Source organism: Arthrobacter sp. CC3 (assembly GCF_039907775.1).
In the GTDB taxonomy this organism is placed as follows: domain Bacteria; phylum Actinomycetota; class Actinomycetes; order Actinomycetales; family Micrococcaceae; genus Arthrobacter.
On record NZ_JARCCY010000032.1, the window covers coordinates 1 to 56,634 of the forward strand.

General features: G+C 67.9%; 51 protein-coding genes. 20 read left to right on the forward strand and 31 right to left on the reverse strand.

What is annotated here, in order from left to right:
- Window positions 1-88 precede the first annotated feature (88 nt).
- Complete coding sequence (locus tag PV761_RS17310) at window positions 89-916, reverse strand: IclR family transcriptional regulator (protein WP_347898604.1); 828 nt, start codon at window positions 914-916, stop codon at window positions 89-91.
- A 215-nt stretch (window positions 917-1,131) separates the two neighbouring features.
- On the opposite strand from PV761_RS17310, the gene PV761_RS17315 reads away from it, so the two are divergent.
- Entirely contained in the window at window positions 1,132-1,470 is a 339-nt protein-coding gene (locus PV761_RS17315) for a hypothetical protein (RefSeq protein ID WP_347898606.1), read from the forward strand.
- Window positions 1,471-1,557: 87 nt separating this feature from the next.
- Window positions 1,558-2,412, forward strand: coding sequence for an SDR family oxidoreductase (locus PV761_RS17320; RefSeq protein WP_347898608.1), 855 nt, complete (start codon window positions 1,558-1,560; stop codon window positions 2,410-2,412).
- Between the two features lie 134 nt (window positions 2,413-2,546).
- Here the strand turns inward: PV761_RS17320 and PV761_RS17325 are convergent, their stop codons facing one another.
- Window positions 2,547-4,106, reverse strand: coding sequence for a DUF222 domain-containing protein (locus PV761_RS17325; RefSeq protein WP_347898610.1), 1,560 nt, complete (start codon window positions 4,104-4,106; stop codon window positions 2,547-2,549).
- Between the two features lie 279 nt (window positions 4,107-4,385).
- On the opposite strand from PV761_RS17325, the gene PV761_RS17330 reads away from it, so the two are divergent.
- The 3 genes from PV761_RS17330 (at window position 4,386) to PV761_RS17340 (ending at window position 7,068) form a co-directional block, all read left to right on the forward strand.
- Window positions 4,386-5,906, forward strand: coding sequence for an amino acid permease (locus PV761_RS17330; protein ID WP_347898612.1), 1,521 nt, complete (start codon window positions 4,386-4,388; stop codon window positions 5,904-5,906).
- 190 nt (window positions 5,907-6,096) lie between these two features.
- Window positions 6,097-6,375 carry a hypothetical protein gene (locus PV761_RS17335; RefSeq protein WP_347898614.1) on the forward strand — a complete coding sequence of 93 codons (279 nt, stop codon included), beginning with the start codon at window positions 6,097-6,099 and terminating at the stop codon, window positions 6,373-6,375.
- A gap of 57 nt (window positions 6,376-6,432) precedes the next feature.
- Entirely contained in the window at window positions 6,433-7,068 is a 636-nt protein-coding gene (locus PV761_RS17340; protein ID WP_347898616.1) for a LysE family translocator, read from the forward strand.
- A 118-nt stretch (window positions 7,069-7,186) separates the two neighbouring features.
- Here PV761_RS17340 and PV761_RS17345 read toward each other — a convergent pair whose 3' ends face one another.
- Complete coding sequence (locus PV761_RS17345; RefSeq protein WP_028270676.1) at window positions 7,187-7,936, reverse strand: 3-hydroxybutyrate dehydrogenase; 750 nt, start codon at window positions 7,934-7,936, stop codon at window positions 7,187-7,189.
- A gap of 81 nt (window positions 7,937-8,017) precedes the next feature.
- A complete protein-coding gene (locus tag PV761_RS17350) occupies window positions 8,018-9,397 on the reverse strand; it encodes an MFS transporter (RefSeq protein WP_028270675.1) in 1,380 nt (459 codons plus the stop codon).
- A 132-nt stretch (window positions 9,398-9,529) separates the two neighbouring features.
- Between PV761_RS17350 and PV761_RS17355 the strand changes: the two genes are divergently transcribed.
- Both PV761_RS17355 and PV761_RS17360 read left to right on the forward strand, forming a co-directional pair.
- A complete protein-coding gene (locus tag PV761_RS17355) occupies window positions 9,530-10,426 on the forward strand; it encodes a LysR family transcriptional regulator (protein ID WP_028270674.1) in 897 nt (298 codons plus the stop codon).
- 175 nt (window positions 10,427-10,601) lie between these two features.
- Window positions 10,602-11,375, forward strand: a complete 774-nt coding sequence (locus PV761_RS17360; protein ID WP_347898619.1) for a GAF and ANTAR domain-containing protein — start codon at window positions 10,602-10,604, stop codon at window positions 11,373-11,375.
- Window positions 11,376-11,604: 229 nt separating this feature from the next.
- Here the strand turns inward: PV761_RS17360 and PV761_RS17365 are convergent, their stop codons facing one another.
- Window positions 11,605-12,522, reverse strand: coding sequence for a fused MFS/spermidine synthase (locus tag PV761_RS17365; RefSeq protein ID WP_347898621.1), 918 nt, complete (start codon window positions 12,520-12,522; stop codon window positions 11,605-11,607).
- Between the two features lie 178 nt (window positions 12,523-12,700).
- Here PV761_RS17365 and PV761_RS17370 point away from each other — a divergent pair, with 178 nt between their 5' ends.
- From PV761_RS17370 to PV761_RS17400, 7 genes are all read left to right on the forward strand, one after another.
- A complete protein-coding gene (locus PV761_RS17370) occupies window positions 12,701-13,765 on the forward strand; it encodes an NAD-dependent epimerase/dehydratase family protein (RefSeq protein ID WP_347898623.1) in 1,065 nt (354 codons plus the stop codon).
- 196 nt (window positions 13,766-13,961) lie between these two features.
- On the forward strand, window positions 13,962-14,990 hold the full coding sequence (locus tag PV761_RS17375) for a hypothetical protein (RefSeq protein WP_347898625.1): 1,029 nt from the start codon (window positions 13,962-13,964) through the stop codon (window positions 14,988-14,990).
- Window positions 14,987-15,409 carry a phage holin family protein gene (locus tag PV761_RS17380; RefSeq protein ID WP_347898627.1) on the forward strand — a complete coding sequence of 141 codons (423 nt, stop codon included), beginning with the start codon at window positions 14,987-14,989 and terminating at the stop codon, window positions 15,407-15,409. Before PV761_RS17375 ends, PV761_RS17380 begins: the two co-directional genes overlap by 4 nt.
- A 33-nt stretch (window positions 15,410-15,442) precedes the next feature.
- Window positions 15,443-16,039, forward strand: a complete 597-nt coding sequence (locus PV761_RS17385) for a DUF3618 domain-containing protein (RefSeq protein WP_347898629.1) — start codon at window positions 15,443-15,445, stop codon at window positions 16,037-16,039.
- Between the two features lie 76 nt (window positions 16,040-16,115).
- A complete protein-coding gene (locus PV761_RS17390; protein ID WP_347898631.1) occupies window positions 16,116-17,249 on the forward strand; it encodes a YihY/virulence factor BrkB family protein in 1,134 nt (377 codons plus the stop codon).
- Between the two features lie 65 nt (window positions 17,250-17,314).
- The gene (locus PV761_RS17395) at window positions 17,315-18,253 is read left to right on the forward strand and encodes a universal stress protein (protein WP_347898633.1); all 939 of its coding nucleotides are present in this window, start codon (window positions 17,315-17,317) and stop codon (window positions 18,251-18,253) included.
- Between the two features lie 53 nt (window positions 18,254-18,306).
- A complete protein-coding gene (locus PV761_RS17400) occupies window positions 18,307-19,308 on the forward strand; it encodes a zinc-dependent alcohol dehydrogenase family protein (protein ID WP_347898635.1) in 1,002 nt (333 codons plus the stop codon).
- Between the two features lie 13 nt (window positions 19,309-19,321).
- Here PV761_RS17400 and PV761_RS17405 read toward each other — a convergent pair whose 3' ends face one another.
- Together PV761_RS17405 and PV761_RS17410 are read right to left on the reverse strand one after the other, a co-directional pair.
- Window positions 19,322-22,489, reverse strand: coding sequence for a beta-phosphoglucomutase family hydrolase (locus PV761_RS17405; protein WP_347898637.1), 3,168 nt, complete (start codon window positions 22,487-22,489; stop codon window positions 19,322-19,324).
- 112 nt (window positions 22,490-22,601) lie between these two features.
- The gene (locus PV761_RS17410; RefSeq protein ID WP_347898639.1) at window positions 22,602-23,624 is read right to left on the reverse strand and encodes a polysaccharide deacetylase family protein; all 1,023 of its coding nucleotides are present in this window, start codon (window positions 23,622-23,624) and stop codon (window positions 22,602-22,604) included.
- Window positions 23,625-23,851: 227 nt separating this feature from the next.
- Here PV761_RS17410 and PV761_RS17415 point away from each other — a divergent pair, with 227 nt between their 5' ends.
- Window positions 23,852-25,789 (forward strand): heavy metal translocating P-type ATPase, encoded by a 1,938-nt coding sequence (locus PV761_RS17415; protein WP_347898641.1) that lies wholly within the window; start codon window positions 23,852-23,854, stop codon window positions 25,787-25,789.
- Here the strand turns inward: PV761_RS17415 and ppsA are convergent.
- The 8 genes from ppsA to PV761_RS17455 form a co-directional block, all read right to left on the reverse strand.
- Window positions 25,741-28,122: a phosphoenolpyruvate synthase gene (gene ppsA / locus PV761_RS17420; protein ID WP_347898643.1), complete on the reverse strand. Its 2,382-nt coding sequence runs from the start codon at window positions 28,120-28,122 to the stop codon at window positions 25,741-25,743. The two genes, PV761_RS17415 and ppsA, sit on opposite strands and share 49 nt — an antisense overlap.
- Complete coding sequence (locus PV761_RS17425; protein WP_347898645.1) at window positions 28,115-30,748, reverse strand: cation-transporting P-type ATPase; 2,634 nt, start codon at window positions 30,746-30,748, stop codon at window positions 28,115-28,117. Before PV761_RS17425 ends, ppsA begins: the two co-directional genes overlap by 8 nt.
- Window positions 30,749-30,886: 138 nt before the next feature.
- Window positions 30,887-31,735: a glycosyltransferase gene (locus PV761_RS17430; RefSeq protein WP_347898647.1), complete on the reverse strand. Its 849-nt coding sequence runs from the start codon at window positions 31,733-31,735 to the stop codon at window positions 30,887-30,889.
- A 1-nt stretch (window position 31,736) separates the two neighbouring features.
- Complete coding sequence (locus PV761_RS17435; protein WP_347898648.1) at window positions 31,737-33,104, reverse strand: PIG-L family deacetylase; 1,368 nt, start codon at window positions 33,102-33,104, stop codon at window positions 31,737-31,739.
- Entirely contained in the window at window positions 33,098-34,099 is a 1,002-nt protein-coding gene (locus tag PV761_RS17440) for an acyl-CoA dehydrogenase family protein (protein WP_347898685.1), read from the reverse strand. Before PV761_RS17440 ends, PV761_RS17435 begins: the two co-directional genes overlap by 7 nt.
- Window positions 34,100-34,189: 90 nt before the next feature.
- The gene (locus PV761_RS17445; RefSeq protein WP_028270657.1) at window positions 34,190-34,669 is read right to left on the reverse strand and encodes a DNA starvation/stationary phase protection protein; all 480 of its coding nucleotides are present in this window, start codon (window positions 34,667-34,669) and stop codon (window positions 34,190-34,192) included.
- 85 nt (window positions 34,670-34,754) lie between these two features.
- Window positions 34,755-35,432 carry an O-methyltransferase gene (locus PV761_RS17450; protein ID WP_347898649.1) on the reverse strand — a complete coding sequence of 226 codons (678 nt, stop codon included), beginning with the start codon at window positions 35,430-35,432 and terminating at the stop codon, window positions 34,755-34,757.
- Between the two features lie 56 nt (window positions 35,433-35,488).
- The gene (locus PV761_RS17455; RefSeq protein WP_347898650.1) at window positions 35,489-35,851 is read right to left on the reverse strand and encodes a thiamine-binding protein; all 363 of its coding nucleotides are present in this window, start codon (window positions 35,849-35,851) and stop codon (window positions 35,489-35,491) included.
- Window positions 35,852-35,964: 113 nt separating this feature from the next.
- On the opposite strand from PV761_RS17455, the gene PV761_RS17460 reads away from it, so the two are divergent.
- Window positions 35,965-36,600, forward strand: coding sequence for a TetR/AcrR family transcriptional regulator (locus tag PV761_RS17460; protein WP_028270654.1), 636 nt, complete (start codon window positions 35,965-35,967; stop codon window positions 36,598-36,600).
- Between the two features lie 53 nt (window positions 36,601-36,653).
- Here the strand turns inward: PV761_RS17460 and PV761_RS17465 are convergent, their stop codons facing one another.
- The 3 genes from PV761_RS17465 to PV761_RS17475 all read right to left on the reverse strand — a co-directional run bounded on the left by PV761_RS17465 (window position 36,654) and on the right by PV761_RS17475 (window position 38,541).
- Window positions 36,654-36,944, reverse strand: coding sequence for a hypothetical protein (locus PV761_RS17465; protein WP_347898651.1), 291 nt, complete (start codon window positions 36,942-36,944; stop codon window positions 36,654-36,656).
- Window positions 36,945-37,005: 61 nt separating this feature from the next.
- Entirely contained in the window at window positions 37,006-37,725 is a 720-nt protein-coding gene (locus tag PV761_RS17470; RefSeq protein ID WP_347898653.1) for a GAF and ANTAR domain-containing protein, read from the reverse strand.
- Between the two features lie 78 nt (window positions 37,726-37,803).
- Window positions 37,804-38,541 carry a GAF and ANTAR domain-containing protein gene (locus PV761_RS17475; RefSeq protein ID WP_051628826.1) on the reverse strand — a complete coding sequence of 246 codons (738 nt, stop codon included), beginning with the start codon at window positions 38,539-38,541 and terminating at the stop codon, window positions 37,804-37,806.
- 168 nt (window positions 38,542-38,709) lie between these two features.
- On the opposite strand from PV761_RS17475, the gene PV761_RS17480 reads away from it, so the two are divergent.
- Window positions 38,710-38,958 carry a hypothetical protein gene (locus PV761_RS17480; RefSeq protein ID WP_043438273.1) on the forward strand — a complete coding sequence of 83 codons (249 nt, stop codon included), beginning with the start codon at window positions 38,710-38,712 and terminating at the stop codon, window positions 38,956-38,958.
- 64 nt (window positions 38,959-39,022) lie between these two features.
- Here PV761_RS17480 and PV761_RS17485 read toward each other — a convergent pair whose 3' ends face one another.
- From PV761_RS17485 to PV761_RS17500, 4 genes are read right to left on the reverse strand one after another with little or no spacing between them, the layout of a single operon-like run.
- The gene (locus PV761_RS17485; RefSeq protein ID WP_347898656.1) at window positions 39,023-39,340 is read right to left on the reverse strand and encodes a hypothetical protein; all 318 of its coding nucleotides are present in this window, start codon (window positions 39,338-39,340) and stop codon (window positions 39,023-39,025) included.
- 52 nt (window positions 39,341-39,392) lie between these two features.
- The gene (locus PV761_RS17490) at window positions 39,393-39,704 is read right to left on the reverse strand and encodes an AzlD domain-containing protein (RefSeq protein WP_347898658.1); all 312 of its coding nucleotides are present in this window, start codon (window positions 39,702-39,704) and stop codon (window positions 39,393-39,395) included.
- Window positions 39,701-40,456 carry an AzlC family ABC transporter permease gene (locus PV761_RS17495; RefSeq protein ID WP_347898660.1) on the reverse strand — a complete coding sequence of 252 codons (756 nt, stop codon included), beginning with the start codon at window positions 40,454-40,456 and terminating at the stop codon, window positions 39,701-39,703. Before PV761_RS17495 ends, PV761_RS17490 begins: the two co-directional genes overlap by 4 nt.
- Window positions 40,453-40,929 (reverse strand): hypothetical protein, encoded by a 477-nt coding sequence (locus PV761_RS17500; protein ID WP_028270649.1) that lies wholly within the window; start codon window positions 40,927-40,929, stop codon window positions 40,453-40,455. The genes PV761_RS17495 and PV761_RS17500 overlap by 4 nt, the downstream gene beginning before the upstream one ends.
- 137 nt (window positions 40,930-41,066) lie before the next feature.
- Between PV761_RS17500 and PV761_RS17505 the strand changes: the two genes are divergently transcribed.
- Together PV761_RS17505 and PV761_RS17510 are read left to right on the forward strand one after the other, a co-directional pair.
- Window positions 41,067-41,975 (forward strand): ABC transporter ATP-binding protein, encoded by a 909-nt coding sequence (locus PV761_RS17505; RefSeq protein ID WP_347898662.1) that lies wholly within the window; start codon window positions 41,067-41,069, stop codon window positions 41,973-41,975.
- Entirely contained in the window at window positions 41,972-43,624 is a 1,653-nt protein-coding gene (locus tag PV761_RS17510) for an ABC transporter permease (protein WP_347898664.1), read from the forward strand. Before PV761_RS17505 ends, PV761_RS17510 begins: the two co-directional genes overlap by 4 nt.
- A 15-nt stretch (window positions 43,625-43,639) precedes the next feature.
- Here PV761_RS17510 and PV761_RS17515 read toward each other — a convergent pair whose 3' ends face one another.
- The gene (locus tag PV761_RS17515; RefSeq protein ID WP_347898666.1) at window positions 43,640-44,539 is read right to left on the reverse strand and encodes a glycerophosphodiester phosphodiesterase family protein; all 900 of its coding nucleotides are present in this window, start codon (window positions 44,537-44,539) and stop codon (window positions 43,640-43,642) included.
- 50 nt (window positions 44,540-44,589) lie between these two features.
- Here PV761_RS17515 and PV761_RS17520 point away from each other — a divergent pair, with 50 nt between their 5' ends.
- A complete protein-coding gene (locus PV761_RS17520) occupies window positions 44,590-45,939 on the forward strand; it encodes a DUF445 domain-containing protein (protein WP_347898668.1) in 1,350 nt (449 codons plus the stop codon).
- Between the two features lie 37 nt (window positions 45,940-45,976).
- On the opposite strand, the gene PV761_RS17525 is transcribed toward PV761_RS17520, so the two are convergent.
- From PV761_RS17525 to PV761_RS17560, 8 genes are all read right to left on the reverse strand, one after another.
- Window positions 45,977-47,179, reverse strand: a complete 1,203-nt coding sequence (locus PV761_RS17525) for an MFS transporter (protein ID WP_347898670.1) — start codon at window positions 47,177-47,179, stop codon at window positions 45,977-45,979.
- A 46-nt stretch (window positions 47,180-47,225) separates the two neighbouring features.
- The gene (gene narI, locus PV761_RS17530) at window positions 47,226-48,023 is read right to left on the reverse strand and encodes a respiratory nitrate reductase subunit gamma (RefSeq protein WP_347898672.1); all 798 of its coding nucleotides are present in this window, start codon (window positions 48,021-48,023) and stop codon (window positions 47,226-47,228) included.
- 2 nt (window positions 48,024-48,025) lie between these two features.
- Window positions 48,026-48,646, reverse strand: coding sequence for a nitrate reductase molybdenum cofactor assembly chaperone (gene narJ, locus PV761_RS17535; protein ID WP_347898674.1), 621 nt, complete (start codon window positions 48,644-48,646; stop codon window positions 48,026-48,028).
- Window positions 48,643-50,316 carry a nitrate reductase subunit beta gene (gene narH / locus PV761_RS17540; protein ID WP_347898676.1) on the reverse strand — a complete coding sequence of 558 codons (1,674 nt, stop codon included), beginning with the start codon at window positions 50,314-50,316 and terminating at the stop codon, window positions 48,643-48,645. The genes narJ and narH overlap by 4 nt, the downstream gene beginning before the upstream one ends.
- Entirely contained in the window at window positions 50,316-54,026 is a 3,711-nt protein-coding gene (locus PV761_RS17545) for a nitrate reductase subunit alpha (protein ID WP_347898678.1), read from the reverse strand. Before PV761_RS17545 ends, narH begins: the two co-directional genes overlap by 1 nt.
- 209 nt (window positions 54,027-54,235) lie before the next feature.
- On the reverse strand, window positions 54,236-54,985 hold the full coding sequence (locus PV761_RS17550) for a 5-oxoprolinase subunit PxpA (RefSeq protein WP_347898680.1): 750 nt from the start codon (window positions 54,983-54,985) through the stop codon (window positions 54,236-54,238).
- Entirely contained in the window at window positions 54,969-55,853 is an 885-nt protein-coding gene (locus tag PV761_RS17555) for a hypothetical protein (protein ID WP_347898682.1), read from the reverse strand. Before PV761_RS17555 ends, PV761_RS17550 begins: the two co-directional genes overlap by 17 nt.
- Before the next feature lie 125 nt (window positions 55,854-55,978).
- Window positions 55,979-56,569 carry a hypothetical protein gene (locus PV761_RS17560; protein ID WP_028270638.1) on the reverse strand — a complete coding sequence of 197 codons (591 nt, stop codon included), beginning with the start codon at window positions 56,567-56,569 and terminating at the stop codon, window positions 55,979-55,981.
- Window positions 56,570-56,634: the final 65 nt, after the last annotated feature.

The window sequence follows — 56,634 nt, forward strand, 5'->3', positions numbered from 1 at the left end:
AGACTCAATCCTCAAAAAAGTCGCCCGCGGCCGCGTCGCTCTCGAAGCCATCAAACAAAACTGAGACACACCACTAGTTGGGTAAGGGCTACTTGGCCGGGCGGCCGTGGATGCGGACGGAAAGTTCGTCCGCCACTTTCCGGACGCGGGCAGCGAGCGCCGGCCATTGGTCCGCGGGCAGTTTGTCCTCGAGGAACGTGACGGCGACGGCCGCCGTCGGCCATCCCACATGGTCCGTGACCGCGGCGGCAATCGAGCCGAACCCGGGTGTCACCTCGCCGTGTTCGGTGGCATAGCCGCGTTGCCGGACCTGGTCGAGATGCGAGGACAGCGCCGAATACTTCATGATGGCCCCCTCCACGTCGTGCCGGGCCGTGAAGGCGGCCGCATTCGGGTACAGCGCACGGACCTGCGACTTGGGCAGGGCCGCGAGGATGGCCCGCCCGCTAGCCGTGAGGTGGCTGGGCAGCCGGACGCCGACGTCGGTCACCAGGGACGGCCTGTTCTTGGCGCGTTCCTCGACGATGTACAGCACATCGCGGCCGTGCAGCACTGCTAGGTGAGCGCTTTCGCCCACGACGTCCACCAGCGAGGCGAGCATCGGCCGGCCGATCCGGGACAGCGGCTCCTGCCGCGAATACGCGGAGCTGAGTTCGAAGGCGCTGATGCCCAGTCCGTACCGCTGCTCCTCATGCAGGTGCATCACGAAGCCGTTGGCCTCCATGACGCCGAGCAGGTGGTAGACGCTTGAGCGCGGCAACCCCAGGGCCGTGGCAATGTTCGACGCCGCCATCGGCCCGCGCTTGGAGGCCAGGAGTTTGAGGATACGCAAGGTATTTTCCGCCGCCGGGACTTTCGACGCCACCTTCGCAGGCGCCTTTGCCGCCGTCCGTGCGGGCGATTCGCCGTCCGCCATGTTTCCTCCATCGTTCGCGCCGGATCAAGGGGTGTCCGGTATCCCGTACTTAAGCGTGTTCCCTGCGCGGCACCGAATACGGCCATCGAACCACTTTGCCGTCCGGGATACCAGACATACATGAGGACGGGGACCGGCCGGGGACTTCCGCCCCTATGCCGCTTCTCCCGTCCGGTGCTTCGATGGAGGTCACAGACTGTTGCGAGGAGGCCACCATGGTCTGGATTGCCGGGCTCTTCCTGGTTGCCCACGGCTTGATCCACCTCGCCATCTGGCTGCCGAAGGCCGATCCGAAGGCACCCTTCGACGCCGGCCACTCCCCTTTCGCCGGCAATGTCAGGCGCGCCGCGGCCGCCCTGGCCGTTGCGGCCGCAGTGGTGTTGGCAGCCGGCGGCCTGGGACTCATTGGAGGGGCATCCTGGTGGCAGCCGGCAACCATCACCGGGGCAGCCCTCTCAACCGCGCTGCTCCTGCTGACCTTCAACAAGTGGTGGCTCATTGCCCTCGGCATCAACGCTGCGATCATCGTGCTGAGCGTGCAGCAGGATGCCTAGGAACGCAGCCATGACCAAACCGCTGGCAGGAAAAGTCGCGCTGGTGGCCGGGGCACCGCCGTCGCCCTTGGCGAAGCAGGCGCCACCGTGTACTGCACCGGCCGCAGCGCCGGAGGCCGCAGGTCCGACTACAACCGGCCGGAGACCCTCGAGGAAACGGCCGTGCAGGTCAATGCCGCCGGTGGAGTCGGCATTCCCGTAGCGGTGGATCACCTGGACCCGGAGGCCGTACAGTCGCTGGTGCAGCGGATCGACGACGAACACGGGCGCCTGGAAATTCTGGTCAACGACATCTGGGGCGGTGAAAACCTCATCGAATGGGACGCTCCGGTGTGGTCCCACCATTTGGAGTCCGGCCTGCGGATGCTGCACACCGCCGTCGATACGCACCTGATCACCAGCCATTTCGCGCTACCGCTGCTCATCCGGAACCCCGGCGGCCTGGTGGTGGAAATGACCGACGGCACCCGCGAGTACAACGCCGGGCACTACCGGGTGTCGGCGTTCTACGACCTCGCCAAGAATGCGGTGCTGCGGCTCGCTTTCAGCCAGGCGGACGAACTGAAGCGGTTCGGCTGTACCGCCGTGGCGCTCACGCCGGGCTGGATGCGCTCCGAAATGATGCTGGAGCACTTCGGCGTCACCGAGGAGAACTGGCGGGACGCTGCGGACACCCAGCCCCATTTCGCCGCTATCTCCGAAAGCCCGCGCTTTGTGGGACGCGCCGTTGCCTCTTTGGCCGCGGACCCTGACGTGCAGGGTCGCACCGGTGGGTCGTTCTCTTCCGGAGGCCTGGCGCTGGAGTATGGCTTCACCGATATCGACGGCTCACGGCCCGACTGCTGGCGCTATCTGGTTGAGGTCCAGGAAGCGGGGCGCCCGGCGAGCGGGCTCCGTTCCGCTGCCGCGACACCCTATCGAGCGTCTCCCGATGTTGTCTGAGGGAAGTTTACCTGAGGTCTTTCCGCCGAGAATCCAGGGCCGCAAGGGTGTGAATCCATCACCCAATTCAGGGCAAGACAAAGGAGGCCAACTGCGCTTCCCCATGCAGAACTTCCAGTGCGACACTTGCCTATCTATGCAGCCGCGTAGGAGTCGTAGGCCAGGAAGAGCTCCCAGTCCTTGAAAGGGTCCTCGGCTAGCGGATGGTCCGTCAGATCGAATTCGGGTGGGGGTTCGTCCAAATAGTCGGGCATGCCTGAACCAAGCAGGCCCGGCTCCAATGTACCCGGGTCGGGTTCGCCTGGATCACGACTAGTAGTCATAGCCAGGATCTCTACTGGCAAGACGGGTGGTTCCCAGTCGGGTTGTTCGCTGGCGTAATGGCGGCCTGCGGGTGAAGTCCAGCCGGGCGGTTCAGTGGGGCTGGCGCCGGCGGGTTTCCACCCGGAGGTGTGTTTGAGGCGGTGGTGTTTGCGGCACGGTTGGCCGAGGTTGCTGATCCCCGTGCTCCCGCCGTCAGCCCAGGCGAGGAGGTGGTCGGCGTCATTGTCCAGCGACTGGTTGTTACAGCCAGGGAACGGACACTTCCCGTCCCTCAGCCGGAGCCACTGCCGCAGCGCTGTGGAAATGCGGTAGCTGGTCCGTCCTACCTCCAACGGCGCACCGTCGCGGGGGTCCGTCAACACCCTCAGGAATGAAGATGCGCCGTCAGCGACAAGGGCGCGCCCCATGGACGGCGGGATCGGGCCGTACCCGTCCAACATGGCCGGCTCCTCGGATAAGCCGAGCAACGAGAGCGCCGGAACGGTGATGAGCACCTGCGCCGCAGGGGAAGGCACGTCTCCAGCCGTTGCGTTGCCTGCCGTTTCGCGCCCCGAAGTGAGGAGCCAGGTCGCGGCGACGTCGGCGCGGAGCTGGGTAAGGGTCCTGGCCTCGTCAGCTCCTTGGAGGGATCTTGCAGCTGTGGTGATGCGGTCCCAGACCCCTGCTGCCTGACTGGCGGGCAGGTACGCGGAGAGCCAGGCCATGCCGTCGCGGTCCGGTGTGTATTCCACCCGCCGCTCGGCGGCGCTTCGATTATGGCGCTTTTCGATGCTGACCGGATGGTGCCGTTCCCGCCAGGTACGTGCCTTAGCCCGGAACCGGGCCGGGACGAGGTCGCCGGCAGGGCAGCCGCGCGCAGCGGATGGCGCATCCGGGTCAAGGAAGTGAGCCTCTAATCCGGCAGCCCCCGCTTTGTCGAGGTTGTCGGTTTCGTCCACCATGATCCGGGCATGCTGCCACGAAATGTTCCCCGCCTGCAGCGCGGACAACGTCAGCGGCAGGGTAGTGCTCAGTGCCTGGGCTTCGGCCAGGAGGGCACCGGCGGTGCGTTCGCTGACCGTCAGGACACACGCCACCTCAGCGGTCAGGGCCATGTCCTGTGCGGTGTGTTCTTGCGGGGACCGAGCCGGTGCCGCCGAGGCCATGGCGGCGCGCGCGTAGCCGGCGGCGAAGTGCACTTTCAGGGCAGCCATTCGGGCTTCCGTCCGCGCCAGCTCTGCCAGTCCGTCCAGGCACGCATCCGCCTGGTCACGAAGCGGGTCGGTACTGGCCGTGCCCATGCTTCCCACCGCGTGGCGAACCAGACCAGACAACGCAGAGACGGAGGCCTCGACGGCCTCCATCGTCTCCACAACGGCTCTGCTTTCCATACCCAAAGTATCTCCGGAGGCCCTGACATTATTGGCGGCGTCACTGCTGGCGCCTCCGAGGGGCCGCAAGTGTCCGTTCGCGCCGGGTGCGCAGCGGGGTCACAGCGGCGGCGGGGCCGCAAGTGTCCGTTCGCGCCGAGTGCCTGGAAGCCAGGTGACTGGAAGCCGCCCGGACAGTCTGAAATGAAAGACACCAAACCTCCGTGAGGCTCATCACGTAGGGCGCGAAAATGGTCTGCTGGATAGCGATCCCCCTCCCAATGACGAGAAGGTATTCGCATGCAACAAGCCCCAACAGCAAGCAAAACTGCAGGACAAACCGCGCCCGAAGACACCGCAGCGTCCTCCGGCGCCGCCGGAAGCACTGCCCGCGCCGCCGCCGGCACCGCCGTCGACACCGCCGTCGGCACCGTCCTGAACCGCGGACTGAACATCCGCCACATCCGCTTCATGGCTTTGGGGTCGGCCATCGGCACAGGGCTGTTCTACGGCTCTGCCTCCGCGATCCAGAAGGCCGGGCCGGCGGTCCTCCTGGCGTACATGATCGGCGGAGCGGCCGTGTTCATGGTGATGCGGGCCCTGGGCGAGATGGCCGTGCGGCACCCCGTGTCCGGCTCGTTCGGCCAGTACGCCAGCCGCTACCTCGGCCCGCTGGCCGGATTCGTGACCGGCTGGACGTATGTGTTCGAGATGGCCATCGTGGCCATCGCGGACGTCACCGCCTTCAGTATCTACATGGGGTTCTGGTTCCCCGACGTCGAGCGCTGGATCTGGGTCCTGGCCATCATCTTCTTCCTGGCAGCCCTGAACCTGCTCAGCGTCAAGGTGTTCGGCGAGCTGGAGTTCTGGTTCTCGCTGATCAAAGTCGTGGCCATCATCGCCATGATCGCTGGCGGCGCAGCCATCATCCTCTTCGGTTTCCAGGCCGGCGGGGCCACGGTCGCTCCGGGAATCGGCAACCTCGTGGAGCACGGGGGCCTGTTCCCCAACGGCTTCGAAGGGCTCCTGGCCTCGTTCGCCGTCGTGATGTTCGCCTTTGGCGGGATCGAAACCATCGGCGTCACGGCCGGTGAAGCGGCCGACCCCAAGAAGGTCATTCCCAAGGCCGTCAACACCGTACCCGTGCGGGTTCTGCTGTTCTACGTGCTGACCCTCGCCGTGCTGATGAGCCTGTTTCCGTGGAACGAGGTAGGCGCCAACGGCAGTCCGTTCGTCCAGATCTTCAGCGGCCTGGGTATTCCCGCCGCACCGCACATCCTCAACGCCGTGGTGATTACAGCTGCCCTCTCCGCCATCAACAGCGACATTTTCGGAGCCGGCCGCATCCTCTTCGGACTGGCCCGGCAAGGCCATGCGCCGGCAAGCTTCGGCAAGGTATCCCGCCACGGGGTGCCGTGGATGACCGTTGTGATGATGGCCGGCGTCCTGCTGGTGGGCGTGATCCTGAACGCCGTCATGCCCGAGGACGTGTTCCTGCTGATCGCTTCGATCGCCACCTTTGCCACCGTCTGGGTCTGGGTCATGATCCTGGCGTCCCATGTGGCCATGAAACGGGAGATCGCCCGCAAGGGGCTCCCGGCGTCGGAATTCCCTTCTCCGTGGTGGCCGGCGGCCTCCATCCTGACCATCGCGTTCATGGCCCTGGTGATCGCGATCCTGGGTGCGTTCGAGGATTCCCGGGTTGCCCTCTACGTGGGTGCAGTGTGGCTGGGGCTGCTGATGGTGGCCTACCGCCTGTGGGTCCGCGGCCATGGGCGCGCCCGCGCCGAACTTGTCGACGAGACGGCTCAGGGCGCTTGAACACCGGGCAAGTAGTGCCCAATAAATTTCGAGTGTTGGACGGTACAGAAGGGGTAAGAGTTACGCAAGCGACGGGTGGGATTTGGCCTTAGGTTGGACCCCAGGCGCAGACCGGACGTGGACCACTTGCCGCAGCATCCGGACCGCCTGCGAGTCCTGCTGGTTCAGGCACTGCAAAGGAGTGGTTTTGATGAAGGATCATCCAGCCTCCCGGCCTCCCTTCCCCCGCGCCCGGCGCCGCTTGATCTCATGGCTGAAGGCCGCAGCGCAGAAAATCCGCACGGCCGCCGTACCGTTCAAGATCGGGGACGTAGTCCTTGCCGACGACCCCTTCAACGGCCGCCGGCTTGGCGTGGTGACGGTCATCCACGGCTCGTCGCTGGGCCTGCGGACGGCGGCTGACGCCCACCCCGACCTGGTACCCGAAGTGATCTACTACGACTATCGGCAGGTTCGAACGCCGGAGTAACCGTACTGGCCGGGCCACCCAGGGCTTCCCAGGGCTTCCCCGGCGCTAAAATCAGTCATGGTTCCACTGAGCAATCTGCTGACTTTTGCCCTAGCCGCCGCCGTCCTGATTGCCGTCCCCGGGCCCAGCGTGCTGTTCGTGATCGGACGCAGCCTGGCCCTGGGCCGCAAGGGCGGGCTGCTCAGTGTCCTGGGAAACGCGCTGGGAATGGTCCCGCAGATCGTTGCGGTGGCGCTCGGTGTGGGTGTTGCCCTGGCGCAGTCGGTCCTGCTCTTCACGATCGTGAAGTTCGCCGGCGCAGCCTACCTAGTGTTCCTCGGCATCCAGGCGATCCGGCACCGTGGAACAAGTACGACGGCGGCCGATCCTTCGCGTTCCGGCTCCACTTTCCGGGTCCTCCGGCAAGGATTCGTTGTGGGCGCCACCAACCCGAAGTCGCTGGTGTTCTTCGTGGCGGTGCTGCCCCAGTTCGTGGAGTACTCCGCCGGCGGAATCCCGCTGCAGCTTGCCAGTCTGGGGGCGGTGTTCCTGCTGATCGCCCTCGTCTCGGACAGCATCTGGGCGCTGGCAGCAGGAACCGCCCGCCAGTGGTTCGCCCGCTCCCCGCGGCGCATCTCCACGCTGAGCACCACAGGAGGAGCAATGATGATCGCCCTCGGAGGCACCCTCGCCTTAACAGGTGCAAAGCCATAGTTTGGGCCGCGCAGTTGGAGGCGGGCGGCGTCGGGCATGTGGAAGCGTGCGTCTAAGCGAGGAACGAGCGAGCACGCGGAACATGTCCGTGCCGCCCGCATCTGCGGGCGGACCGGAACTAACGAGCCGACCAGCCGCCGTCCATGGTGTAGCTGGCGCCGGTGACCATGCCGGCGTCGTTCGAGGCGAGCCAGGCAACCAGCGACGCGACTTCTTCCGGCTCCACGAGCCGCTTGATGGCGGACTCGGTCAGCATGATTTTCGCCAGCACCTCGGATTCGGGGATGCCGTGGACCTTGGCCTGGTCGGCGATCTGCGACTCCACCAGGGGCGTGCGCACGTAGCCGGGATTGATGCAGTTGGAGGTGACACCGTGGTCCCCGCCTTCCAGCGCCGTCACCTTGCTGAGCCCTTCCAGTCCGTGTTTGGCCGAAACGTACGCGCTCTTGAACGGGGAGGCACGGATTCCGTGTACCGACGAGAGGTTGATGATCCGGCCGAAGTTGTTCGCGTACATGTGGGGCAGCGCCGCCCGGATCAGCAGGAACGGCGCCTCGAGCATGAGGGTGATGAGCCGGCGGAAGTCGGCCGGATCGTATTCCTCAATGGGGCTGATGCGCTGGATCCCGGCGTTGTTGACCAGGATGTCGCAGTCCAGGCTGAGGGTTGCCAAGGCATCCACATCCAGCAGGTCCACTGCCCAGGCGGTGCCGCCCACTTCATCGGCAAGTGCTGCCGCGGCGGCCTCGTCGACGTCGGCGATCACCACTTTGGCGCCCCGTGCGGCGAGGGCCCGCACACTGGCAGCGCCGATGCCGCCGGCGCCTCCGGTGACCAGGGCCTTGCGGCCGTTCAGCGTGTTTTCCATAACCCAGCCTTCCAGTTCAAAGATTTTTTCAGCGAGCCGGCCGGCTCCAGCGGGGCTGGAGCCGGCCAAAACTCAGGCAGCTCAGCGTGTGGCTGCTACAGGCAGGCCTTCGCGTTCGGCGTCGGCCCGGTCCACATCCTCCAGGGCAATGCCCTTGGTTTCCTTGAGGCTCAACACTGCCACCGTGGTGATGGCGCACGCCACCACCAGGTAAATGGCGGTGGGCACCCATGATCCGGTGTCCTTGAGCCACTGGGTGGCCAGGAGCGGCGCCAGCGAACCGGCGAAGATCGAGGTGACCTGCGAGCCCAGGGATACCCCGGCGTAGCGCATCCGGGTGGGGAAGAGCTCAGCCATGATGGCGGGCTGGCCGGCGTACATAAAGGCGTGAAGGCACAGGCCGATGGTGACGGCGAGGACGATCACCACTGCATTCCTGGTGTCGAACATGGGGAAGGCGAAGAACGGCCAGGTGGCTCCGGTAATGGCGCCGACCAGGTACACGGGCTTCCTGCCCCAGCTGTCCACGAGGCGTCCCACCTGCGGGATGACCAGGAAGTGGATGACGTGGGCGATCAGCAGCGCCAGCAGAAGCGAGGACGTGTCGTACTTGTGGACGCTCTTGAGGTACACGATGGCGAAGCTGACCACGAGGTAGTACATGATGTTTTCCGCGAAGCGGAGGCCCATGGCCTGCAGGATGCCCTTGGGGTACTTGCGGATGACCTCGCCGACGCCGTAGCTGACAGCCTGCTCCTGCTCCAGCTGTGCCTTCGCTTCCAGGAAGATCGGCGACTCGGAGACGTTGGTGCGGATGTAGTAGCCGACGAACACGATCACGGCGGAGAGCCAGAACGCCACGCGCCAGCCCCAGCTGAGGAAGTCCGCGCTGCTCAGGACGTTGGACATGATGAACAGGACCAGCGTGGCCAGCAGGTTGCCCACCGGAACGGCGGACTGGGGCCAGCTGGACCAGAATCCGCGTGACTTGTTGGGGCTGTGCTCTGCGACGAGGAGCACCGCGCCGCCCCATTCGCCGCCCAGCGCAAAGCCCTGGATGAAGCGCAGGAACACCAGGAGTGCCGGTGCGAGGTAGCCGATCTCGGCAAAGCCGGGGAGGCAGCCCATCAGGAAGGTGGACACACCGATGATCACGATGGTGAGCTGCAGGGTGGGCTTGCGGCCCAGCTTGTCGCCGATCTGGCCGAAGACGATGCCGCCGAGCGGGCGGGCCACGAAGCCAACGGCGTACGTGATGAAGGCCTGGATGATGCCGTCCAGCTCGTTACCGGTGGCCGGGAAGAAGTACTTCCCGAACACCAGGGTCGCTGCTGTGGCGTAGAGGAAGAATTCGTACCATTCCACCACGGTGCCGACCATGGATGCTGCGACGATCTTTTTCAGGCCCGCGCCCTTTGGGGCGGAATCGGCCGGTGTTGCCGAGCGTTGTTCTACGCTCATGTTTGTTCTCCTTAGTGTCCACGATGACACGCACTGTGATCCACAGCACTGAATGGGCTCAGATGAGTATTGCCGCAGAAACTCTGCACTTCAATGGCCAAACCAGCACCCCTTGTGTGCAGAATTGCAGATATGGACACTAATCCCGATGACCTTCTGGTCCTGCTGGCCGTCTCGCGCTCAGCTAAATTCACGACGGCGGCGCAGGCCCTGGGACTGAACCACACCACCGTTTCGCGCCGGATAGCGGCCTTGGAGAAGACGCTGGGCGGGCGGGTCCTCTCCCGGGCGGCCGGCGCCTGGGAGCTCACCGAACTCGGCGCGGAGGCCGTGCTGGTGGCCGAGCAGGTTGAACAGGCCGTGCGCAGCCTGGGCCAGCCAGGCAAAGCACCTGACCCCATCACGGGGGTTGTCCGAATGACTGCCACTGACGGCTTCAGCGCCTACATCGCCGCCCCGGCGGTGGCACGGCTGCGCCGCCAGCACCCCGGGCTCAGCGTGGAGATCGTGACCGTCACCCGGCGGGCCCTGCAGCAGCGCTCCGGACTGGACATCGAGGTGGTGGTGGGTGAGCCCCAGGTGCACCGTGCCGAGGCCTTCAAGCTGGGCGAATACGTGTTGGGAATGTACGCCTCCCGGGCCTACCTGGCCGAAAACGGAACGCCGGCAACGGTGGAGGAACTGACGGAACATCCACTGGTCTACTTCGTGGACTCGATGCTCCAGGTGGACGATCTCGACGCCCCGCGCCGGCTCGTCCCCGCCATGAAGGACGGCCTGAGCTCCACCAACGTTTTTGTCCACGTGGAGGCGACCCGCGCCGGCGCAGGCATCGGCTTCCTGCCATGCTTCATGGGAGACCTGCACCAGGACCTGGTCAGGCTGCTTCCGGATGCCTTCTCCGAGCGGCTTCCCTACTGGATGGTGCTGCGGCCGGACTCCATGCGGCGGCCGGCGGTGGCCGCCGTGGTGCAGGCGCTACGGGACCAGACCGTCGAGCACGGGGAGGCCCTCCTGGGCAGGCGCTGAGCCCTATGTTCGGGCCTCTACACAGCGTAGTGTCAGAGGTAGGAGATGTCGGAGAGCCTTCGCTGGTGACAGTGCGTCGAATCTGTCCATATCCACCACCGTGGTTGCGGGCGATCAAGAGTCCGCGGCCTCCGACCGGCCCCAAGTGGCCCGGCTTTCAAGGATCGAGGCCGCCATGGCTCCCGAGACACACGACGCACCCACGGCCGAGCAACTCCAGGACCTGCTGCTCGACAGCCCGGGATTCACCGAGTTCCTTCTGGGCCTGACCACCATCTCCGCTTCCCGCCTGGGCGGGCGCGATCCGATGCTGTGCGCCATCACAGTTGAGCGGAACGGCAGCCCGGCAACCGTGGCCAGCAGCGACGACGAGGCCCTGCGGATGGACGAGAAGCAATACGACTACGACGACGGTCCTTGCCTGACGGCCCTCCGGCAACAGCACACGGTGCTGGTCCCGGATCTGCTCAATGACAGCCGGTGGGAGCACTATGCGGAGGCCGTCTCGGGAGAGGGCATCCGGTCAGTCCTCGCCGTTCCGATCCGCACCGACCAAGGCGCCGCTGCTGCGCTCAACTGTTATGCCCGCAGCACCGACGCGTTCGACGCCGCCACGATCGCTTCGGTCGAGGAGCACACCGACTCGATCTCCCGGATCCTCCGGCTCGCGCTGCGTGTCCATCCGGCGGAGATCTATCCCGAGCACCTCCGCTCAGCCCTCAAATCGCGGGCTGTCATTGACGCCGCCGTGTCCCTGGTGATGCTGCAGAACCGCTGCAGCCGGGACCAGGCCATGGACCTCCTGCACCTGGCGGCACGGGCCAACGACAGCAAGCTTCACGCCATCGCCGCGGATATCCTGTCCGGCGCCGAACTTCCCGGTACCGAGCTTCCGGGCACCGAACTTCCGGGTACCGAACTTCCGGGTACCGGGGGCCGGTCGCACTAAAGGTAGAAATGAAGGAAGCCCCTGCGCGAGTCAGTGGACTCAAGCGCGGGGGCTTCCTGCCCTCCGGTCTTGGGGGAAAGCGGAGAGCTTCCACAAACTTACAGCGCGCACAGCGCCCGGATGGCGAAAAACGGCACAAAAGCCGATTCTTGAGCCAACTTTGCGGCTGCCGGGGCTTTTGTTGCACCGGTCTTGCGCCTACGTTGTGCGGCCGCTATAGAGGTGGCGGCTACGCAGCCGATGAGCCGCGCGACGGCGGTTCAGGGTCATGGCGGACGGCTGCGCCGGCTGCAAAGGCCCGAACTTTGGCGTCATTCCAGATGTGGGCGGGGACGCCGCCGCCCAGGAGCCTGCGGGCCAGTTGGGGGTCGTCGTCGAACGGCTGGTCGCTGCCGGCCATCACCATGTTGCCGTAGCGCCTGCCTTTGAGCATGGCGGGATCGGCAATGATCAGGGTGTGCTCGAAGACGGCCGCGATGGTGGCGGCATCCTCACGGGCATTCTTCAGGTCCGGAGCGTCGCCGGAATTCACCACATAGATCCCGCCGGGAGCCAGCACCCGCTTGGCGTGCCCGTTGAACTCGGCAGTGGTCAGCGGCCGGGGCGTCAGGGCACCGGCAAACACATCGCGGATGATCACGTCACGGGTCTGGGGCGTCAGCGACTCCGTCACCTCACGCGCTTCGCCCACGCGCAGCCGCAGCAACGGGGCCTTGGGCAGATCGAACCAGCCGCGGACGTACTCGGCGAGCTTGCCGTCCAACTCCACCACCACCTGGCGGGCTTCCGGGTACGCGGCGTGGAAGTAGCGCGCCAGCGAGCACGCACCGCCGCCCAGGTGCAGGGCGCGCAGCTTGGGCCTGGCCTCCCGGGGCCACCGTGATTCCACCAGCGCGGACATCCAGCGCATGTACTCGAAATCAAGGAAGAGGGGGTCCGCAAGGTCGATGTGCGAGCTCATGACGCCGTTGATCCGCAGGAGCCAGCCGTTTGAGTTGTCCTGGTCCGCGATCAGCTCGCAGTCCCCGGTATCGATGTAATACACGCCCTCAACCGGCCCGTCAGGGCGGGTTCCCTTCGGCACTTCCACAACTCCCGGCGTCGAACGTTCAGGGTTCCTGCCGGCAGCCCGGCCCTTACGTGCCATTTAGCCGGCCACCGTGTTGCTCATGCATCAACCCTAGTTGACCCGCCCCCCGACGGCGGCAGCGTCACGGTTGCTCATTAAGCGGTGGCCGGTAGCGTTAATTCCGAACCAAACACGCTGGCCGGCCCGACCGGTACGTCGGTCGGTGCTTTCCAGCCATTCGGAAGGGCGGACGGGCATGCGGATCGTCATCACTGGCGCCAGCGGAAATGTGGGCACGGCCCTGTTGCGGCGCCTCCAGCAGGAGCGGTCGGCGCGGCACGGTACCGAACGGCCAAACACAGACGGGCCGGGCGAGCTGGAACTTGCGGGAATCGGCCGCCGCACGCCGGACCTCACGGTGGCGCCCTACTCGGGCGTGGAATGGCACGCCCTGGACATAGCGGACGACGACGGCGGGCAGCTGCGCGCGGCGCTCGCCGGGGCGGATGCGGTGGTGCACCTGGCGTGGATCCTCCAGCCGAACCGCGACGAGGCGGTCCTGCATCGGACGAACGTGACGGGGACTGCGAACGTCCTCCGCGCAGCCAGGGAAGCCGGTGTGCGGCACGTGGTGTGCGCGTCCTCCATGGGGGCTTACAGCCGCTCCGGCAAGGAAACGCGGCGGCACGAGGACTGGCCGGTCACCGGCATCCAGGAATCACACTACAGCCGGCATAAGGCCGAACAGGAAGCCCTGCTGGACAGGTTTGCAGCAGAAAATCCTGGCATCACCGTTTCAAGGCTGCGTCCGGCGCTCTCCTTCCAGGCTGAGGCAGGCAGCGAGATCGGCCGGTACTTCCTCGGCCGCCTGATTCCCCGGCTGCTGCCGCGGAATCCCAGCCTGCCGATCATTCCGTTGCCCCGCGGCCTGGCCTTCCAGGCGGTCCATGCCGACGACCTCGCTGACGCGTACTGGCGCGTTCTCGACCGCCGTGCGGCCGGCGCGTTCAACATTGCCGCCGAGCCCGTGATCGGGCCGGTGGAACTCGCACGGATTTTCCATGCCAAGAGGTGGCTGCCTGTTCCGTTCCCGCTGGTCCGAGCGGCCGTGGACCTAAGCTGGCGGCTTCACCTGCAGCCAACGGACGCAGGCTGGATTGCGATGGCCGAAGGCGCCCCGGTAATGGACACCAGCCGCGCGCGCGAGGTGCTCGGGTGGGAGCCCCACACGTCCTCGGTGGATGCGATCCGTGAGGTGATCGACGGGCTGACAGGCGGGCGCGGGACGGCGGGCTCTCCCCTGCTGCAGCCGCGCCTCTAGCCTGCGGAGCCGCCGGGACAGTCTGCCTGGACTAGCCTGCGGAGCCGCCGGGCGGCTGGGCACCGGAAGATTCGTGCTGCGAAAACTAATACACCAAGGGCACTTACTATCTGATAGTAATCATGCTTACTATTTAACGGCCAGTTCTTACTGGTTCTTGATCAGTAGCCGACCTTCTTGGAAAGAGAGTGCGAAGATGACAGAGAACCGATGGCCACAGGACGGTAGCTACGGCACCCCTGGGGTTGCAGAGCAAACCGCATACCCGGCGACTCCGGAAAATGACGCTGCCTACCCGGCAACTCAGGTAACCAACGACGCTTACGCGGCGGCTCCGGCAACCCAAGCCATGCCGTCGAAGACGGAGACGGCAAAGCACGAGGCCGGGGACCTCGCCCACCAGGCCACCGATTCCGCCCAGCACGTAGCGGAAACCGCCAAGGCCGAGGCAGCCAATGTCGCCGGAGAGGTCAAGGCAAACGCCAAGGATCTGCTTTATCAGGCCAAGACGGACCTCACGGACCAGGCAGGCCTCCAGCAGCAAAAGGTAGCGCAGGGTCTCCACTCCATTTCCGGGGAACTCCGCACCATGGCTGACGCGTCCGAGCAGCCCGGCGTAGCCACGGACCTGATCCGGCAGGCCGCTGACCGGTCTGCCTCGGTGGCATCATGGCTGGAAGGCCGCGACCCCGGCTCACTGCTGAACGAGGTGAAGACGTTCGCCCGGCAGCGCCCGGGAACGTTCCTCGTGCTGGCGGCGGGAGCGGGCATCCTTGCTGGCCGGCTGACACGCAGCTTGGCCGCGGGGGCACCGGATTCATCGGGCGCCGTTCAAAGCGGGCGCACCACCACGGCTCCTATTTCAAGTGTGCCGGGCTATGTTCCCGATACCGGAACCGCAGTTCCGCCGCCGCCGGTGCAGATGCCGGCCCCGAACGCGACCACTGCCGGTATGGCCGGCACCGGAGCGGGCACGGGCGCCTACGCCGACAGCGATTATGGCGACAGCGCCTACGCTGACAGCCCCCAAGCCGGTACCGGAGACTATCCGGCGGACACCTACCCGCCCAATCCACTGGACGGTGAGGGAACGCGCCGTGACGAGACGGACCAGTGGGCAGCAGATCCGCTGGCCAAGGATCCCTTGGCCACGGACCCCCTGGCCGACGATCCGTACCGTGAGGATCCGTATCGTGAGGATCCCCCGCGCGGAGGGCAGCGATGAGCAGCCAGTATCCTGAAACGCCCCCTTCGGCGGCCCACGCAAAAGCTGACAACACCTCCCTCGGTGACCTGCTGGGCGACGTGACGCGGGACCTCTCCACGCTGATGCGCCAGGAGGTGGATCTCGCCAAGGCCGAACTGAAGCAGTCAGCCTCCCGTGCCGGGAAGGGCGGCGGAATGCTCGCCGGGGCCGGCGTGGCCGGCCACTTCGTCCTCCTGTTCCTGTCCCTGGCCCTCTGGTGGGCGCTGGGAACGGTCATGGGCCTCGGCTGGTCCGCCGTCGTCCTCGCCGTTCTCTGGGGCATCATCGCCGCCGTCCTGGCGTCCGTTGGCCGCAAGGCGCTCAACGCGATCAAGGGCATGCCGCAGACGGCGGAGACGCTCCAGGAAATCCCCCCCACCCTCAAACCCAGTCATTAGACCCAGGTACACAGAGAGCTCGAGGTACACACGATGAGTGAAAACCCGGACGCCATCCGCGCCGACATCGAAGCAACCCGCGCGCGGCTCGGCACCAATGTCGACGCCGTGGCGGACAAAGTTACCCCGTCCAACATCGTCCACCGGCAGACGGACAAAGTTAAGGACGCCGTGTTCGGAGTGAAGGAGAAAGTCATGGGAGCAGCGGATCACACCACTGACCGGATGCATTCGGGCACCAGCGGTGGCGGGGCCCACCTGTCGGACGCCGGCACGGCCATCGGGGACGCTCCCCGCCAGGTCCGCACCAAGACGCAAGGCAATCCACTCGCGGCAGGGCTCATCGCCTTCGGTGCCGGGATGCTGTTCTCGTCGCTGATCCCGGCGAGCGAGAAGGAGCGCGAGGCTGCCGAGGCGCTCAAGGTCAAGGCAGAGCCTCTGACGACGGAGCTGACCGAGGCCGCGAAGGACGTCGCCGAAGGGCTGAAGGCCCCCGCGCAGGAAGCCATGGAAAACGTCAAGGCTACTGCCGCCGACGCCACTGACCACGTCAAGGCCGAAGGCCAGGGCGCAGTGGACGACGTGAAATACCGCGCCGCGGACGCCAAGGACAACGTCCAGCAGGTGTAACGACACCGGATCCTGGCCGGGCTGCTCCACCCTTGCGGCGGGGCGGCCCGGCCCCGGCAGATTTGAGGATATTTCCATGGCAATGAACCCCGCCACCCGGAACGGCACCGCAGCCCGTCCCGACGCCGAGACGCAGGAGAGCAGCACCGCCAAGGCCCGCACGGCGCCCGCACCGGATGATTCGCGCAAACCCGACAGCCCGCGTGATGTCACCAAACCTTCCTGGCAGTACATCGCAAAGACGACCTTCCGGGAATTCACCAAGGACCAGTGCCCGGACCTCGCCGCCGCCCTCACCTACTACGGCGTCCTTTCCATGTTCCCGGCCCTGCTGGCCCTCGTGTCGCTTCTCGGGATCTTCGGACAGGCGGAGAAGACCACAGCGGCGATGCTGGAGATCGCCCAGGGCATAGCCCCGGGCTCCACACTGGACATCATCCGGCAACCCGTCGAAGAGCTCACCAGTTCCTCCACCGCCGGCTTCGCCCTGATCGTCGGCATCCTGACGGCCCTGTGGTCCGCGTCCGGGTACGTGGGCGCCTTCGGACGGGCCATGAACCGGATCTACGAAGTGGACGAAGGCCGCCCCTTCATCAAGCTCCGCGGAACCATGCTGGCCGTCACTTTGTGCACCGTGATCATCGTGGCGCTGACGGCAGCCATGCTGGTGCTCAGCGGCCCCGTGGCCGAAGCCGTCGGTAATGCCATCGGCCTGGGCGGCGCGTTCCTCACCGCCTGGAATATCGCCAAGTGGCCCGTGATCGTGGTGCTGGTGGTGGTGGTCATCGCCATCCTCTACTACGCCACCCCGAACGTGAAGCAGCCCAAATTCCGCTGGATGAGCATGGGCTCCTTGATCGCACTGACGATCTTCGTCCTGGCTTCGCTGGGCTTCGGCTTCTACGTCGCCAACTTCAGCAACTACAACAAGACCTACGGCGCAATCGGCGGCGTCGTTGTGATGCTGCTGTGGCTGTGGATCCTGAACATGTCCCTGCTGTTCGGCGCCGAGTTCGACGCCGAGATGGAACGCGGCCGCCAACTCCAGGCCGGCATTGAAGCCGAGGAAACAATCCAGCTGCCGCCCCGGGACACCAAGCAAAGCGACAAGCTGCAGGTCAAGGAAGAAGAGGACATCCGGCGCGGACGCGACCTCCGCGAACGCCATGAGCGTGAACGCCGGAACGACGAACGGGACCAAAGCCCCTAGCGCGGAGGGGTACTCCGGACTCTACTGGGTGGACGTTGCGCCGCTGCCTATGGAGGGGAGGTCCCATGCCGACGGCTTCACCGAGGAATGCGCCGAACCCGGACGGACCGGTCGCTGTGGGCTACGACGGGTCCGAACCGGCACAGCTTGCCGTCCGCTGGGCCGCCGGGTATGCCGCCGCCACGAACCGACGGCTGAAGGTGATCCATGCCTGGGTCTGGCCCGTCTTCACCAAGAACCTTGGTCCCGTAAAAGGCGTTGAGGGCAGCGGGCTCAGGCACGCCGCCGAAGCTACCCTCCAGGAAGGCCTGGACCTCGCCCGCTCAGTTGCGGCCGAGGTTGAAACCGCAGCGGCCGCCCGGCGCGAGGGCGTCGAACCCGAGGCCGCCGAACCTGAGGCAGCCGAAGGCAGGGCGCACCCCTTGGAAATCGACGGTGTCATCGAGCCGGGGCTGCCCGGGCAGGTTCTCCGCGCCGCGGCGGAGGGCGCCAGTGTCCTGGCAGTGGGCCACCGCGGCATGGGCCGCTTCCTGGGACAGCTGGTGGGTTCCGCCTGCCTCGACCTTGCCGTCCACGCGCCGTGCCCCCTGATGGTGGTCCGCTACCCGAACCGTCCCGGCCAGCCCGTCGCGGCCGGAATAGATGACAAACCCCGGCGTGACCAGGTGGTGGCGGAAGCGGCCGGCCTGGCGTCCGCCCTGAACGTGCCGCTGCAATTGATCCATGTGGCCGGCGACCAGCACCACGCAACACACGGGCGCCATGCACCGCTGCACGGTAAGGAGCTCCTGGACCAGGCCGTGGAACTCGCCAGGAGCCTCGCCCCCGACGTTCCCGTGGAAGGCATCCTGCTGGAGAGCCATCCCCTGCAAAAGGAGCTCTTGACCGCTGCGGCGCAGGCCGACGTCCTGGTTCTGGGCGCCCATCACCGGGAAGGCCATCCGGGGAGCACCGTGTCCTCGGCCCTGGAGCGGGCGCTGTGCAACCTGCTGATCACGCGGTGAGCCCCGCGCCCCCAACGAGAGCCGTGCCGGAATAGCAGGACAGGAAGTGTGCCGTGCGTGCTTGGTGGGTTGGCAAACCGGGCCCCGTGGCGGGGCATCCGCTGGTGTTCGGCGAACGCCCCGATCCGAGCCCCGGACCGGGAGAAGTCCTGCTTGACGTGCGTGTGTGCGGCGTGTGCCGCACCGACCTCCACCTGGCCGAAGGCGACCTGCCGCCCCGCCAGCCCGGCATCATTCCGGGCCATGAGGTGGTGGGGGAAGTGGTGGAGCTCGGTGAAGGCGCCGCCAGGTTCCGGATCGGGGAGCGCGTGGGCGTCGCCTGGCTGGGGGGCACCTGCGGACGCTGCCGCTTCTGCCTCCGTTCGCAGGAAAACCTGTGCCTTTCCCCCACCTTTACGGGCTGGGACCGGGATGGCGGTTACGCGGACCGGGTGACGGTCAACGAGGACTACGCCTATCGGATCCCGGAGGTTTTTTCGGACGAGCAGGCCGCTCCCCTGCTGTGCGCGGGGATCATCGGCTACCGCGCCCTGAGCCGGGCCCAGGTGCCGGACGGCGGCCGCCTCGGCATCTACGGTTTCGGCGGTTCCGCCCACCTGGCCGCCCAGGTGGCCATGCACCGCGGAGCCAGCGTGTACGTCATGACCCGCTCCGAGGAGGCCCGGCGCCTCGCCCTGGAGCTCGGGGCGGCTTTCGCCGGGGACGCCGACGACGAACCTCCCGTGCCGCTCGACTCGGCCATTCTTTTTGCCCCGGTGGGCTGGTTGGTGCCGCAGGCGCTGCGTGCCCTGGACCGAGGGGGCACTCTTGCCGTGGCCGGCATCCACCTGAGCGACATCCCGCCGATCCATTACGGATCCGAGCTCTTCCAGGAACGGCAGCTGCGCAGCGTCACCGCAAATACCAGGGCAGACGGCGAGGAGTTCCTCCGCGTCGCGGCGGACATTCCGCTCCGGCCCACCACGGTGCCCTACCGGATGGAGGCGGCAGGCCAGGCCCTGCAGGACCTCGCCGCAGACCGCATTACCGGGGCCGCCGTCCTGCATATGGACTAGCCACAAACCCGCCTTAGGTTCCGGCGCCCAGCCGGAATTCGTGGTCCTGCCCGGCGTGCAGCAGGACCTGCTGGGTGCCCAGCCTGACCTGCACCGGAGAGGCGTCTCCAGGGGCCGCGCTAACCTTCAGCCGGTCCTTCTCCAGGTGCACTGCCAGGAGCTGGTCCCGGTACCGGACGTTGAACGTCACCCTGCGGAGTTCCTTCGGAAGGCTGGGCGCGAAATTCAGGGCGTCCCTCGTGATGCGCAGCCCGGCGAAGCTCCGTTGCACCACGTCGATGGATCCGGCCATGGCGCCCAGGTGGATTCCCGCGCTGGTGGTGCCGCCCTGGGTATCGTCCAGGTCCGCATCGAGCGCCTCGCGGAACGTGTCCCACGCCTGCTCCGGATCCAGCTGCGCCAGCACCGAGGCGTGCGCCACCCGGCTCAGGGTGGATCCGTGTGCGGTCCGGGCCAGGTAGAAGTCAACAGTCCGTGCGATCTGCTCGGGCGTCACGGCATACCCGAGGCGGTCCAGGAAGGTGATGAGCTGGTCTTGGCCGAGGACGTAGAGCAGCATGAGGACGTCCGCCTGCTTGGCCAGCTGGTAGTGGTTGGTGCTGGTGCCCTCGGCTTCGAGGATGAGGTCCAGGCGCTGGACGTTCCGGTAGGTGCGGCGGTAGTGCTCCCAGTCCAGCTCCTTGAGATTCTCATATCCGGCGAACTGGCTCACGATGCCGTCGGCGTGAAATGGCACGAATACCCTTCGGCCAAGCTGTGCCCAAGCCCCGATTTCGCCTTCGGTGACGCGTAGTCGATCGCGGAAATCGTCCACGTCGAAACCGTGCAGGGAAGTCATGATCCACACCGCCAGATCGCACACCCAGGCCGCCATGACATTGGTATAGGCGTTGTCGTCCAGGCCTCCCCCGGGGTTGTCGGGGTAGCCGGTGTGGTATTCGTCCGGGCCCACCACGGCCCGGATGTGGAATCTGTCGTCCGCGGGGTCGTGGTCGGCCATCGAGGTGAACAGCCGGGCCACTTCCACAATGATTTCCGCGCCATGGTGCATCAGCCAGGCCCGGTCCTGGGTGGCTTCAAAATACTGCCAGGCGTTGTACGCCACCGTGAGGCCAGAGTGGCGCTGCAGGTGGGAGTAGTCCGGGACCCAGTGGGCGGAACGGGCGTTGAACAGCAGCTTTGGTGTTTCCTCCCGCCCATCGCTTCCGCTCTGCCACGGAATCAGGGCCCCCTTGAGCCCTGCCGCCCTGGCGGCGTCCCGGGCGGTCCCCAGCCGGCGCCACCGGTAATCGAGGAGCGCCCGCGTCACGGCGGGAAGCCTGGATGTCAGGAGGGGCAGGACAAAGAGTTCATCCCAAAAAATGTGCCCCCGGTAGCCTTCGCCATGCAGGCCGCGGGCGGGAACGCCGGCGTCCAGCTCCGCGGTATGCGCGGAGATGGTCTGGAGCAGGTGGAAGACATGCAGGTTCAGGATCAGCTGTGCCTCGTTGGATGCGTCGAACTCAATCATGAAGGGCGTGAGCAGTCCCCGCCATGCCGCCTCGTGACGGGCCAGCAGCTGCTCGAAGCCGCCCCTGGCGCGGTTCAGGACGTCCAAGGCGGCGGTCCGGGGCGAAGAAATGGCGTGGTCGCGGGACGTCACCACTGCCACGGTTTTGGTGACGGTTACGGGCTCGCCGTCGCGGAGGTCCGCGTCAAAGCGATGCGCGAAGAGTCCGCCGAGCTGTTCAGGCGTGGCGGGATGCAGGCTGGCGGGCACTTCGGTCCGGCTGGCCAGTGCAATTCCGATCCTGCTCTGGCTTGTCCGCGCCAGAACCACCTGGGTGGCAGAGCCTGGCCCGTCGTCGGCACCGGAGACCGTGATGCCCGCCAGGTGGCGGTTGGACAGGAGGGCTTCCACCGGCACGTTCGAGTTGGTGATGTCCGTGTCGCAGCCGCTGCGGATGGCCACCCGGCCGTCCCATCCCAGGGCGGTCACCGTCATCTCGAGCGCGGCAAGGTGCGGTTCCGCCATGGACACCAGCCGGCGCTGAACAACGTGAAGCTGCCGGCCGGCGTTGTCCTCCAACACGGCCTCCCGCCTCAGCAGGGCACGCTTCAAGTCAAGGGTGCGCCGCTCGCTGCGGAGCTGCAGGCCGCCGTCGGACCACCACCGGCCGTCCTCCACGGAAAGGTCCAGCGGCAGCCAGTCCGGCATGTTGACCATGTGTTCGTCTTCGGTTTCCTGCCCCTGGATCACGCTGGTGAGCCGGTTGTAGACACCGGCGAGGTAGGTTCCCGGGTAGTGCACGCCGTCCCGGCGGTGTTCCGGGGCCGCGCCCCGCGTGGCCATGTATCCGTTGCCGAGCGTGGTCAGGGCTTCCCGGTGGCCTTCGTGCGCGGGATCGAATCCCTCGTAGACCAGTTGCCAGGGGTCCGCGATGACCAGGCCGAGGTCCAGTTCGCTGACGTCTTCAAGCACGACGTCGGCGCCCGCGGCTTCCAGCTCCGCCCGGTGCCCGGCACGGTCAATCCCCACCACCAGACCGAACCCGCCGCGGCGTCCCGCTGCCACGCCGGCCACGGCGTCCTCGATGACCACCGCACGTCCTGGCTCCACCCCCAACTCCCTGACGGCATGGAGGAACAGGGCGGGGTCGGGTTTGCCGGCCAGCCCCAGCCGGGCTGCCGTGTTTCCGTCCACCACGAGGTCGAAGGCATCCTGGAGTCCGGCGGCTGCCAGCACGGCGCGGGCGTTCCGGCTGGCGGTCGCGAGCGCCACCGGGACCTTTCCTGCCCTGAGCCGTTCCAGCAGGGCCACCGTTCCAGGGAAAACGGGCACGGGCCGGCGGCCCAGCAGTTCTCCGAAGATGCCGTTCTTACGGGCGCCCAGCCCCACCGCGGTCCACTCTTCCGGGCCGTCGGCGTGCCCGCCGGCCGGCAGTGGGACCCCCCGCGACTGCAGGAACGCCGTTACGCCGTCCTCCCGGGTGCGGCCGTCCACAAAGCGCAGGTAGTCAGTGTCCGTGAACGGATCGCGCCGGGCGTCCGCCGGAATCCGGGCGTCCTGGAGGACGGCGTCGAACATTTCCTTCCAGGCCGCGGCGTGGACTGCGGCGGTATCCGTGACCACTCCGTCAAGGTCGAAAACCACGGCGTCAACCGGCGCCAGCGCGGCAGCTACGGTTGGCGACTCAGTCATGGCTCAGTCCTACCAGCGATGGACGGCCCTGCACAGTGACATTGGACCCGTCTTCCGGTTGACTGGCCCGGCAGGCTCCCCGGCCGGCAACCCGGGCTGGTTATCCGGCTGGTTATCCGGCGACCAAGGTGTCCAGCGTGACGAAGCCGTAGCCGGCCTGGCGCATCCTCTCGATCATTCGCGGCAGGGCGTCAGCGTCCAGGACTGAGCCATCGTTCGGGTTGGACCCGATGTGCATCAGGACGATTTCGCCGGGCTGCAGGGCGGACAACGCACGGTCCGCCACCTGCTGCGCTGTGACGCCACCGCTGGTTCCCTTCCAGCCAAGCGTGTCCACGGACCAGCGCACCGGCAAATACCCCAGGTTGTTTACGGCGGCGATGGTGCGCGCATCACGGGCACCGAACGGGAACCGGAACAGCGGCCGGGGGTCGGCTCCCGCGGCCGTTATCGCCCGCTCCGCCGCACGGATCTGGTCCTCGATTGCGGCGTCCGGCAGGCCGGTGAAGTCCGGGTGGGTCTGGGAGTGGTTGCCCACGCGGTGGCCGCCCGCCACGATGGCGGCCACCCCGGCGGGGTTGGCCGCAGCCCAGGATCCCGTCAGGAAGAACGTCCCGCGGACCCCTGCGCCCGCCAGGGTCTGCAGGATCGAGGGGAGGCCGGCCGAGTTGGCGCCGGCGTCGAACGTCAACGCCACCGACGCACCGGCACCGGGAACCACCTCCACGTCCTGGCCGGCCAGGGCAGGGGGAAACGGGGCCACCGGCGGAGGCGGCTGCGGAACAGGCAGCGTTTCGGGCGGCGGCGTGGGGCCGGACGCCACAGGGGCCGGCGCGGGAGTTTCGCCCTGAGTCTCGGACGGCGCGGACGGGGAGTCGGACGGCTGTGGTCCCGAGGACTGGCTTCCCGACGGCGAGGCGGCCGGGCTTGAGGGGGCGGGCGTCGACGGCGAAGACGCCGAGGTCTGGCTTGCCGTCGGCTGGCCCGCCGACGGGCCCGATTCCCGCGGAGCACCGGCCAGGATCACGGCCACCACCACCGCCGTGATCGCAACCACCGCCACGACGGCAGCAGCCGCCAGCCTGCGGCGTCTGCGCGGATCGGCGGGCGGTTCGGTGGGCGGTTCCCCGACCATGTTCGACACCCTTCAACCATGGCAGGGGCAGCCCGGCCGCTGACAGGGCTGAAAGGCCTGCAGGCTCCAACCTGCCGGCTCAGCGCAGGCGCCGCATCAGGGACCTATTCCCCTTGTTCCGCAACGCGGGTTCAATGGAGTGTTACCCGTATGCATGCGTCCTGTGGGTGCGTCCTTTCAGTGCGTGCTCAGACGTGGCAGCTAACCAGACGAAGGCGGGTCTGCCTGTGAAACTTGTGCTCCGGTATCCGCTGGTTGCGGGCACGGTACTGGCCCTGATGGCTGTCGCCGTCCTGGTGATGTCCGGCCAGCCGGTGGTCGCCCAGCTTGCCGCGAGCGGCTATGCCCTGGCGGTGGCGGCCTACCTGTCCGTCGGCATGATCCGAAGGCTGCGCGGCGGGCACTGGGGCATCGATATCCTGGCCGTCACGGCGATTGTCAGCACGGTGCTGGTGGGCGAGTTCATTGCGTCCATGATCATCGTGCTCATGATGGCCGGCGGCACGGCCCTTGAGGACTACGCGGCAGGCCGGGCCAAGAGCGAACTCAGTGCCCTGCTGGCGCGCGTCCCGCAGACGGCCCACCGGGAGCGGACCGGCGGTGCAGGGAACGCCGCCACGCAGAGCGGCGCCAGCAACGGCACGGCGGAAAACGGCGCGGCCGAGGACGTTGCGGCCACGGACGTCCTGGTGGGTGACATCCTGCTGGTCAAACCGGGCGAAGTGGTCCCGCTGGACGGTGTGCTGCTCTCCGATACCGGCACGTTCGATGAATCCTCCCTCACCGGCGAAAGCCTGCCCGTGGAGCGCACGGCGGGCGAGGGCATTATGAGCGGCTCCGTCAACGGCGAGGCCGCCGTCCGGATCCGGGTTACCGCCGTCATGAAGGATTCCCAGTACAGCCGGATCGTGGCACTCGTTAAGGAAGCCTCGGAAAGCCGCGCCCCCATGGTGCGCCTCGCCGACCGGTACGCCATCCCGTTCACGGCCTTTGCCTATGCGCTGGGTGCCATCGCCTGGATCGTCAGCGGCAGCCCCACCCGCTTCGCCGAAGTCCTGGTGGTGGCCACACCCTGCCCGCTGCTCATCGCGGCGCCGGTGGCGTTCCTGGGCGGCATGAGCCAGGCGGCCAAGTCCGGCATCATCGTCAAGTACGCGGGTGTCCTGGAACAGCTTGGCAGGGTGCGCACCGCAGCCTTCGACAAGACCGGCACGCTCACCTACGGCCGGCCCTCACTGGTGGCCATCGTCACCGCCGATTCCATGGGCCAGGACGAACTCCTCCGGCTGGCGGGCTCCGCGGAACAGTACTCCTCCCACGTCCTGGCAGCGTCCGTAATGGAGGCCGCCGCCTCTCGCGACCTTCGTTTCGAGACCGCCAGTGAGGCGATGGAGCATGCCACGCACGGGGTGCGGGCGGTGTTCGACGGACGGGAAGTGGTGGTGGGCAAGCCGTCCTTCGTGGCCGAATTTGCGCCAGGCGTCGTGGAAGCGGACCTGGCCAGCGGCCAGCTGGCCATCTACGTGGGCATCGGCGGGGTGTACGTCGGGGCCCTGGTCATGAGCGACCCGCTGCGCGCCGAGGCGCACCGGACCTTGGCCGAGCTTTCCGCGCTCGGGGTCACTGAAACGGTAATGCTGACCGGCGACGCCCTCGCCACAGCCAGGCACATCGCGGCCGAAGCCGGGCTCACGGATGTCCGGGCCGAGTGCCTTCCGCCGGACAAAGTGGAAGCAGTGAAGTCCCTGCCGCACCGCCCCGTGATGATGGTGGGCGACGGCGTCAACGACGCCCCCGTGCTGGCAGTGGCCGACGTCGGAATCGCCATGGGCGCGCGCGGTTCCACCGCGGCAGGCGAGTCTGCCGACGTCGTGATCATCCTGGACGATCTGTCCAAAGCGGCGCATGCCGTGCGGATAGGGCAGCGCACCGTCAGGGTGGCGATGGAGAGCATCTGGATCGGCATCGTGCTGAGCGTCGGGCTCATGGTGGCGGCAGCCGCGGGCTACGTACCCGCCATCGCCGGGGCACTCTCGCAGGAACTGGTGGACCTGGCCACCATCCTCAACGCGCTGCGCGCCCTGAGCCCCGGCCGGAACGTGGCACCGGCCAGGGATCAGGCCGAGCCTTCCACGTCCGCGATCACCCGCACCGTTTTGAGGTAACTGTCCGGGTTGAGCGAGATGGAGTCGATGCCCTCGCCCACCAGGAAGGCCGCGAAATCCGGATGGTTGCTGGGCCCCTGGCCGCAGATCCCGATCTTGATTCCGGCCGCGTGCGCCTTGCGGATGGCTTCGCTGATCATCGCCGTGACGGCGCCGTCGCGTTCATCGAACAGCGCGGCCAGCTGCTCCGAATCCCGGTCCACGCCCAGGACCAGCTGGGTGAGGTCGTTGGAACCGATGGAGAAGCCGTCGAACTTCGGCGCGAACTTTTCGGCCAGGACCACGTTGGAAGGGATCTCGCACATCATGTACACCTGCAGGCCGTTTTCGCCGCGCACCAGGCCGTTCTGGTCCATGACCGCCAGCACCCGGTCCGCTTCGTCCGGGGTGCGGCAGAAGGGGATCATCACAATGACGTTGCGGAAGCCGATGGTTTCCCGGACCCGTTTGAGCGCGGCGCACTCCAGCGCGAAACCCTCCCGGTAGCGCTCGTCGTAGTACCGCGACGCGCCGCGGAAGCCCAGCATGGGGTTCTCTTCGGACTGCTCGAACGAGCCGCCGCCGATCAGGTGCGCGTACTCGTTGGTCTTGAAATCGCTGAGCCGGACGATCACCGGGTTCGGGTGGTAGGGCGCGGCGATCTTGGCGATCCCCAGCGCCAACGCCTCCACGAAATACTCCCGGGGGTCCGCGTAGCCGCTGGTCAGTTCCTTGATCCGCCGGGCGTCGTCCGGGTCCGTGACCCGCTCCGGATGCACCAGGGCCATCGGATGGACCTGGATCAGGTTGCTGATGATGAATTCCATCCGGGCCAGGCCAACCCCCGCCGCGGGCAGCCGCCACCACTGGAAGGCGGCTCCCGGGCTGGCGATGTTCACCATCACGGCGGTGCGGGTGGCGGGAAGGGCGCCCAAGTCCACGTCCTCGGTATCGAACGGGACCGTGCCCTCGTAGACCCGGCCCTGGTCGCCTTCCGCGCAGCTGAGCGTCACCGCCTGGCCCTCACCCAGGACGCTGGTTCCGTTTCCGGTGCCGACGACGGCGGGAACCCCCAGTTCGCGGCTCACGATGGCCGCGTGGCTGGTGGTGCCGCCGTGGTCCGTGACAATCCCCGAGGCCCGTTTCATCACCGGGACCCAGTCCGGGTCCGTCATCTCCGTGACCAGGATGGCGCCGTCGCGGAAGGTGTCGATGTCCCGGGTGCTCCGGATGACGCACGCCGTGCCGTGCGCGATGGAATCCCCGATCGCGGCACCGGAGGCCAGGACCTTGCCCGTCCCGCGGAGGTGGTGGATGGTGAAGCGCGTCCCGCTCTTGAGCGCCTGGACGGTTTCGGGCCGCGCCTGCACCATGAACAGCTCCCCGGTGGCGCCGTCGCGGGCCCACTCCATGTCCATCGGGCGGCCGTAGTGGTCCTCCACCGTCACTGCCCAGCGCGCCAGGTCCAGGATCTCGGCGTCGGCCAGCACGAATGAGCTCCGTTCCTCCGCTGAGGTATCTACCATCCGGGTCCGCGCGTGGCCGCCCCGGCTGTAGACCATCTTGCGGGCCTTGGAGCCGAGCGTCTTCTCGATGATCGGGGCCAGGCCGGTGTCCGCCAGCAGCGGCTTGAACACCACGTACTTGTCCGGGTTGATGCTGCCCTGGACCACGGTTTCGCCCAGGCCCCAGGCCGCGCTGATCACTGCCGCGCGGGGAAAGCCCGAATCGGTGTCGATGGAGAACATCACACCGGACGCCCCGACGTCGGACCTCACCATCCGCTGCACACCGATGGAGAGGGCCACGTCCAGGTGCTCGAATCCCTTCACCTCCCGGTAGCTGATGGCCCGGTCCGTGAACAGCGATGCGTAGCAGCGCCGGCAGGCGTCCAGGAGCTCGCGTTCGCCGGAAATGTTCAGGAATGTCTCCTGTTGCCCGGCGAAGCTGGCGTCCGGGAGGTCCTCCGCGGTGGCGCTGCTGCGGACGGCAACGGAGGGCCGGTCCACTCCGGCCCTGTCGGCGAGGGCGCGGTAGTGGCTGCGGATTGATTCGGCGATGTCCGCCGGGAATTCGCTGTCCAGGAAGAGCTCCCGGATGGCCTCGCCCGTGGAGCGCAGCGACGTCTCGCCGGCCCGGTACTCCCCGATCCGGGCGCGCATGGCGGCGTCGATGCCGTTGGCTTCGACGAACGTGCGGTAGGCGGCGGCCGTGGTGGCGAAGCCGTCCGGCACCCGCACGCCCCGGGACTTGAGGGAGCGCGTCATTTCCCCCAGCGACGCGTTCTTGCCGCCCACCTGGGGCACATCCGCCATCCCGATTTCGTCGAACCACACCACGTGGCTTTCAGTCATGGCCTCTCCCGCCGCTTGGTCCTCCATGGATTGATCCTCGTTCGCCGGACCCCCGCGGGTCAGAGGCTTTGGACCTGCGGTGCCGGACCACTTTGTACAGCCAGTCCGCGATGATGACGGCGGGAATGGCGGCGAGCGCCACGGCAAGGCCCCCGGGCGACGGCGGTGCGTGGCCCAGCAATGCGGCGATGGGGCCGACGAACAGGAAGACCAGCAGCAGCCCGACTTCCGCCAGCACCGCCCAGACCAGCAGCCTGTTGGTGGCCCAGCCCAGCCGCCACGGCGGGGTGCTGGCGCTGCGGCAGGCGAACGCGTTGGCCAGTTGCGCCAGCACCACGGTGGTGAAGGCCGCCCCGGAGGCCGCCATGAGCACGTCCGACACGGGTAGTTCCGCGCCCGGCCGCCAGCCGGCACCGAGGAGCACTGCGGTGTAGGCGGTCATTTCGAAGAGGGCCTCCACCGGACCCAGCAGGCCGAAAACCCGGAACATCAGGGCGCGGTCCATCAGGTGCCTCCGCTCCGGCGGCCGTTTCAGCGTGCCCTTGCTGGGGGCTTCGCTGCCCAGGGCGAGCGCCGGGAGCAGGTCGGTGCCGATGTCGAGGGCCAGGATCTGGAGCACGCTGAGCGCCAGCGGGAAGCGTCCGCCGGAGAGTGCCCAGATCACGAAGGGGGTGAGCTCGGCGACGTTGTCCGTCAGATGGTAGGTCAGGAACCGCCGGATGTTCGCGTACGTGGCGCGGCCCTGCTCCACGGCGGCGATGATGGTGGCGAAGTCGTCGTCCAGCAGCACAAGGTCCGCCGCTTCGCGGGCCACGTCGGTACCGCTCAGTCCCATGGCAATGCCGATGTCGGCCTGCTGGAGGGCGGGGCCGTCGTTGACGCCGTCGCCGGTCATCGCCACCACGTGGCCGCGGTGCTGGAGAAGGCGTGCCACGCGGAGTTTCTGTTCCGGGGTGACCCGGCTGATGACCACGCCGTCGCGGTCCAGCAGGGCGGTCAGGACGGCGTCGTCCTCAGGGAGGGTGTGGCCCTCCAGCACCAGCTCGGGTGAACCGATCAGCCCGGTTTCCCGGGCGATGGCGGCCGCGGTGAAGGCATGGTCGCCGGTGACCATGGCCACCTTGATTCCAGCCTCGCGGGCCGCCTCGAGCGCCAGGCGCACTTCGGCCCGGGGCGGATCGTGGAGGCCGATCAGCCCCAGCAGCGTCAGCCCCGCTTCAACCTCCTCCAGCTTGACGCTTTCGCCCGGCAGTCCGGGCAGGCTCCGCTCGGCCACGGCCAGTACCCGCAGCCCGTGCGAGGCCATCTGGTCAACCATCTGCAGGGCGCGTTCGGCGCCGCTTTCGCCACACAGCGGAATCACGGATTCCGGGGCACCCTTGACGTACAGCATGGTGCCGACGATCGCGGATTCGCGCAGCCGGCGCGGGTCGAAGGCGAAGCGGTGCGACACCTCGGGGTCATCGGGCTTGTTCCCCGGGCCGGCCAGCCGGATGGCAAGCGCATCAATGGCGGCCTCCATCGGGTCACCCTCGGCGATCCACTGCCCGTTGTGGAGCACGGCACGCCCCGCGGAGGCGGCCAGCGCAGCGGTGCTGAGGTGCCGGGCTTCCCCGGTTCCCTTCCCGGTGACTTCGGCCTCGGGCCCGTAGCCCGCACCGATGATGCTGAGCAGCCCTGCCGGGGTCCAGACCTCGACGGCGTTCATCCGGTTCTGGGTGAGTGTGCCGGTCTTGTCCGTGCAAATGAAGGTGGTGGAGCCGAGGGTTTCCACCGCCTCCAGGTTCCGGACCAGCGCGTTGCGCTGCGCCATCCGCTGCGCCCCGACGGCCAGCGAAAGCGTCACCGTGGGCAGCAGGCCCTCGGGCACCAGCGCCACCGCCACCCCGATCGCGAAGAGGAACGCGTCGCGCCAGGAAATACCCACCAGCAACGAGAGGATAAAAAACAGCACGCCGATCCCCAGCGCCACCGTGGCCGTGATGCGGACAATCCGCTGCAGCTCCAAGGCCAGCGGGGTTGGAGGCGCCTCCACCTTGCCGGTCAGCGCGGCGATTTCGGCGAGACGGGTGCCTCCGCCGGTGACCGTGACAATTCCTTCAGCCTCGCCGTTAACCAGGAACGTGCCACCGAGGACGGCGTCGCCCGGGACCTTGGCTACGGCTTCGCTTTCGCCGGTCAGCATCGACTCGTCCACCGAGCAGCCGGCGGCAAGCACCAGCCGGAGATCCGCGGGGACCCTGTCGCCGGCAACCATCACCACCACGTCGTCCGGCACCAGCTCGGTGGTGTGGACCTTGACAATGCGGCCGTCCCGGCGGACCGACACGATGGCGGGAAGCAGCTCACGGAGCCTGGCGGCAGCCCGCTGTGCACGTTCCTGCTGGATGTAGGCGAAGAGGCCGTTGACCAGGATCACCACGACGATCGCGACGGCCAGCTGCGGCATGCCGGCCACGTAGGCAAGTCCGGCCGCCACCCAGAGCATGATGGCAAAGAAGTGGGTCATTTCGGCCAGCAGTTTGCGCCAGCGCGGCACCGGGCGGACTTGCGGCAGCCGGTTGGGACCGACCTTCCGCAGCCGGAGGGCAGCCTCCTCCGAGCTGAGGCCCAGAGCGCGTGGCAATGCACCAGCTCCGGAGCCGGCAGCAGGAATCACGGCCGCAGCCCGCTGTTCACGGGCAGCGCCGAGCACACGACACCACGGCCCTCAGGAGGAACCCCATGGGTCGAGGATGCGGTCTAGGAGTTCAGGCTCCTAGGGTCAAAGGTCACCACTGTCCCGGTCCAGCGCGGGGAGCTCCAGCGCGGGGAGCTCCAGCGCCCGGAGGTAGGCAGCGAACCCCTGCGGTGCGCGGGCATGGGTGCGGCCCGACGTCAGCACCCGGATGGTGTCGGTGGCCAGCACGCTGTAAGCCTGCTTGCGCAGGTTCTCCACCAGGATCCGGTCCTCGTGGGCGCGCGTGCGGGGAAACCCGCCGGCCGCAAGGTACGCGGAGGCCCGCACGCCGAAATTCGCGCCGTAGATGTGCGGATGGTCCTCCCTGAACGGGTGCCGCTCCAGCCAGCGCCGCAGGACGGCAGGATCGGTCCCGGCCGGATCCGGCTCGACGGATCCCAGGACAGCGTCAGCCCCGGCATCGGCCAGTTCGACCTGGCGCACCAGCCAGTTCTCCGGGACGGCGGAGTCCGCGTCGGTATTGGCCAGCCAGACATGCCCCGGCCACTGCCCGGTCCACGGCCCGCTGTCTGTCAACCGCCCCGCGCCTGTCCACTGCCCGGCGGCAGCCACGACCCCGGCGGCGCGGCTGGCCCCGGTACTTCCCAGCCGGACCTGCACGGCCGCGAACCGCGGGTCTGAGGCGACATAGCCGGCCGTGATGTCCGCCGACCGGTCCGTGCAGCTGTCCAGCACCACCGTGATGGACAGCCGCATACCGGGCCGTTCCCGCTCCAACGCGGCAGCGGCGGCACGCAGCGCCGAGAGCGCCCGGTCAAGGTGCTGGTCCTCGTTGTGTGCCGGCACCACCACTGCCACCCGGTCGATGCCGGGACGGGACCGGACTTCCTCCGCGGGACAGCCGCCTGCCCGTTCGGTGGTCCCGCTGGTCATCTCAGGGCCGCTCCGGCCCCGGCGAAACAAACACCTCCAGGACGAAGTCCTTTTCCCGGTAAAGCCCTGCCGTTGGCCACCGGAGCTGCTGCCGGGCCAGAGCGTGCACGGTGTCCCCGTCCAGTTCCCAGCCGGTGACCGGGTGGCGCCAATGGCAGAGCAGCAGGGTTCCCCCGGGGTTCAGCGAGCCTTTCACCCGCGCGAACAGTTCCGCCAGCTCCTCCGCCGTCAGGTAGTACCCGGTCTCGGACACCACCACCAGGTCGAAGCGGCCATCCGGCCAGTACTGCGGGACCGTCAGGTGCAGGGTCCGGGCGGAGGGATGGGACCCCAGCCGCTCACCGGCCTGGACCAGGGCGGCGCTGCTGGCGTCCACCGCCACAAACTCCCGGCAGCGGGCCGCGAGCTCCACACTGAGCGTGCCGATGGAACAGCCGATTTCCAGTCCGGAACCGTACCCGGCGTCCGGCAGGACGGCCACGGTGAGCGCCCTCTTGCGCCTTTCGTACCAGCTGGTGGCGTAGCTCCAGGGATCGGTGGCCCCGGCGTGCACTTCGTCGAAGATCCGCTCGGCGTCGCCCGCGGTGTTGGCCCCGCCGGCGGGCCGGTGCCATGCGAACGTTTCCCAGGGGCGGGAGAAGTGATCGACAAAGCTGGCGGCAAGAAGCGCCTCGTCACCGGGCTGGTCGGACAGCGGCTGGATCTGCGAGGTGTGCGCCAGGAGGGCTGCCGCCTTGGCCCGCTGCTCATCCGCCGTCAGCGGCACGCGGACCCACGACGCCCAGGCGCCGTCCGCCGGGGACGCCCACAACCAGTACCAGACGGGGTACTCCAACAGCCCGTGCCCGCCCTGCGCGGCCACCTCGGCAGCCACGGAGCCCAGGACGTCGTGGTCCGTGTGGCCGTCCGAGCGGTACGGCGCAACGATAACCACCCGGTCCGCCGGGCGCCCGGACGCTGCGATCGATTCCCTGACGGCGGCGGCGATCCGGTCCCGGTCCGCGTCAAGGTGGCCGTCCCGGAAATGCAGGAACTCCCGGGCGGCTCCGGGGGCCAGCCCGGACACCGCCGCCCTGAACTCAGCGAGCCGGACGGCAGCCAGCTGGTCCGGCGTCGTGCTCGGGGAGTCCGGGTGGGAGGCCTCCCCCGCCGTGCACAGCAGCACGTCTATCGCCGCGCCGGCGGCGTTCAGGCGCGCGAGGAACCCTCCGGCGCCCAGGGTCTCGTCATCCGGATGCGCAGCCAGCACAACGAAGGCCATGCCCGCGAGTTCGCCCAGGTCCAGGGGGAGTTCCGGGAGGACGGCCAGGCCGCTTCCCTCCCATTCGGACTCGGCGGTGCCGGTATCGGCGTGTGAGAAGCTCACCACGAGCGGTCCCCCTTCAGGGTCAGGGCGCCTAGTTGCGCGTCGTCCCGCATGGCGTGGTGCTGGCGGAGGTACAGCGACAGGTCCGCCATGCGTTTTCCGTACTCTTCGTTGAAGGCCAGGGGGCCGGGGCCCAGGTTTTGGGCCACTACAGCCTGGATGCGTTCGACGGCGGCGGCGACGGTTCCGCGGACGCGCAGCGCCTCGCTCCACGCACCGGGGCCGGACAGCTCACCGGCGTCAATCCGCTCGGCCGTTCGCGCCAGGTAGCCGGACACGGAGGCGAGGAGGCGGTCCGTTTCGCCCAAATGGGCCAGCGCGATCTGGTCCGGTTCACGCCCGTTGACCGCAGCGGCGGTCAGCGCGGAGCTGAAATCGCGGGCCACGGCAACGGAGCCCCCGAACCAGCAGGCTGCAACGCCCATGCCTCCCCAGGCGAAGCCCGGCCGCTGGAAGTACCAGCCGGATCCACCCACAGGAACGGCGCTGACGCCGTCGAAGTGCACGGTGCCGCTGGGGATTTCCCGCAGGCCCCGGCTGGTCCACAGCGGCGTCTCGCAGGACACCCCGGGAGCATGCAGGTCCACTGCGAAAGCGGCCCGGCCGCCGTCTGCACGATGCGCGGTCAGCACGGCGCCGTCCAGGTGGGCGGCGAGCGAGCACCACGGCTTGGATCCGTTGAGGAGGTAATTCCCGGCGCCGTCCGGTGTTGCCTCGAGCAGCAGCCCGGGCCCCTCCGCAGCGAAAACGCCCCAGGCCCTGTCCGTTGATGAGTCCGCGAGAGGTGAACCCGCCTGGGTGAGGATGGCCAGCGCATCGAGGTGCGGTTCGAGCACCCGGCCTGCGGCGACATCCACGGAAGCCACCGACGCGAGAAGTTCCCAGAGCCGCGCCGTGCTGCCCTCGCCGGGCCGGGGCGCTGTCCGTCCGATCTCCCGCGCCAGGGCAAGAAGCGCCGGCACGTCTCCTGCCGCATCGCGCACGGCCCCAAGCAGCATGGCAAGGGTTTCGGGCGGCTCCGCTGCGGAACCGATGCGCACCGGGCGCGGTTTTGCCTCAGGATCCATTCCGCTGGCCGCTGCGCCGGCTCAGCCGTGGTCCGGTGCCGTGACGGAGGCCCCCGCGGACATGGTCTCGGCGTTCACCATCCACGCCAGCTGTTCCAGCCGCGCAATGCCGGCGTGGAGCAGGTCTGCGCTGGTGGGATCTTCCTCATCCACCTCGTCATGGACGTCGCGCATGGTCTTCACGGTGCGCTCCAGCCGGGCCGTGATCAGTTTGACGGCGTCCTTGGTGGAGGTGAGCCCTTCGGGGAACTGTTCCAGCCGGGTGTCGGCGGACACCGTGGTGCTCCTGCCGTCCGGCAGCGCGTGCAGGGCGCGCATCCGCTCCGCTGTTTCATCCGCGAAAAGCCTCACGCTAGTGACGATTTCATCGAGCTGCAGGTGGAGGTCGCGGAAGTTCGTACCCACGATGTTCCAGTGCGCCTGCTTGCCCTGGACGTGAAGTTCGATCAGGTCCGTGAGGACCATCTGGAGATTGCTGGCAAGGGTCGGTGAAGCCTTCATTTCTTCCTCCACTGCAGGCGGTGCGGGACGGGTTCGTGCCGCGTTAGCTTATTCTAAGCATACTTAGCATCTTGCCCGGGTGAAGTCACTTGACCAGGGCCAGCGCGAAGCCGTCCCAGCCCTTCGACCCCACGGTCTGCATGACCGTCGCGTCCAGCCGGGGATCCTCCCCCATCATTTCCAACGCGGTGACGATTCCCGGCGCGTTGACCTCGTCCAGGGTTGGATCCAGCAGCGCCCCCTCCCACACCACGTTGTCCATCACAATCGCGGTGCCCGGCCGGCCCAGCCTGACGGCCCAGTCCAGGTACTGCGGGTTGTTTTCCTTGTCGGCATCGATGAACACAAAATCGAACGGGCCGCGGCCGTCATCCTGCAGCCCCGGCAGGGTGTCCAGGGCTGCACCCACGCGGATGTCCACTTTGTGCCCCACTCCGGCAGCGTCCACGTTGGCGCGGGCCACGCCGGCATGTTTGGGGAGGTATTCGCACGTGATGAGTTCGCCGTCGTCGGGCAGTCCCTGGGCCATCCAGATGGTGCTGAACCCGGCCAGCGTGCCGATTTCGAGGATCCGCCGGGCGCCCGAAAGCTGCACCAGCAGCTTGAGCAGCTTCCCGGCGTTGGGCGCCACTTCGATGGCCGGCATCCCGGCGTCGACAGCGGACGTCACAGCCCGTTTCAGCGGGCTGCCGGGGCGGACGACGACGTCGGTCAGGTACTGCTCCACTGCCACCCACTGGGGCTCGGGCCGGTGCTCAATCATGGGCCCAGTCTCGCAGTTGCCCTTGCTGCGTGGGAAGCACCAAGGGCAGGCCGGAATTAGCCGGCGTCGGCGATGGCGCTTTCCAGCCGCTCCACTTTGGCGGTGAGCTCGCCGGAGTACCCGGGGCGGATATCAGCTTTGATGACCAGTGACACGCGGCTGCCGAAACGCCCTACAGCTTCGGTGGCCTGCTTCACCACGGCGAAGACCTCATCCCACTCACCCTCGATGGTGGTGAACATGGAGTCCGTGTGGTTGGGGAGGCCGGAATCCCGGACAATCTTCACGGCGGCAGCGACGGCGTCGTGGACCGAAGCGTCTGCGGATGCCGCGGCGGAAACGGCACCGGAATCAGAGGCGGATTCAGCGCTGAGGTGAGCCGGCTGGCCGGAGGGTGCAACTGAGAATGCGAGCAACATGGACCCAGTCTGCCACAGCGGAATTCCTCGATACATTCGTCATATAGGGAGTACATTCGCGGCTACCAATCAGTAACCCGGGCGCTCAGGCCCAGCGTTGCTAACCTTGAAAAATGAACCTCGCAGTGGAACGCAAGCCCCTCCGTGCGGATGCTGCGCGCAATGTGGACAAGATCATCACCGCCGCCCGCAACTGCTTCCGTGAGTACGGCCCGGAAGTGCCGTTGCAGACCATCGCCGTCACGGCCGGCGTCGGACCCGCAACCCTGTTCCGGAACTTTGCGGACAAGGAACAGCTGGTTCTTGCCGCGCTCAACCGCCAGCTCCGGCTGATGGTGGACCCCGTGATCGACGACGCCCTGGCCGGCCCCGATGCCGCCGACGGGCTGTTCCGCGTGATCGATGCGCTGATGGCAGCCGCCAGCGAGGATGCCAACCTGCTCGGCGCAGTGGCCGGACGCCGCGGCCTGCTGACCGGAATCACCGGCAGCCTCTTTGAGTCCGTGGCCGTCCTGCTGGGCCGCGGCCAGGGCCAGGGGACCCTGCGGACTGACATCTCCATGACTGACGTGATCCGCCTGCTGGCCATGCTGATCGGCGTCGTGGACACCATGGAACCCGGGTCCGATGCCTGGCGCCGCCCCGTAGCGCTGGTGGAGGACGCCATCCGCACGGAACGGCCCCACCGGCCGCTGCCTCCCCAGTCGCCGCTCCCGGGCACGGCCTTCGATTCGATCGTCCTGCCCTGAGTCTTCCTCGGGCGTAATTTCCGTCGGGCCGTAATTTCTATCGGGCCGCGGGCTCAGTCGTCCTGCCCTGAGTCTTCCTCGGGACGGTCCGTGTCGTCATGCGGCCGCTCGTCATGGAGCCGGCCGGCGTCCTCGGACCCGCGGCTGTAGGACGCCCTGCCGTCGGGGGCATGGATCTCGTCCAGGCGCTCGTTCAGGGCGTGCGCCAGGATATCCCGCTGCAACGCAGGCAAGGCGATGGCACCGTGGATGTAGGCTTCGACTTCAAATTGACCAGCGATGCCGCCAATGCTGAAATACCTCAGCCACAGCTCCTCGACCCGCAGGTCAGCGTTCCGGAGCATTTCCTCAAAGCGAAGCCTTTGCTCATCTTCGTCCTTGCCCAGGGCCAAAACGCACCCCCGCTCACCGGGGCAGCTGGGTGGAGGACACCAGCTCGACGGATATGTCACGGAGCGACCTTTTGGCCCGCCGAGACTCCATCAGCAGGTCCTGCATGGCCGTGTCCTCGTCAAGTCCGTGGCGGGCCATCAGGATTCCCTTGGCCACGGCAATAATTTCGCGGTGGGCCAGGGCGTCGCGAAGGTCCTCACTAATCATCCGGGCACTCTCGCGGGCCTGGGCATTGATCAGGAAGATGGTGGCCTGCGCGGCGAAGAGTTCCAACAGGCGCACGGTGGCGGGGCTGAAGCTGTTCTCATCACGGGCGTACAGCTTGACGGCGCCCAGCGCGGAATCTCCGGTGAGCAACGGTGCGCTGACGGAGGACCGCAACCCCAGCTCGGTGGCCGCACTGGCCCACGCCGGCCAGCGGTGGTCGTTGCGGACGTCGCTGACCAGCACCGGTTCGCAGCTCGCCCAGGCGAGGAGGCAGGGACCCTGGCCCAGGTCGTACTGGCGCGCGTCGGCAACCTCCACCAAGGTGTTGGAGGCACTCGCCGTATGTTTCCGGCCGTCGGCATCGATGAGTGTGACGCCCGCGCCCGCGGCGCCGGGCACGGCCGCTTCCGCAGCAGCGGTGATCAGCTCAAGGGCCCTGGATACCGTCTCGTCCGTCAGCAGGAGCTCGGAAGCACGGGCAAAGATTGCCGCCAGTTCGTCCGCGAGGGGTAGTTTTACCGCCATGGCCGCACCCACTCCACTGCTTTGCCGCCTTTCGCGAGTTGACCGGAACCCTTAAAAGCATAGCCTCAGGCGGGTCCGTTAGCCGGTGAAGTGGGTGGTGTCCGGCGCCGTATCGAATTTTCGCAGCAGGTCCTCGGCCACCACGCGGAGCTTGACGTTGCGGTTGCTGGAGACCTTGCTCAGGATGGCAAACGCTTCGGCCTGCGAGCAGCGGCTCTGTCCCATCACAATTCCCGAGGCAAGGTTGATGCTGGTGCGTGACTTCAAGGCCTCGAGAAGGTCGTCGTTGAGGTCCTTCGAGGCGCCGATGCGCACGGCCAGCCGCAGGGCTTTACCGGCCCGGGCCGCGAACGCTTCGCAAATGACGATTGCCTCGTCGTCGAACGCTCCTGCTTCCGGCGCGAAAAACGACACGGACGCCGCGGCCTCCGGATCCAACCGCAGCGGGAGTGACAGGACACTGAGCTGGCCGGCCCGCATCACGCCGCGGTTGTAGCGCGGCCAGCGGGAGTCGGTCCGGGCATCGGGCACGGAAACCGTAGCCCCGGACTCCACGGCGGCCAGCGGAGGGCTCTCGCCGGTAGCCTGCTGAATCTCCTCAAGCAGCCTCGCCCCAGGTCCGCTGCCGGCGGACGTCACGGACCGCCGGGAGCGCAGCAGGGTCACGGCGCACAGCACGGGAAGGCCCGTCGTCTTCCCGATGAAGCCCGCCGAGAACTCACACAGCTCCCGGAGGAAGTCCTGCACATCGGCACTCTCGAGGACCAGGTCCTGCAGCCGTTCCGCCAGGTACTGGCCCAGCCGGGCGCCCGTCACGGCCCGCCGCCGCTTCTCGAATCCCCTGCTCGACAGCCCGAGGCCGCGAGATTGTGGTGGCCGTCACACAATATTAGAATTGTGGAGGTTACGCAGTCAGCCACCGTTTCTCGTTTTGGAGTTCGACATGGACTACGGACTACGTTCACCTTCCCTTCCGGTACTGCCATGACCCGCCAGCAGCTTGCCTTGCTCATGAACGGCGACGCCGACCCGCTGCTGGTCATCTCGACGGCCAGCACGTCGGAACTGCAGGCACTCACAGACGCCCTGTTCAGGGACCTGGATACGTCCCACCCGGTGTTCGGGGCGCAGTTCTGGTACGACCTGGCGTTGGAAGAGTTGGACAACAGGAACAACGGAGCCTCCCCACAGGCCGACGACTTGGCTGTTTCAGATGAGTTTGGCGCGGCCTAGGCAACGCTGTTCGGCCTATGGGCAACGCTAATCGGCCCAGTCGCACCGTTCGGCCCAAGCAGCGTCACTCGGCCGGCCTGGTGCCAGCCTCCCGCTCGCCTTCCGCGGCGTGTTCGTCCGCGGTTTCCGGGGCGTGACCTTCGGGAGCAGCTTCCTCGTGCCCATGCGGCACCGGCACCTCCTTGTGGTGGGCCTTCATGTGCGCTTCGTGGAGCTGGTCCGCTTCCTGCAGATGCTGCTGGAGCTTCTCCTCGGCATCGCGGCGGCGGCGGGACATCTCGCGCATTTCACGGGTGGATTCGGATCCAGGCGATGGCACATAGGGCCTGGATTTGGGGTCCTTTGCGGCAGCAGGAACCGCAGGCGCTTGTTCTTCGCTCATGGTGGCATCCTGCCACAGCACGGGCGGACCTACTAGGGCCGAACGGCCGTCATCAGCTCCAGCCCAGCAGCCGCAACCCGGCCGCAGCTCCGGCTCCGGCCAGGACCACCACCAGGAAAGGAGCCCGGAGCCACAGGGCGATTCCGGCTGCGGCGAGGGCGCCCATCCGGGCGTCCAACGCCAGGGCCTGCCCCGATGCCACCGCGTTCACGATGGTGAGGGAAGCCAGCAGGCCGATGGTCATGGTGCCCGCAATCCGGGACATCCGCGGGTTGCGCAGCAGGCTGGCCGGGACCAGATAGCCAAGGAGCTTCCAGCCGTAGCCCAGGACGCAGGCCAGCAGCAGCCACATCCAGAGGTTCATCTGCCGGCCTCTTCTGAATACGGGTCCTGACGCGGGTGCTGGTGGTGCTCGGCATAGGGATCCACATCGGGCTCCAGCCCCTCATCGCTGCGGCCGTGGCTGAACCAGCCGATCGCCGCCGCCACGAATGCCGCGATCAGGATGGGAACCCCCGCGGGCACGAACGGCACGGCCAGCACCGTTGCCAGCGCGCACACCACTGCGATGGCCACCGGCTCGCGGCCCTTGAGCCGCGGCCAAAGCAGGCCGAGGAAGGCCGCCACCGCGGCGCCGTCGAGCCCCCATTGCCTGGGGTCCCCCAGCGCGCTGCCCGCCAGCGCCCCGACCGCAGTGAAAATGTTCCAGAGCACGAAAATGCCGATGCCGGCCGTCCAGAATCCCCGCTTCTGTTCGTCGGGGTCCGTCTGCCCGGTGCTGGTGGCCGTTGATTCGTCGATGGTGACGTGGGCGGCGGCGTATTTGCGCCACCCGCGCGGTTGCAGCAGCGCGTTGAGCTGCATGCCGTAGATGCCGTTGCGCATGCCCAGGAGCGTGGCCGCGCCCATCGCCGCCACTCCGGATCCGCCGCCGGCCACCACACCGATGAACGCGAACTGCGAACCGCCGCTGAACAGCAGCAGGCTGAGCGCCATGGTCTGCCAGAAATCAAGCCCCGATGTGACGCCGAGAGCCCCGAAGGAAACCCCGTAGAGGCCGGTGGCGATGCTGATGGACAGCCCCACCCGCACGGCCGGAGACTGAAGCAGCTTCACTGCCGCGCCCCGGGAACGCTCCGAGTCCCGGCGGGACGGAACGGCTTTCGCAGGCTCCAGGCCCAGAGGATCAGCGGCACCTGCAGCGGAAGCCGGGCGGTGTGCACCTTCCGCTGCCCCGGCGTTCCGGCCGGACCGTACGCGCGGCGCAGTGCGTCGGCATGCCCGGCGACGAAGGCTGTGAACATGGCAGTAACCCCCCACGCGGCCGGTTTGCGGGTGGCCGGGATCAGGAGCCCGACGGCGGCGCCCGCCTCGAGCAGGCCGCTGAGCGCCACCCATTCGTCCCGGGTCATCACCGCATACGGGCCGTTGGGCCGGGCGCCGGAGTCGTCACGGCACAGGAAATCGGGAACGACTTGGTAAAAGAATGCGGGTTCGCGGAAATGCTTCATGGCGCTGGCCAGCAGCAGGGCGCTCAGGGCAGTCGCTGAGAGGGTCTGGGTGGCCCGGCCGGACCAGGTGAATGGCATGGATCCATGCAACCACAGGCGCTGACGCCCCCGTTAACCGCGGGCGCGCCGCCCCTGCGCGAAAGGACAGGGTGGCAACGGGCGGACGGGACTTTCCGCCCGGGTCAGGACGCGCAGCGCGGCGTAGCTTATTGACTATGAGCAACGTGGTGGAAATGACCGGCGTCGTCAAGCGTTTCGGAACGGTAGCTGCCCTCGACGGCCTCGACTTCCAGGTCGCTGCCGGCGAGGTGCATGGCTTCCTGGGTCCCAACGGGGCCGGCAAGTCCACCACGCTGCGGCTGCTGCTGGGCATGCTGCGGGCCACCTCGGGGTCGGCCAGGGTGCTGGGCCTTGACCCGTGGCACGAAGTTGCCACGCTGCACCGCCGGCTGGCGTACGTACCCGGGGACGTGGCCCTGTGGCCCAACCTGACGGGCGGCGAGGTGATCGACCTGCTGGGGCGGCTCCAGGGCGGCCAGGACCGTGCCCGGCGTGACCGGCTGCTGCAGACTTTCGACCTTGACCCCACCAAGAAGTCCCGCACCTATTCGAAGGGGAACCGGCAGAAGGTCGCCCTGGTGGCCGCCCTGGCCACCGACGCCGAGCTCTTCCTCCTGGACGAGCCCACCAGCGGGCTGGACCCCTTGATGGAGGATGCCTTCCGCGGATGCGTCCGCGAGCTCCGCGATCAGGGCCGCACCATCCTGCTCAGCAGCCACATCCTCAGTGAGGCCGAGGCGCTCTCGGACCGGGTCAGCATCATCCGGGCCGGCCGCGTGGTGGAGTCCGGGCCGCTTGCGCAGCTGCGTCACCTGACCCGGACATCGGTCACTGCCGACGTCGCAAGCGTGCCCCCGGGCCTGGACCTCCTGCCCGGCGTCCACGACGTTGTGGTGACGGACCACCGGGTCAGCGCCCAGGTGGATCCGGCCGGGCTGGCCCCGTTCCTGCAGGCCCTGACGGCCGCGGGGCTGCACGCACTGACCAGCCAGCCGCCCACGCTGGAGGATCTGTTCCTGCGCCATTACGGGCCGGCCGGATCGCTCGAAACGGCACGGCGATGACCGGGACACTGGACCGAGGCGACGCGCCGGCCGGCAGGACGCGGACCCGGCCGGCGATGACCGGGACACTGGCCGGCACCGGCGTCCTGGTCCGGCTCGCGCTCCGGCGGGACCGCTGGCTGTTGCCGCTCTGGATCCTGGGCTTCGCCCTGATCGCTTACTCGACGGCGGCGGCCGGCGCCGAGTTGTACCCGGATGAGCCCAGCCGGGTGGCGGCCGCCACGGCACTGAACGCTACGGCGTCCATGGTGGCCCTCTTTGGGCGGATCTACGATCCGGCCTCGCTTGGCGCCCTGTCGCTCATCAAATACACCGCCTTCATGACCGCCATCCTCGCGGTGTTGATGGTCATCCTCACCATCCGGCACACCCGCGGAGACGAGGAAAGCGGGCGGCTGGAGCTCCTGGGCGGCGGACGGCTGGGCCGTGACGCGCCCCTGGTGTCCGCCCTGGCCATCAGCTTCGCCACGAGCATCCTGACCGGGCTGTTGTCGGCTGCAGCGCTTTCCCTCGGCGGCTTGCCGGGCCCCGGATCACTCGCCTTCGGGCTGGGCTGGGCTGCTACGGGGATGGCGTACAGCGCCGTGGCGGCCCTGGCTGCGCAGCTGACGGCCAGCGCCCGGGCCGCTACCGGGCTCAGCATCGGCGTCATTGCCGTCACGTACGGCATGCGGGCGGTGGGCGACCTCGCCGAGCCCGGACCGTCGGTGTGGTCCTGGCTTTCGCCGATCGGGTGGAACCAGCAGGTGCGGGCCTATGCCGGTGACCACTGGTGGGTGCTGTCACTGCCCCTTGCGCTCTGCGCCGTCCTTGTTCCCGCGGCGTTCGTCCTCCGCGCGCAGCGCGACCTCGGCGCCGGCCTGCGCGATGAGCGGCCGGGCCCCGCCCGCGGAAGACTCTCCGGGGTGCTGGGCCTCGCCGTCCGGCTGCAGTACCGGGTCCTGCTGGCATGGTGTGTGGCGTTTGTCCTCTTCGGAGTGGTGATCGGCTCCCTCGTCGGCAATGTGGCGGACTTCCTGAGCTCGCCCGGCGCCCAGGACCTGATGCGCGCCCTGGGCGGTCCGCGCGCCCTGACCGACGCTTTCCTCGCCGCCGAGATCAGCATCATGGGAGTCATCGCGGCCGCCTACGGAATTTCCGCCGCCAACCATCTGCGGAGCGAGGAAACGGCCGGGCACACCGAAGCCCTGCTGGGCACTGCCACCACCCGGCTCCGCTGGGCCAGCAGCCACTACGCCGTGGCGCTGGCAGGGGTGGCGCTGCTGCAGCTGCTGACCGGCCTCTCGATCGGCATCGGGGCCGCGTCCGCCATCAACGACGGGGAGCTGGTGCCCCGCTCCCTGGTGGCGGCACTGGCCCAGATCCCGGCTGCCTGGGTGCTCACCAGTGCCGCACTGGCGGTGTTCGGTTGGCTGCCGCGGCTGACCGGTGCCGTCTGGGTGCTCCTGCTGGGACTTATTGCCCTGGGTGAATTCGGGGTGCTGTGGAACGCACCGGAATGGCTGATGGAGCTCTCGCCGTTCCGGCACACCCCGCTGCTTCCGGTGGACGCTGAAGGAATTCCGGCGCTGGCGGCCCTCACGATTACCGCCGCGCTGCTCGGCGCGCTGGGCTACGCCGGCTGGCGCCGCCGGGACCTAGCGGCCTGAGGTTCCCCTTCCCGTTCAGCTGACGGAATGACTGCTTTCGCCGAGCCGGGCCAGCACCTCGGCTGGCCGGTTGGTGGTGATTTCGTGGATTCCCACGTCCCGGCACAGCGCCACATCTTGCTCCGAGTCCACGGTCCACACCCTGAACCTGCGGCCGGAATCCATCCAGCGCTTCACGGCGCGGGCGTGCTGGCGCACGTAGTCGATGCCCGGTCCCGCCAGCCGCACTTCGCAGTCGTTCAGGATCCGTTCGCCTTCCACCTGGGCGGCCCGCATAACGTTCGCCACGGCCCCGCCCGTGATAACGCCAAGCCCCAGTTCTTCCCGGACTTCCTCCACGTTGATGTCGTCCACCAGCTGGCAGATGAACTCAGCCGGAACAGTCTTGAGCAGGTGCTTGATGGCGTCCGGGCTGAAGCTCATGAAGGACACGGAAATGTTGTCCACCCGTGAAGTGCGGGGATCCCAGCCTTCCGATTCCAGCACCTCCAGCACCCGGTCCTCCAGCGCCAGCAGGTAGGGGCTGGGATGCTTGAGCTCAATGGCGAGCCCGATGTCCCGGCCGGCCGCCCGGAGGATGTCCAGCAGGTCCGGCAGCGTCAGCAACTGGTCGAACTTTCCGCCATATTCAAGGGGAATCCGGGCGCCCTTCCACGAGGAAAAATCCAGCAGCCGCAGTTCGTCGAGGGTCCGGTCAGCCACGGGGCCGGTGCCGTCCGAGGTGCGGTCCAGGTTCGCGTCGTGCAGCAGGACCACGTGCTGGTCCCGGCTGAGGTGGACGTCGCATTCCACGCCGTCGGCCCCGTCTGCAATGGCCTGGAGATAAGCGGCCCGCGTGTGCTCAGCGAAGGCCGCGCTGGATCCCCGGTGGGCGTAGACCAGCGGCCGGGTGGGGGCGGACTCGTCGGTAGTCATGGTGACACGTTAGCGGACGCCCGCAGCGGATGCGGGACTAGGCTGGGCACATGCAGGTGAACAGTGAACAAACCACCCGACCCGCTGCAACCAGACCCCCGCATGCCGGCACAGCAGGAGCCGGTTCCGGTGCCGGTGCCGCCGTCGACCGGGGCATGGGCAGTGATGCCGAAAAGGCCGCCGCGCTGCGGAAAATGAAACTCCTGGCGCTGGGGCTGTTGATTATCATGGCCGTGATCTTCGTCTTTGCCTTCGCGCTGCAGAAGCAGTACCCGTGGCTGGAATACGTCCGCGCCGCGGCCGAGGGCGGCATGGTCGGCGCCCTCGCCGACTGGTTCGCGGTGACCGCCCTGTTCAAGTACCCGATGGGAATCAAGATCCCGCACACAGCCATCATTCCCCGCCGCAAGGACCAGATCGGCGCCTCGCTGGGTGAATTCGTGGAGACCAACTTCCTCTCCGAACAAGTGGTCCAGGAAAAGCTCGCCTCCGTGGACATCGCCCGGAAGGCCGGTGCGTGGCTGTCCGGTCCCGGCGGTGCCGAGCGTGTGGCCAAGGAGGGTGCCGCCGTCATCCGCGGAGCGTTTAAGGTACTGAACGACGACGACGTCCAGGCCGTGATCGAGTCCATGGTCCGCAAGCACCTGCTCACTCCGCCGTGGGGGCCTCCGGTGGGCCGGCTCGCCGAGCGGATCTTCGCCGATGGGCACCACCACACCCTGGTGGACCTGCTGGTGGACCGGACCGTGGACTGGGTCCGCGACAACCACGAGACGGTCAGCAGGCTGGTTTCGGACCGGTCCCCGCAGTGGGTTCCACAGTTCGTGGACGGCCTCGTGGGAGACAAGGTGTATGTGGAGATCCTCAAGTTCACGAAGGCCGTGCAGGCCGATCCGCACCATCAGGTCCGGCAGTCGATCGATACGTACCTCACCTCGCTCGCGCAGGACCTGCAGCACGACCCCGTGATGATCGCCCGGGCCGAAGGGATCAAGGCGCAGGTGCTGGGCGACCCCGAGGTCCGCGAACTGGCCTCCCGCACGTGGGGCACCATCAAGGCGGCGCTGCTCGGCGCCGTCGACGATCCCCACAGCGAACTGACCGTCAAGTTCAAGGCGGCCGTGCACGACTTCGGCACCCGGCTGGTGGTGGACCCCGAACTGGCGGGCAAGGTCAACGCGTGGATCGGCGACGCCGCGGGCTACCTCGTGAGGACCTACCGCTCAGACATCGCGGGCGTGATCACGGATACCGTGGCACGCTGGGACGCCGAGGAGACCTCGCAGAAGATCGAACTGCAGGTGGGCAAGGACCTGCAGTTCATCCGGATCAACGGCACCGTGGTGGGCGCCCTGGCCGGACTGGCCATTTTCACGGCGGCGCACCTGGCCTTCGGCTGACCGCCCCAACCACCCAGCGCCCAGCGCGAACGGACACTTAAGCACCACTGCCCACCGCGAAAACCGTAAACACCAGTGCCACGAGCGCCGTGACCACCAGCAGGAGCAGGCCGATCGAGTAGCTGTGGGTCGCGGCGTCGTACGTTGCCCCCATGACGAGCGGCGGGAAGTAGCCGCCGAGGCCGCCCGCCGCGCTGACCACGCCGCTGATGCTGCCCACTTTCCCGTGCGGCGCCAGCACGCCCACCCAGGCGAAAACCCCGCCCGCGCCCAGGCCGAGGGCCGCTGCCATGGCGACGAATGTCAGGCCCGCCGGGACCTCGCCGTCGGGCTGCAGGTTCACCACCCACGCGAGGACCGCGACGGCGGCAAGCGAGACGATCACCACCGGTTTGGGCCCGAGCTTGTCCGCGAGCACTCCGCCCACCGGCCGTGCCAGCACCGCCGCGAGGGCGAACCCTGCCGTGCGCGCACCGGCGCCGCTCGGATCGAAGCTGTACACGTCGCGGAGGTACGTGGGCAGGTAGGTGGCAAAGGAGACGAAGCCGCCGAAGACGACGGCGTAGAGGAAGCACATCTTCCAGGTGACCGGCGTTTTGGCGGCGTCCAGGAGTTTGGGCAGCACCGGGGCGTTGCTGCGGGTCCAGCCCGGGGATTCCTTCATCAGGAACCAGACCAGGGCCGCCATGACGGCAAGGACCCCGGCGATCAGCAGGTGCGTCGGGAAGTATCCGATGGAGGCGACGAGCCGGGGGTTGAGGAAGGCGGCCAGCGCCGTTCCGCCCATGCCGGCACCGAAGACGCCGGTGGCGAAGCCCCGCCGGGACGGTTCGTACCATCCGCTGACAAAGGGGATTCCGACGGCGAACACGGTTCCGGCGACGCCGAGCAGCAGGCCGGCGCCCAGCACCAGCGCGAAGGAGCGCAGGGTTCCGCCGACTGCCACCAGCAGGATCGGCACGATGGCGGCAAGCAGCACGAAGGTGAACATCGCCCGGCCGCCGTACCGGTCCGTCAGGGTTCCGACGACGATCCGCCCCAGCGAGCCGACGAACACCGGCATGGCCACCAGGACGCCGGTGGTGGCCGGGTTGAGCTGCAGGTTCTGGGTGTAGAAGGCGCCGAGGGTGGCCACGGAGTTCCAGGCCCAGAAGCCTGCCACGGACGCCGCGGTGGCCAGCACCAGGTTCCGGGTCTGGCCCGTGGAAGCGGACGTTGGGGACGGTGCTGTTCCAGCCACTGTTCACTCCTTTGGATTCAGCCGGTTTTGGATGGGCCCGGCCACTTCAGCGGTTACGGGTGTCCCTGTCCCGGGTTCCCACGGGCGCCCAGCCGCGCCGGGTGGCTGCGTCCCGCGAGCGGTAGACGATGTAGGGGCGGAAAAGGTAGTGCAGCGGCGCCGTGAAGGCGTGGACCAGCCGGGTGAACGGCCAGATGACGAACAGGGCCATGCCCACGAGGGTGTGCAGGTGGAAGGAGAACGGCGCCGCCGCCATGGCCGCGATGTCCGGCTGTAGCACGAACAGCGAGCGGAACCAGGGCGCCACGGTCTCGCGGTAGTTGTGCCCGTGCTCGCCCTCGAAGACGCTGGCCAGGGTGGTCCAGAGGCCGAAAACAATGGCGGCGGTGAGGACCACGTACATGGTCTTGTCGTTTGTGGTGGTGGCCATGAACACCGGCCCGGTGGTGCGGCGCCGGTAGATCAGCAGGATGATCCCGCCCAGGGTGCCCACCCCCGCAATCCCGCCCACAAACAGGGCATTGAAGTGGTAGAAGTCCTGGCTCATGCCCACCGTCTGGGTCCACGCCATGGGGATCACCAGGCCGAAGAAGTGCCCGGCAATCACCGCCAGCAGGCCGAAATGGAACAGCGGGGACGCAATCCGGAGCATCTTCGATTCGTACAGCTGGGAGGACCTGGTGGTCCAGCCGAACTGGTCGTACTTGTAGCGCCACACCAGGCCGCCCACCAGCACCACCACCATGACGTACGGCAGGACGCCCCAGAGCGCGGTGTCCAGGGCGGTGATTTCGACGGCGGATCCGGGCTCGGCTTCGAAGGGCGCCGTTTCAAGAGTCACCATGGTCAGGCCCCCTTCACGGGCAGGAGTCGCGGATCGTAGGGGTCCAGCCCCACGGCCTCGGTGGGCGGGCCGTAACCGGCCATCCGCATCACGGCCTGCTCGTCCGCGGGCGATTTCCCGGGGAGCGTGGCGCAGACGGCCTGCAGGATCCGGGCGTGCGGCAACCCGTCCCGCAGCAGCCCGAACCGAAGCATCTCGAGGCTCGCCCGGAAGCGGGTGAGCAGTTCCCGCCCCGCTGCCAGGTCCACCACCGCGGCGTATTCCAAGACCATCGGCAGGTAGTCCGGCAGTTCGCCGCGGGTGTCCACCAGGATGTCGCTTTGCCGGTAGGTCTTCTTGAAGTTGCCCAGCACCTCGCCACGGCGCCGGGTGTCCCCGTCGGTCCAGTAGCTCAGGTGCAGGGCGTGCCGCTTGCCGAGGTCGAATTCACGGACGTAGTGTGCCTGCACGTCCATGGGCGGCGTGGATTCCAGCAGGTCCAGCACCTCGGCGAAGTCCGGCAAAGCACCGGGGAACTCGCCCAGCGCCGACCGCATGAGCGGCACCCTGCCGATCAGTTCCTCATCCGGATAAGACAGGCACCAGGCGGCCGCGAGGTAGACCACCTGCTGGCGCCGGCTCACGGCTGTTCCCCCGGGTGGTGCTTCTCCGGAAAAAGCCCCGGAGGCGCCCCGGTGCCGTCCCAGTTGAGCAGGTTCACCCGGCCGCGCAGGGTGGTTCCACCGGGCGCCTCGTCGGAGGTCTGCCGGTCCCGCAGGGCGTTGAAGGTTTCCACCGCCACCGGGACCGGGCGGCCGCTGGCCTCGCCGAACGGGGAGGAATCCTGCATGCCGGGGCCGCCGTCGAAGTCCAGCGAGCAGCCCATCTCCTCCAGGTCGTGGGCCTGTTCCACGTGCGCCTTGGGAATGACGTAGCGCTCGTCGTACTTCGCGATCGCCATCAGCCGGTACATCTCGTACATGGTCTGGCCGTCCATGCCCACGGTTTCCGGGATGGAGTCGTCGGGGTCGTTGCCCAGGCTGATGCCGCGCATGTAGGAGCGCATGGCCGCGAGCTTCTTCAGCACCGCGGTGACGCGGTCCGCATCCCCGGCGGTGAAGAGTTCCGCGAGGTACTCCACCGGGATGCGCAGCGCCTCAATGGCGCCGAAGAGGTTGCCGTGATCCTCGCCGTCGTGCCCCTGGTCCCGCAGCAGATCCACCACGGGTGAGAGCGGCGGCACGTACCAGACCATCGGCATGGTCCGGTATTCGGGGTGCAGCGGCAGGGCCACCTTGTAGACCTTGGCGAGGGCGTACACCGGTGAGCGCCGGGCGGCGTCAAGCCAGTCCTCGGGAATGTCCTGGGCCCGGGCCGCAGCCTGGACGGCGGGGTCGTTCGGGTCCAGCAGCACATCCATCTGGGCGTCGTAGAGTTCCTGCGGGTCGGTGACCGCGGCCGCCGCGGTGACGGCGTCGGCGTCGTACAGGAACAGCCCCAGGTACCGCAGCCGGCCCACGCAGGTCTCCGAGCAGACCGTCGGCAGCCCCACTTCCACCCGCGGGTAGCAGAAGGTGCACTTCTCGGCTTTGCCCGTCTTGTGGTTGAAGTAGATCTTCTTGTACGGGCAGCCCGTGACGCACTGCCGCCAGCCGCGGCACTTGTCCTGGTCCACCAGCACAATCCCGTCCTCCACCCGCTTGTAGATCGCGCCGGAGGGGCAGGAGGCCATGCAGGACGGGTTCAGGCAGTGCTCGCAGATCCGCGGCAGGTAGAACATGAACGTCTGCTCGTAGGCGAACTTGATCTTGTCCTCGGACTCGCGGCGCACCTTCTCCACGATCGGGTCCAAATGGCCGTTCTCGGCGGAGCCGCCCAGGTCGTCGTCCCAGTTCGCGGACCACGTGATTTTCGTGTCCTTGCCGGTGATCAGGGACTTGGGCCGGGCCACCGGGAAGTCGTCGCCCAGCGGCGCGTCCACGAGGGTTTTGTAGTCGTAGGTCCACGGCTCGTAGTAGTCCTTGAGTTCGGGCTGGACGGGGCTGGCGAAGATTCCCAGGAGCTTCTTCACCCGGCCGCCGGCCTTGAGCACCAGCTTGCCGCGCTTGTTCAGCACCCAGCCGCCGTGCCACCTTTCCTGGTCCTCGTAGCGCCGGGGATACCCCTGGCCGGGGCGGGTTTCCACGTTGTTGAACCAGACGTATTCGGTGCCCGCACGGTTGGTCCAGGCCTGCTTGCAGGTCACGGAACAGGTGTGGCAGCCGATGCATTTGTCCAGGTTCATGACCATGCCCATTTGAGCCATGACACGCATCAGTACTGCACCTCCTGGGAACGACGGCGGACGGTGGCCACCATGTCGCGCTGGTTTCCGGTGGGGCCGAGGTAGTTGAACGCGTAGGCCAGCTGGGCGTAGCCGCCGATCAGGTGCGAGGGTTTCACCAGCAGCCGGGTCACCGAATTGTGGATGCCGCCGCGCCTGCCGGTGGCCTCGGACTTCGGGACGTCGATGGTGCGTTCCTGCGCGTGGTGGACGTACACCACCCCGGCCGGCATCCGGTGGCTGACAATGGCCCGGGCCACCAGGACGCCGTTGATGTTCAGGCACTCCACCCAATCGTTGTCCCTGACCTGGATTGCTTCCGCGTCGGCCGGGCTCATCCAGACGGTGGGCCCGCCGCGGGAGAGCGAGAGCATCAGCAGGTTGTCCTGGTATTCGGAGTGGATGGACCACTTGGAGTGCGGGGTGAGGTACCGGACCACCACCTCCATGGCCCCGTCGCGGCCGAGTTTGGGCTCGCCGAAGAGCCGGTGCATGTCCAGCGGCGGCCGGTAGATCGGCAGGGCTTCGCCGATGTCGGTCATCCAGTCGTGGTCGAGGAAGAAGTGCATCCGCCCGGTCAGGGTGTGGAAGGGCTTGAGCCGTTCGATGTTGATGGTGAAGGGGGCGTAGCGCCGGCCGCCGGTTTCGGAGCCGGACCATTCCGGCGAGGTGATCACCGGGACCGGGCCGGCCTGGGTCTGGGCGAAGGTGATGAACTTTTCCTCGGAGCCCTCGGACAGGTCCGCGAGCTCCCGGCCGGTGCGGACTTCCAGGTCCTTGAAGCCCTGCACGGACAGCGCGCCGTTGGTGGTCCCGGAGAAGGCCAGGATGGCTTCCGCCATTTTCGCGTCGGTGTCGATCGCCGGGCGGCCGTCCGCGGCGCCGCCAAGCATCACGCCGTTGGAGCGGCTGAGCCGGTCCAGGGGTCCGGCGAGTTTGTAGGTGACGTTCTTGACCGTGAAGCCCAGTTTGTCGGCGAGGGGCCCGACGGCGGCCAGCTTGTCCGCGATGGCCGTATAGTCACGCTCCACCACCGAAAAAACGGGCATGTTCTGCCCCGGCACGGCGGGAATGTCCGTCTGCCGCCAGTCCCGCACGATCCCGCCGGGCTGGGCGAGCTGGCCGGGGGTGTCGTGCTGCAGCGGCACACTGACCAGGTCCCGGCGGACGCCCAGGTGGGTCTTCGCCTGCCGGGAGAACTCCTGTGCCAGCAGGTGGAAGGTGTCGAAGTCCGTTTTGGTTTCCCACGGCGGGTCAATCGCCGGGCTGAAGGCGTGGACGAACGGGTGCATGTCGGTGGAGGACAGGTCGTGTTTCTCGTACCAGGTGGCGGCCGGGAACACGACGTCGGACAGCAGCGTGGTGGAGGTCATCCGGAAATCAGCGGAGACCAGCAGGTCCAGCTTCCCCTCCGGCGCCCGCTCATGCCACCTCACGTCCCTGGGCTTGAGCCCCTCGGCGTGGTCCTTGCCCAGGACGTTGTTGTGCGTGCCCAGCAGGTTCCGCAGGAAGTACTCGTTGCCCTTGGCCGAGGAGCCGAACAGGTTGGAGCGCCACAGCACCAGGGTCCGAGGCCAGTTCTCCGGGGCGTCCACGTCCTCGATGGAAGGGTTCAGCGTGCGGTTCTTGAGCGCGTCCGCGATGTAACCCGGAGTGTCCGGCGCAGTGCCGGCGGCGACGGCGGCCTCCGCCTCGTCCGCGAGGTCCAGCGGGTTGCGGTCGAACTGCGGGTAGAACGGCATCCAGCCGAGCCGGGCGGACTGGGCCAGCGCGTCCGCGGTGTGCATGCCGTCCAGGGCTCCGGTGGACAGCGGGGACTTCAGCGCGTCCGCGGAATAGCCGTCCTGCCGCCACTGGTCGGTGTGCATGTACCAGTAGCCGGTGCCGATCATGGTCCGCGGCGGGCGCGACCAGTCCAGGGCATTGGCCAGCGACAACCAGCCGGTGACCGGCCGGGTCTTTTCCTGCCCGACGTAATGCGCCCAGCCGCCGCCGTTGCGGCCCATGCAGCCGGTGAGCATCACCAGCGCCAGCACGGCCCGGTAGGTGGTGTCGCCGTGGAACCACTGGCAGATTCCGGCGCCCATGATGATCATGGACCGGCCCTTGGACTGCTCGGCGTTGCGCGCGAATTCCCGCGCCACGCGGATGCAGGCCTGTGCGGGGACGCTGGTGATCTCCTCCTGCCAGGCCGGGGTGTAGGGCGTGGACGCGTCGTCGTAGCCGGCGGCCCACTCCCCCGGGAGCCCGTCCCGGCCCACGCCGTACTGGGCCAGCATCAGGTCGAACACGGTGGTGACCAGCTGGCCTTCCACTTCCAGGACGGGCACGCCGCGGCGCAGCACGCTCCCCTCCCCTCCGGCATCCTCGAAGCACGGGAGCAGGATTTCGGCGCTTTCCCCGGACACTTCACGGAGGGACAGGGCGGGGTCGATTCCCTCCAGGTCGAGGTTCCATTTGCCCTGGCCGCTGCCGGAATACCGGAACCCGAGGGAGCCGTTGGGCACCGCGGTCCGCCCGGTCTTCTTGTCGAACAGGACGGTGCGGAATGCCGCGTCCTCGGCCCCGGACTCCCCCGGGAGGTCCCGGGCGGTGAGGAATTTCGACGGCGTCAGGGCGCCGTCGTCGTTCTTCACCAGCCTGACCAGGAACGGAAGGTCCGTGTACTGCTTCACGTAGTCGGTGAAAAACGGCACGTCCCGGTCCACGAAGAATTCCTTGAGCATGACGTGCCCCATCGCCATCGCCAGGGCTGCGTCCGTTCCGGCCTGCGCGGGGAGCCATTCGTCGGCGAATTTGGTGTTGTCCGCGTAGTCCGGGCTGACGGTGACCACCTTGGTGCCGCGGTACCGGACCTCGGCCATCCAGTGCGCGTCCGGGGTCCGGGTCACGGGGACGTTGGAGCCCCACATCATGAGGTAGCGCGCGTCCCACCAGTCGCCGGACTCCGGGACGTCGGTCTGGTCCCCGAACACCTGCGGGCTGGCCACGGGCAGGTCCGCGTACCAGTCGTAGAAGGACGTCATCACCCCGCCGATCAGCTGGATGAAGCGGGTTCCCACGGCGTGCGACACCATGGACATCGCGGGGATGGGTGAGAAACCGGCGCAGCGGTCCGGGCCGTAGGTTTTGATCGTGTTCACGTGGGCTGCGGCCGCGATCTCGACGGCTTCCTGCCAGGAGACCCGGACCAGGCCGCCCTTGCCGCGGGCCTGCTGGTAGCGTCGGCGCTTTTCCGGGTCGGCCGTTATCTCGGCGAAGGCCAGCACCGGGTCGCCGAGCCGGGCCTTGGCCTCGCGGTACATCTCAACGAGGACGCCCCGGGCGTACGGGAAGCGGACCCGCGTGGGCGAGTAGGTGTACCAGGAGAACGCCGCGCCGCGCGGGCAGCCCCTGGGCTCGTATTCCGGGCTGTCCGGGCCCACCGAGGGGTAGTCGGTCTGCTGGGACTCCCAGGTGATGATGCCGTCCTTGACGTACACCTTCCAGGAGCACGAGCCGGTGCAGTTCACCCCGTGCGTGGACCGGACCACTTTGTCGTGGCTCCAGCGGTCGCGATAGAAGATGTCGCCTTTGCGGCCGCCCTCCCGGAACACCGCCCTGCCGTCGTCGGTCTGGTCCCATTTGGTGAAGAATCGGCCCAGCTTCAACATTGCATCTGATGCGGGTCCATCTAACCCCGCGTGGGGTCCGGCAGCCATGCCCTCAAGCTAGGTTGCCGCCTGAACTCCCGGATAGGGCCGAACGGCACTAGCCCGCCCCGACTGAGCGCGAACGGACACTTCAGCACCGGTTGGTAGCGCGAACGGACACATAAGCCCCCGCCCCGAGCGCGCGACGGGGCCGCAAGTGTCCGTTCGCGCTTCAGGGAGGGCCGGAAGTGTCCGTTCGCGCTTAGTTGGTCTGAGGGCTAGGCGAAGGGCTCCAGTTCCACGCCGGCGGCTTCCAGGGCCTTGCGGACGGCGGCCGCCGTCTCCACCGAACCGGGGGTGTCGCCGTGGAGGCACAGCGAGTGCGGCTGCAGCCGGACCACGGTGCCGTCCACGGCCTCCACTTCGCCGTGAATGGCCAGCCGGACCGCGCGTTCGGCGATCTCCCCGGCGTCGACCAGGAGCGCACCGTCCGCTGTGCGCGGCACCAGCGATCCGTCCGGGAGGTAGGCGCGGTCCGCGAAGGCTTCATGGAACACGGGGTGGCCCGCCTCGGCGGCAAAGGACAGGAGTGCCGACCCCTGCAGGCCCAGGATCGGCAGCCCGGGATCGTAGGCCTGGATGGCGGCGATCACGGCCGAGGCCTGTTCGGCGTCGTGCACCGTGCGGTCGTACAGTGCGCCGTGGACTTTGACGTAGTCAACGGATGCCCCGACGGCGTGCGCCACGCCGTCGAGCGCGCCGAGCTGGTACAGCACGGCCCCGAAGAGGTCGTCAAAGGTCATGTCAATGGACCGGAGGCCAAACCCGGGCAGGTCGGGATACCCGACATGCGCGCCCACCCTGACGTCCAGCTCAAAGGCCGCACGGCAGGTGTCCAGCATGGTGACGGGGTCCCCGGCGTGCAGGCCGCAGGCCACGCTGGCGCTGGTGATGAGCGGGAACATGGCGGCATCGTCCCCCATGGTCCAGGTCCCGAAGGACTCCCCCAGGTCAGCGTTCAGATCCAATGAATCCACCTTTCAATGTTGAGTCTCCGCCGGTTGTGGTGCCGGGGGTATTGGTGCTGGTGTCCAGGGCGGCCGGGGATCCGGCACCGCCGGTGGTGCCCGCGCCGGCAGCCACGGGCGTCAGTTCGCCGGGGATGGTGTCCGGCATGGGCCCGAAAGCTTCCTTGGCGCTTGCGACGACGGCGCGTCCCATCACGCGGTTGCCCACGCCTCCCACCACGGCGCCGACGCCGAACGGCAGGGCGCGGCCCAGGAGCGCCGTCCCTTGCCGCTGCAGCAAGTTGCGGAGGAACGCACGCTGGATCCGGTCCCGCACCGAGCCGAAGCCGGGGAACGATGTCTTGCGGGCGAACGCTGAACCCCAGGCGTCCGTGGGGCCCTTGCCGCGGCCGGCGGCCTGGCCGCTGAGGCTACCGAGGAGCGCGGTACCTTCCTCGCCCAGCATGATGGCCATGACCAGCGTGCCGGCTTTCTCGGGGTCCACCATGCGGATGCCGTGGAGCTCGGCCAGGGATGTTGCGTACAGTGCGGTGGCTTCGAGGAAGCCGACGGTGGCTGCGGCGGAGAGGCCCAGGGCGGCCACGGTGCCGACGCCGGGGATGACGGCGGAGCCGCCGACGAGTGCGCCGCCGCCGGTCACAGCGAGCAGGTAGTCGCGTTCCAGCTTGTCCGCGAGCTGCGCGGCCGTGGCGCGCGGGTGCCTGCGCTGGAGCCGCCGGAGGTTGGCAAGCACCAGCGGCCGCTGGACTTCGACCGCCCGCAGCAGCATGCCGTGCAATCCGGGCTTGGGCTTGCCGTGGGAGTCGAACACCGCCTTGTGCGCGGTTTTTTGTGCAATTCGCATTGCCGGGTTCTTTCGCATGGCCATCGTCACCTTTCCTGGAACGGGAACAAGCCGCCGGCGGTGGTCCGCAACCGCGGTACGGAACCGTGACTGCTGCCGGGCAACGACAGCTTGTGGCTGTCGCTCTCCCTTAACACTAAGCCACCTTGCTACATCACCCAGGATTCGGCCACCGCTATGTACGCTGACGACGACGGCCCCCGGGGCCCGGGGTACACGGTCGGTGAGCCGGGCCATTCCACGCCGAATTCGGCCAGCCGTCCGGTGCTGCACGGAAGGTAGACATTCGTCAGGGCCGCGCTGGTGCCGCCGAGCTGGAAGTCGGGCGCCGAGAACTGGCGGCGGTCCAGGACACCGCTGATTTCGAGCTCCGCCTTGCGCCCCACGGCCCGGAAGCCGCGGTCCACGTCCAGTTCGACGTCGAACTCGTCCTGGGTGTGCGTGATTTCCGCCAGCGGGAACCTGGCTGCCTCCGGAAAGTAGCGGGTGAGTTCGTTGGCCAGGGTTTCGGCGAAGTAGCCGTTGGGGCCGTAGCTGCGCCAGCCCTGGCGGGTGGCCACCAGGAGGGCGTTGCCGCTGCCCCACTTGGACCATTCGGCCATCCAGAAGGAGGCGAAGCAGCTGGCGGGTTCACCGGGGATGTGGACGCCGTCCGGGTTCACCGGATGCAGCGCCAGGCCCGGGTTGCTGCCTATGAATGCCATGCTGCGGCGTGATGCGCCTGCCGGACTGTTCCCCATACGCAGAGCCTAGCCCGGGGTTTTCATGGCGGGCCGGTGGGTAGGCGTGTTTAATCAGGGAAAGG

What these genes read in the sequence shown, in the direction of transcription:
- PV761_RS17310 (WP_347898604.1), bottom strand. Translation starts at nt 916, where the DNA reads ATGGCGGACGGCGAATCGCCCGCACGGACGGCGGCAAAGGCGCCTGCG.
- PV761_RS17315 (WP_347898606.1), top strand. Translation starts at nt 1,132, where the DNA reads ATGGTCTGGATTGCCGGGCTCTTCCTGGTTGCCCACGGCTTGATCCAC.
- PV761_RS17325 (WP_347898610.1), bottom strand. Translation starts at nt 4,106, where the DNA reads ATGGAAAGCAGAGCCGTTGTGGAGACGATGGAGGCCGTCGAGGCCTCC.
- PV761_RS17330 (WP_347898612.1), top strand. Translation starts at nt 4,386, where the DNA reads ATGCAACAAGCCCCAACAGCAAGCAAAACTGCAGGACAAACCGCGCCC.
- PV761_RS17335 (WP_347898614.1), top strand. Translation starts at nt 6,097, where the DNA reads ATGAAGGATCATCCAGCCTCCCGGCCTCCCTTCCCCCGCGCCCGGCGC.
- PV761_RS17340 (WP_347898616.1), top strand. Translation starts at nt 6,433, where the DNA reads ATGGTTCCACTGAGCAATCTGCTGACTTTTGCCCTAGCCGCCGCCGTC.
- PV761_RS17345 (WP_028270676.1), bottom strand. Translation starts at nt 7,936, where the DNA reads ATGGAAAACACGCTGAACGGCCGCAAGGCCCTGGTCACCGGAGGCGCC.
- PV761_RS17350 (WP_028270675.1), bottom strand. Translation starts at nt 9,397, where the DNA reads ATGAGCGTAGAACAACGCTCGGCAACACCGGCCGATTCCGCCCCAAAG.
- PV761_RS17355 (WP_028270674.1), top strand. Translation starts at nt 9,530, where the DNA reads ATGGACACTAATCCCGATGACCTTCTGGTCCTGCTGGCCGTCTCGCGC.
- PV761_RS17360 (WP_347898619.1), top strand. Translation starts at nt 10,602, where the DNA reads ATGGCTCCCGAGACACACGACGCACCCACGGCCGAGCAACTCCAGGAC.
- PV761_RS17365 (WP_347898621.1), bottom strand. Translation starts at nt 12,522, where the DNA reads ATGGCACGTAAGGGCCGGGCTGCCGGCAGGAACCCTGAACGTTCGACG.
- PV761_RS17370 (WP_347898623.1), top strand. Translation starts at nt 12,701, where the DNA reads ATGCGGATCGTCATCACTGGCGCCAGCGGAAATGTGGGCACGGCCCTG.
- PV761_RS17375 (WP_347898625.1), top strand. Translation starts at nt 13,962, where the DNA reads ATGACAGAGAACCGATGGCCACAGGACGGTAGCTACGGCACCCCTGGG.
- PV761_RS17380 (WP_347898627.1), top strand. Translation starts at nt 14,987, where the DNA reads ATGAGCAGCCAGTATCCTGAAACGCCCCCTTCGGCGGCCCACGCAAAA.
- PV761_RS17385 (WP_347898629.1), top strand. Translation starts at nt 15,443, where the DNA reads ATGAGTGAAAACCCGGACGCCATCCGCGCCGACATCGAAGCAACCCGC.
- PV761_RS17390 (WP_347898631.1), top strand. Translation starts at nt 16,116, where the DNA reads ATGGCAATGAACCCCGCCACCCGGAACGGCACCGCAGCCCGTCCCGAC.
- PV761_RS17395 (WP_347898633.1), top strand. Translation starts at nt 17,315, where the DNA reads ATGCCGACGGCTTCACCGAGGAATGCGCCGAACCCGGACGGACCGGTC.
- PV761_RS17405 (WP_347898637.1), bottom strand. Translation starts at nt 22,489, where the DNA reads ATGACTGAGTCGCCAACCGTAGCTGCCGCGCTGGCGCCGGTTGACGCC.
- PV761_RS17410 (WP_347898639.1), bottom strand. Translation starts at nt 23,624, where the DNA reads ATGGTCGGGGAACCGCCCACCGAACCGCCCGCCGATCCGCGCAGACGC.
- ppsA (WP_347898643.1), bottom strand. Translation starts at nt 28,122, where the DNA reads ATGACTGAAAGCCACGTGGTGTGGTTCGACGAAATCGGGATGGCGGAT.
- PV761_RS17430 (WP_347898647.1), bottom strand. Translation starts at nt 31,735, where the DNA reads ATGACCAGCGGGACCACCGAACGGGCAGGCGGCTGTCCCGCGGAGGAA.
- PV761_RS17440 (WP_347898685.1), bottom strand. Translation starts at nt 34,099, where the DNA reads ATGCTGCTTGGGGCCGTGCGCGATGCGGCAGGAGACGTGCCGGCGCTT.
- PV761_RS17445 (WP_028270657.1), bottom strand. Translation starts at nt 34,669, where the DNA reads ATGAAGGCTTCACCGACCCTTGCCAGCAATCTCCAGATGGTCCTCACG.
- PV761_RS17450 (WP_347898649.1), bottom strand. Translation starts at nt 35,432, where the DNA reads ATGATTGAGCACCGGCCCGAGCCCCAGTGGGTGGCAGTGGAGCAGTAC.
- PV761_RS17455 (WP_347898650.1), bottom strand. Translation starts at nt 35,851, where the DNA reads ATGTTGCTCGCATTCTCAGTTGCACCCTCCGGCCAGCCGGCTCACCTC.
- PV761_RS17460 (WP_028270654.1), top strand. Translation starts at nt 35,965, where the DNA reads ATGAACCTCGCAGTGGAACGCAAGCCCCTCCGTGCGGATGCTGCGCGC.
- PV761_RS17465 (WP_347898651.1), bottom strand. Translation starts at nt 36,944, where the DNA reads ATGCTCCGGAACGCTGACCTGCGGGTCGAGGAGCTGTGGCTGAGGTAT.
- PV761_RS17470 (WP_347898653.1), bottom strand. Translation starts at nt 37,725, where the DNA reads ATGGCGGTAAAACTACCCCTCGCGGACGAACTGGCGGCAATCTTTGCC.
- PV761_RS17480 (WP_043438273.1), top strand. Translation starts at nt 38,710, where the DNA reads ATGACCCGCCAGCAGCTTGCCTTGCTCATGAACGGCGACGCCGACCCG.
- PV761_RS17485 (WP_347898656.1), bottom strand. Translation starts at nt 39,340, where the DNA reads ATGAGCGAAGAACAAGCGCCTGCGGTTCCTGCTGCCGCAAAGGACCCC.
- PV761_RS17490 (WP_347898658.1), bottom strand. Translation starts at nt 39,704, where the DNA reads ATGAACCTCTGGATGTGGCTGCTGCTGGCCTGCGTCCTGGGCTACGGC.
- PV761_RS17500 (WP_028270649.1), bottom strand. Translation starts at nt 40,929, where the DNA reads ATGCCATTCACCTGGTCCGGCCGGGCCACCCAGACCCTCTCAGCGACT.
- PV761_RS17505 (WP_347898662.1), top strand. Translation starts at nt 41,067, where the DNA reads ATGAGCAACGTGGTGGAAATGACCGGCGTCGTCAAGCGTTTCGGAACG.
- PV761_RS17510 (WP_347898664.1), top strand. Translation starts at nt 41,972, where the DNA reads ATGACCGGGACACTGGACCGAGGCGACGCGCCGGCCGGCAGGACGCGG.
- PV761_RS17515 (WP_347898666.1), bottom strand. Translation starts at nt 44,539, where the DNA reads ATGACTACCGACGAGTCCGCCCCCACCCGGCCGCTGGTCTACGCCCAC.
- PV761_RS17520 (WP_347898668.1), top strand. Translation starts at nt 44,590, where the DNA reads ATGCAGGTGAACAGTGAACAAACCACCCGACCCGCTGCAACCAGACCC.
- narI (WP_347898672.1), bottom strand. Translation starts at nt 48,023, where the DNA reads ATGGTGACTCTTGAAACGGCGCCCTTCGAAGCCGAGCCCGGATCCGCC.
- narH (WP_347898676.1), bottom strand. Translation starts at nt 50,316, where the DNA reads ATGCGTGTCATGGCTCAAATGGGCATGGTCATGAACCTGGACAAATGC.
- PV761_RS17545 (WP_347898678.1), bottom strand. Translation starts at nt 54,026, where the DNA reads ATGGCTGCCGGACCCCACGCGGGGTTAGATGGACCCGCATCAGATGCA.
- PV761_RS17555 (WP_347898682.1), bottom strand. Translation starts at nt 55,853, where the DNA reads ATGGCCATGCGAAAGAACCCGGCAATGCGAATTGCACAAAAAACCGCG.
- PV761_RS17560 (WP_028270638.1), bottom strand. Translation starts at nt 56,569, where the DNA reads ATGGGGAACAGTCCGGCAGGCGCATCACGCCGCAGCATGGCATTCATA.